This is a genomic window from Paenibacillus eucommiae (assembly GCF_017874215.1).
GTDB classification, from domain to species: domain Bacteria; phylum Bacillota; class Bacilli; order Paenibacillales; family NBRC-103111; genus Paenibacillus_AI; species Paenibacillus_AI eucommiae.
On the sequence record NZ_JAGGLB010000028.1, the window covers coordinates 1 to 57671 of the forward strand.

Annotated in this window: 60 protein-coding genes and 1 tRNA gene (1 of these 61 running past the window's edge); 58 read left to right on the plus strand and 3 right to left on the minus strand. The window is 45.2% G+C overall.

The genetic code is table 11. The features are described 5' to 3' along the window. Positions 1-518: 518 nt before the first annotated feature. The 42 genes from J2Z66_RS30525 (at position 519) to J2Z66_RS30730 (ending at position 39744) form a co-directional block, all read left to right on the plus strand. Positions 519-1226, plus strand: a complete 708-nt coding sequence (locus J2Z66_RS30525) for a PIG-L deacetylase family protein (RefSeq protein WP_209976550.1) — start codon at positions 519-521, stop codon at positions 1224-1226. A gap of 341 nt (positions 1227-1567) precedes the next feature. Further along, positions 1568-3046: a stage IV sporulation protein A gene (spoIVA, locus tag J2Z66_RS30530; protein WP_209976551.1), complete on the plus strand. Its 1479-nt coding sequence runs from the start codon at positions 1568-1570 to the stop codon at positions 3044-3046. 274 nt (positions 3047-3320) lie between these two features. Further along, a complete protein-coding gene (hbs, locus tag J2Z66_RS30535) occupies positions 3321-3593 on the plus strand; it encodes a non-specific DNA-binding protein Hbs (protein WP_209976552.1) in 273 nt (90 codons plus the stop codon). Positions 3594-3763: 170 nt separating this feature from the next. Further along, positions 3764-3837: transfer RNA gene (locus J2Z66_RS30540), tRNA-Pro, on the plus strand. A gap of 127 nt (positions 3838-3964) precedes the next feature. Then, a complete protein-coding gene (gene mtrB, locus J2Z66_RS30545; RefSeq protein ID WP_209976553.1) occupies positions 3965-4201 on the plus strand; it encodes a trp RNA-binding attenuation protein MtrB in 237 nt (78 codons plus the stop codon). A gap of 74 nt (positions 4202-4275) precedes the next feature. Then, positions 4276-4809, plus strand: a complete 534-nt coding sequence (locus J2Z66_RS30550) for a hypothetical protein (RefSeq protein ID WP_209976554.1) — start codon at positions 4276-4278, stop codon at positions 4807-4809. A gap of 88 nt (positions 4810-4897) precedes the next feature. Beyond that, complete coding sequence (locus J2Z66_RS30555; protein ID WP_209976555.1) at positions 4898-5761, plus strand: heptaprenyl diphosphate synthase component 1; 864 nt, start codon at positions 4898-4900, stop codon at positions 5759-5761. Positions 5762-5773: 12 nt separating this feature from the next. Further along, positions 5774-6499, plus strand: a complete 726-nt coding sequence (locus J2Z66_RS30560) for a demethylmenaquinone methyltransferase (protein ID WP_209976556.1) — start codon at positions 5774-5776, stop codon at positions 6497-6499. A 7-nt stretch (positions 6500-6506) separates the two neighbouring features. Further along, a complete protein-coding gene (locus J2Z66_RS30565) occupies positions 6507-7379 on the plus strand; it encodes a UbiA-like polyprenyltransferase (RefSeq protein ID WP_209976557.1) in 873 nt (290 codons plus the stop codon). Positions 7380-7468: 89 nt separating this feature from the next. Then, a complete protein-coding gene (locus J2Z66_RS30570; RefSeq protein ID WP_209976558.1) occupies positions 7469-8332 on the plus strand; it encodes a menaquinone biosynthesis protein in 864 nt (287 codons plus the stop codon). Next, a complete protein-coding gene (hepT, locus tag J2Z66_RS30575) occupies positions 8329-9306 on the plus strand; it encodes a heptaprenyl diphosphate synthase component II (RefSeq protein WP_209976559.1) in 978 nt (325 codons plus the stop codon). Before J2Z66_RS30570 ends, hepT begins: the two co-directional genes overlap by 4 nt. Before the next feature lie 106 nt (positions 9307-9412). After that, positions 9413-9856 (plus strand): nucleoside-diphosphate kinase, encoded by a 444-nt coding sequence (gene ndk, locus J2Z66_RS30580; protein WP_209976560.1) that lies wholly within the window; start codon positions 9413-9415, stop codon positions 9854-9856. A 120-nt stretch (positions 9857-9976) separates the two neighbouring features. Beyond that, the gene (locus J2Z66_RS30585; RefSeq protein ID WP_209976561.1) at positions 9977-10762 is read left to right on the plus strand and encodes a CheR family methyltransferase; all 786 of its coding nucleotides are present in this window, start codon (positions 9977-9979) and stop codon (positions 10760-10762) included. An 88-nt stretch (positions 10763-10850) separates the two neighbouring features. Continuing rightward, positions 10851-11015, plus strand: a complete 165-nt coding sequence (locus J2Z66_RS30590; protein ID WP_209976562.1) for a hypothetical protein — start codon at positions 10851-10853, stop codon at positions 11013-11015. A gap of 195 nt (positions 11016-11210) precedes the next feature. After that, positions 11211-12380 carry a chorismate synthase gene (aroC, locus tag J2Z66_RS30595; protein WP_312894847.1) on the plus strand — a complete coding sequence of 390 codons (1170 nt, stop codon included), beginning with the start codon at positions 11211-11213 and terminating at the stop codon, positions 12378-12380. Position 12381: 1 nt separating this feature from the next. Continuing rightward, positions 12382-13476 carry a 3-dehydroquinate synthase gene (gene aroB, locus J2Z66_RS30600; protein WP_209976564.1) on the plus strand — a complete coding sequence of 365 codons (1095 nt, stop codon included), beginning with the start codon at positions 12382-12384 and terminating at the stop codon, positions 13474-13476. 3 nt (positions 13477-13479) lie between these two features. Continuing rightward, the gene (aroH, locus tag J2Z66_RS30605; RefSeq protein WP_209976565.1) at positions 13480-13863 is read left to right on the plus strand and encodes a chorismate mutase; all 384 of its coding nucleotides are present in this window, start codon (positions 13480-13482) and stop codon (positions 13861-13863) included. Between the two features lie 347 nt (positions 13864-14210). Further along, a complete protein-coding gene (gene trpE, locus J2Z66_RS30610; RefSeq protein ID WP_209976566.1) occupies positions 14211-15761 on the plus strand; it encodes an anthranilate synthase component I in 1551 nt (516 codons plus the stop codon). A 64-nt stretch (positions 15762-15825) separates the two neighbouring features. Then, complete coding sequence (gene trpD, locus J2Z66_RS30615; RefSeq protein WP_209976567.1) at positions 15826-16866, plus strand: anthranilate phosphoribosyltransferase; 1041 nt, start codon at positions 15826-15828, stop codon at positions 16864-16866. Further along, positions 16856-17638: an indole-3-glycerol phosphate synthase TrpC gene (trpC, locus tag J2Z66_RS30620; RefSeq protein WP_209976568.1), complete on the plus strand. Its 783-nt coding sequence runs from the start codon at positions 16856-16858 to the stop codon at positions 17636-17638. Before trpD ends, trpC begins: the two co-directional genes overlap by 11 nt. Before the next feature lie 29 nt (positions 17639-17667). After that, positions 17668-18390: a phosphoribosylanthranilate isomerase gene (locus J2Z66_RS30625; RefSeq protein ID WP_245375963.1), complete on the plus strand. Its 723-nt coding sequence runs from the start codon at positions 17668-17670 to the stop codon at positions 18388-18390. Then, on the plus strand, positions 18377-19588 hold the full coding sequence (gene trpB, locus J2Z66_RS30630; RefSeq protein WP_209976569.1) for a tryptophan synthase subunit beta: 1212 nt from the start codon (positions 18377-18379) through the stop codon (positions 19586-19588). Before J2Z66_RS30625 ends, trpB begins: the two co-directional genes overlap by 14 nt. Then, positions 19585-20391: a tryptophan synthase subunit alpha gene (gene trpA / locus J2Z66_RS30635; protein ID WP_209976570.1), complete on the plus strand. Its 807-nt coding sequence runs from the start codon at positions 19585-19587 to the stop codon at positions 20389-20391. The genes trpB and trpA overlap by 4 nt, the downstream gene beginning before the upstream one ends. Positions 20392-21274: 883 nt before the next feature. Then, entirely contained in the window at positions 21275-22789 is a 1515-nt protein-coding gene (locus J2Z66_RS30640; protein ID WP_209976571.1) for an extracellular solute-binding protein, read from the plus strand. Between the two features lie 79 nt (positions 22790-22868). Beyond that, positions 22869-23774 carry an ABC transporter permease gene (locus tag J2Z66_RS30645; RefSeq protein WP_209976572.1) on the plus strand — a complete coding sequence of 302 codons (906 nt, stop codon included), beginning with the start codon at positions 22869-22871 and terminating at the stop codon, positions 23772-23774. Positions 23775-23802: 28 nt separating this feature from the next. Continuing rightward, positions 23803-24699, plus strand: coding sequence for a carbohydrate ABC transporter permease (locus J2Z66_RS30650; protein WP_209976573.1), 897 nt, complete (start codon positions 23803-23805; stop codon positions 24697-24699). Between the two features lie 77 nt (positions 24700-24776). Beyond that, the gene (locus tag J2Z66_RS30655; protein WP_209976574.1) at positions 24777-26252 is read left to right on the plus strand and encodes a glycoside hydrolase family protein; all 1476 of its coding nucleotides are present in this window, start codon (positions 24777-24779) and stop codon (positions 26250-26252) included. 484 nt (positions 26253-26736) lie between these two features. Next, complete coding sequence (gene hisC, locus J2Z66_RS30660; protein WP_209976575.1) at positions 26737-27837, plus strand: histidinol-phosphate transaminase; 1101 nt, start codon at positions 26737-26739, stop codon at positions 27835-27837. A gap of 22 nt (positions 27838-27859) precedes the next feature. Then, on the plus strand, positions 27860-28948 hold the full coding sequence (locus J2Z66_RS30665) for a prephenate dehydrogenase (protein WP_209976576.1): 1089 nt from the start codon (positions 27860-27862) through the stop codon (positions 28946-28948). A 391-nt stretch (positions 28949-29339) separates the two neighbouring features. Further along, positions 29340-29717 carry a hypothetical protein gene (locus tag J2Z66_RS30670; RefSeq protein WP_209976577.1) on the plus strand — a complete coding sequence of 126 codons (378 nt, stop codon included), beginning with the start codon at positions 29340-29342 and terminating at the stop codon, positions 29715-29717. 782 nt (positions 29718-30499) lie between these two features. Continuing rightward, on the plus strand, positions 30500-31093 hold the full coding sequence (locus J2Z66_RS30675) for an RNA polymerase sigma factor (protein ID WP_209976578.1): 594 nt from the start codon (positions 30500-30502) through the stop codon (positions 31091-31093). Further along, entirely contained in the window at positions 31090-31719 is a 630-nt protein-coding gene (locus J2Z66_RS30680) for an anti-sigma factor family protein (protein WP_209976579.1), read from the plus strand. Before J2Z66_RS30675 ends, J2Z66_RS30680 begins: the two co-directional genes overlap by 4 nt. A 75-nt stretch (positions 31720-31794) precedes the next feature. Further along, a complete protein-coding gene (locus J2Z66_RS30685) occupies positions 31795-32367 on the plus strand; it encodes a histidine phosphatase family protein (protein ID WP_209976580.1) in 573 nt (190 codons plus the stop codon). A gap of 148 nt (positions 32368-32515) precedes the next feature. Continuing rightward, the gene (locus J2Z66_RS30690; protein WP_209976670.1) at positions 32516-33640 is read left to right on the plus strand and encodes a hypothetical protein; all 1125 of its coding nucleotides are present in this window, start codon (positions 32516-32518) and stop codon (positions 33638-33640) included. 138 nt (positions 33641-33778) lie between these two features. Further along, complete coding sequence (locus tag J2Z66_RS30695; protein WP_209976581.1) at positions 33779-33967, plus strand: IDEAL domain-containing protein; 189 nt, start codon at positions 33779-33781, stop codon at positions 33965-33967. Positions 33968-34151: 184 nt separating this feature from the next. Further along, complete coding sequence (locus J2Z66_RS30700; RefSeq protein WP_209976582.1) at positions 34152-35195, plus strand: LCP family protein; 1044 nt, start codon at positions 34152-34154, stop codon at positions 35193-35195. 43 nt (positions 35196-35238) lie between these two features. After that, positions 35239-35682 carry a DUF2487 family protein gene (locus tag J2Z66_RS30705; RefSeq protein ID WP_209976583.1) on the plus strand — a complete coding sequence of 148 codons (444 nt, stop codon included), beginning with the start codon at positions 35239-35241 and terminating at the stop codon, positions 35680-35682. 250 nt (positions 35683-35932) lie between these two features. Further along, positions 35933-36478, plus strand: a complete 546-nt coding sequence (locus tag J2Z66_RS30710; protein ID WP_209976584.1) for a Rieske (2Fe-2S) protein — start codon at positions 35933-35935, stop codon at positions 36476-36478. A gap of 17 nt (positions 36479-36495) precedes the next feature. Next, positions 36496-37167, plus strand: coding sequence for a menaquinol-cytochrome c reductase cytochrome b subunit (gene qcrB / locus J2Z66_RS30715; RefSeq protein WP_209976585.1), 672 nt, complete (start codon positions 36496-36498; stop codon positions 37165-37167). Positions 37168-37186: 19 nt separating this feature from the next. Next, on the plus strand, positions 37187-38071 hold the full coding sequence (locus J2Z66_RS30720) for a menaquinol-cytochrome c reductase cytochrome b/c subunit (protein WP_209976586.1): 885 nt from the start codon (positions 37187-37189) through the stop codon (positions 38069-38071). Positions 38072-38133: 62 nt separating this feature from the next. Continuing rightward, entirely contained in the window at positions 38134-38805 is a 672-nt protein-coding gene (locus J2Z66_RS30725; protein ID WP_376774514.1) for a DUF1405 domain-containing protein, read from the plus strand. 75 nt (positions 38806-38880) lie between these two features. Beyond that, entirely contained in the window at positions 38881-39744 is an 864-nt protein-coding gene (locus J2Z66_RS30730; protein ID WP_209976588.1) for a sporulation protein YpjB, read from the plus strand. Here J2Z66_RS30730 and J2Z66_RS30735 read toward each other — a convergent pair. Continuing rightward, positions 39741-40607 (minus strand): YitT family protein, encoded by an 867-nt coding sequence (locus tag J2Z66_RS30735; RefSeq protein WP_209976671.1) that lies wholly within the window; start codon positions 40605-40607, stop codon positions 39741-39743. The genes J2Z66_RS30730 and J2Z66_RS30735 overlap by 4 nt on opposite strands. 186 nt (positions 40608-40793) lie before the next feature. On the opposite strand from J2Z66_RS30735, the gene lplA reads away from it, so the two are divergent. From lplA to J2Z66_RS30810, 15 genes are all read left to right on the plus strand, one after another. Continuing rightward, on the plus strand, positions 40794-41801 hold the full coding sequence (lplA, locus tag J2Z66_RS30740) for a lipoate--protein ligase (protein WP_209976589.1): 1008 nt from the start codon (positions 40794-40796) through the stop codon (positions 41799-41801). Positions 41802-41909: 108 nt separating this feature from the next. Next, positions 41910-42248 (plus strand): nucleotide pyrophosphohydrolase, encoded by a 339-nt coding sequence (locus J2Z66_RS30745; protein WP_209976590.1) that lies wholly within the window; start codon positions 41910-41912, stop codon positions 42246-42248. A 63-nt stretch (positions 42249-42311) separates the two neighbouring features. Further along, on the plus strand, positions 42312-42821 hold the full coding sequence (locus J2Z66_RS43895) for a tetratricopeptide repeat protein (protein WP_209976591.1): 510 nt from the start codon (positions 42312-42314) through the stop codon (positions 42819-42821). Positions 42822-42869: 48 nt separating this feature from the next. After that, positions 42870-43673, plus strand: a complete 804-nt coding sequence (dapB, locus tag J2Z66_RS30755; protein WP_209976592.1) for a 4-hydroxy-tetrahydrodipicolinate reductase — start codon at positions 42870-42872, stop codon at positions 43671-43673. Between the two features lie 14 nt (positions 43674-43687). Continuing rightward, positions 43688-44110 carry a methylglyoxal synthase gene (locus J2Z66_RS30760; RefSeq protein WP_209976593.1) on the plus strand — a complete coding sequence of 141 codons (423 nt, stop codon included), beginning with the start codon at positions 43688-43690 and terminating at the stop codon, positions 44108-44110. Between the two features lies 1 nt (position 44111). Continuing rightward, positions 44112-44813, plus strand: a complete 702-nt coding sequence (bshB1, locus tag J2Z66_RS30765; RefSeq protein ID WP_209976594.1) for a bacillithiol biosynthesis deacetylase BshB1 — start codon at positions 44112-44114, stop codon at positions 44811-44813. Between the two features lie 10 nt (positions 44814-44823). Beyond that, positions 44824-45993 (plus strand): N-acetyl-alpha-D-glucosaminyl L-malate synthase BshA, encoded by a 1170-nt coding sequence (bshA, locus tag J2Z66_RS30770; protein WP_209976595.1) that lies wholly within the window; start codon positions 44824-44826, stop codon positions 45991-45993. 169 nt (positions 45994-46162) lie between these two features. Continuing rightward, positions 46163-47494, plus strand: a complete 1332-nt coding sequence (locus J2Z66_RS30775) for a CCA tRNA nucleotidyltransferase (RefSeq protein WP_209976596.1) — start codon at positions 46163-46165, stop codon at positions 47492-47494. Between the two features lie 13 nt (positions 47495-47507). Continuing rightward, positions 47508-48476: a biotin--[acetyl-CoA-carboxylase] ligase gene (locus tag J2Z66_RS30780; RefSeq protein ID WP_209976597.1), complete on the plus strand. Its 969-nt coding sequence runs from the start codon at positions 47508-47510 to the stop codon at positions 48474-48476. Between the two features lie 360 nt (positions 48477-48836). Continuing rightward, positions 48837-49691, plus strand: coding sequence for a 3-methyl-2-oxobutanoate hydroxymethyltransferase (gene panB, locus J2Z66_RS30785; RefSeq protein ID WP_209976672.1), 855 nt, complete (start codon positions 48837-48839; stop codon positions 49689-49691). Positions 49692-49697: 6 nt separating this feature from the next. Beyond that, complete coding sequence (gene panC / locus J2Z66_RS30790; protein WP_209976598.1) at positions 49698-50570, plus strand: pantoate--beta-alanine ligase; 873 nt, start codon at positions 49698-49700, stop codon at positions 50568-50570. Between the two features lie 5 nt (positions 50571-50575). Continuing rightward, entirely contained in the window at positions 50576-50959 is a 384-nt protein-coding gene (gene panD / locus J2Z66_RS30795) for an aspartate 1-decarboxylase (RefSeq protein ID WP_209976599.1), read from the plus strand. A gap of 79 nt (positions 50960-51038) precedes the next feature. Next, entirely contained in the window at positions 51039-51632 is a 594-nt protein-coding gene (locus J2Z66_RS30800; protein ID WP_209976600.1) for a tetratricopeptide repeat protein, read from the plus strand. Positions 51633-51706: 74 nt separating this feature from the next. Beyond that, a complete protein-coding gene (locus J2Z66_RS30805; protein WP_209976601.1) occupies positions 51707-54586 on the plus strand; it encodes an ATP-dependent DNA helicase DinG, 3'-5' exoribonuclease type in 2880 nt (959 codons plus the stop codon). Further along, positions 54564-55184, plus strand: a complete 621-nt coding sequence (locus J2Z66_RS30810; protein ID WP_209976602.1) for a redox-sensing transcriptional repressor Rex — start codon at positions 54564-54566, stop codon at positions 55182-55184. Before J2Z66_RS30805 ends, J2Z66_RS30810 begins: the two co-directional genes overlap by 23 nt. A gap of 98 nt (positions 55185-55282) precedes the next feature. On the opposite strand, the gene J2Z66_RS30815 is transcribed toward J2Z66_RS30810, so the two are convergent. Together J2Z66_RS30815 and J2Z66_RS30820 are read right to left on the minus strand one after the other, a co-directional pair. Then, entirely contained in the window at positions 55283-56281 is a 999-nt protein-coding gene (locus J2Z66_RS30815; protein ID WP_209976603.1) for an inorganic phosphate transporter, read from the minus strand. 22 nt (positions 56282-56303) lie between these two features. After that, positions 56304-56930, minus strand: a complete 627-nt coding sequence (locus tag J2Z66_RS30820) for a DUF47 domain-containing protein (protein WP_245375964.1) — start codon at positions 56928-56930, stop codon at positions 56304-56306. A gap of 288 nt (positions 56931-57218) precedes the next feature. On the opposite strand from J2Z66_RS30820, the gene J2Z66_RS30825 reads away from it, so the two are divergent. Beyond that, a protein-coding gene (locus tag J2Z66_RS30825) for an amidohydrolase (protein WP_209976604.1) crosses the window boundary here: on the plus strand, positions 57219-57671 show its beginning. 843 nt of this gene lie beyond the right edge of the window; only the first 453 of its 1296 coding nucleotides appear in the window; its start codon is at positions 57219-57221; its stop codon lies off the right edge, out of view.

Below are 57671 nucleotides of genomic sequence, written 5' to 3' on the forward strand. Positions count from 1 at the left end.
ATTAACTACTTTTAAAAGCACAAGGCCTTTTTTTGCCTTCTAACATCATTTTAGCCAAGGAGTTCAGTTTTATTTTCGTATAAACATCGTTAAAGCACCGGGTCCTTTCCGTTGTGTGCGCTGGCAGGTGCCTTTTTCCTCCCCAACGGCTGTGTCCGCGGGGAAATCTCCCCAATCAAGAGAAAGACCCTTGCTGGCTGTCCGTTTGAGCTTGATGTTCGTGTAATTCGCGCGCTTGCAGCTGAGAAGAGGGCATGGCTGTGGGCGGAAGAGCGCTAGCGCCCGCCTTTAAAGATTTGTTCCTACCTCCTCATCCATTCCATTCAAGGGAACAAATCTTTAACAGCGGCTAGAGCCCACAGCCTTTCCCTCCATCCATGCATCCAAGTCACGAATACGCATATCAAAGGACGCCGCAAAGCGTTTTTCACAGATGATAGTTGATTGTTGACAATTAAGTGTAGCTCATCATATAATCGAATCATAATTGATTATTGATTTTTAGGAGGATTATACAAATGAATGTTTTGGCAATATGTGCTCATCCTGATGATGCTGAAATTTGGTGCGGTGGCACCTTGGCCAAGTACGCGCTGAGAGGCGACAAGGTTACAATCGCGATATCGACAAATGGAGAAGTAGGTTCTCCCACATTGCCCAAAGAAGAAATTGCCGAGATTCGCAGGAAAGAAGCTCAAGAAGCGGCTGATATAATTGGCGCTGAATTAATCTGGATGGGCTATCCTGATGAATTCCTGTTCGACAGAGAGGAAACAAGGCTGACATTTATTGATGTTATGCGCCAAGCTCAAGCAGATGTCGTGCTTACTCACTATCCTCAGGATCTCTATAATCCGGACCATACGATAACAGGTCAAATTGCCAATGATGTTGCCATTATGACAACCGTTCCGAACATCGTAACGAATCATCCGCCAATTGCGAAAATTCCTGTCGTGTATTTCATAGAAACTTTGGCAGGACTCAATTTTCACCCTGAGGAATATGTGGACATTACGGATACGATTGAGATTAAGCAAAAAATGCTGGCAAAGCATGAAAGTCAAGTAGGGGACTGGCTTAAGGATCAATACGGCTCTAATGCTGCAGAGATGGTAGAGATCATTTCCCGTTTCCGCGGCATTCAAAGCGGTGTGCGCTATGCGGAAGGCTTTATCCGGGCAAAGGCTTATCCGCGCAATATTACGGGCAGTCTTTTACCTTAAAGTATAATGAATTCAATAGGAGCAATTAACCTAATGAACCTAGTGGTTATTACTAACCATTAGGTTTTTTCTGTTAGAAAATCACCGATTCTTAATCCGCTGCCCCCTTTTCTTCACACACACAGTGATGAAACTATCTTTTGAATTTGGAATAACTGATCAGATTTGTACATATATTTCTCAGAGATTCTATGTGAGGAAGCCATACATCACGAAATAGGTGGATAATAGGTGGATACTAGAAAAAAAGATTTGCCCCACCTAACATAATTGTTGTAAAAGCGCATATATTTCTTACTAGTCCAGATGGTTGTACGAGCCAAACTGTAGGAGGGATTCTCTTGGAGAAAGTGGATATATTTAAGGACATTGCAGAGCGGACGGGAGGGGATATTTACCTAGGCGTTGTAGGAGCAGTCCGAACTGGTAAGTCAACCTTTATTAAACGTTTCATGGAATCTGTAGTGCTGCCGAACATACAAAGTGAAACAGATCGAATTCGGGCTACAGATGAGCTCCCGCAGAGTGCGGCAGGTCGAACTATCATGACAACGGAGCCAAAGTTCGTGCCGAATACGGCCGTTCAGATTTCCGTTGCAGAAGGTTTGAATGTCAATGTGCGGCTGGTTGATTGTGTTGGTTATGCAGTGGAAGGTGCAAAGGGGTACGAGGATGAAAATGGTCCTCGGATGATCAGCACACCTTGGTTCGATGAACCGATTCCTTTTCAGGAAGCGGCGGAGATTGGAACGAGGAAAGTGATTCAGGAGCATTCTACTTTAGGGGTTGTCATCACAACGGATGGCACCATCTCAGAAATTCCAAGATCCTCATATGTGCTCGCGGAAGAAAGAGTAATTGCCGAGCTCAAAGAGGTGGGTAAACCGTTTATCGTGATTGTCAACTCGCAGAAGCCTAACAGTGAGCCCGCGCAGGAGCTGCGGAGCGAGCTTCAGAGCCGTTATGATGTCCCGGTAGTAACTATGAGTGTCGCAAGTGCCGGGGAGGAAGAGATGGTCTCTGTGCTTCGTGAGGTGCTCTATGAGTTCCCTGTGCATGAGGTGAATGTCAATTTACCAAGCTGGGTCATGGTGCTGGATGAGAATCACTGGCTGCGCGACAGATTTGAGAACTCGGTTCGGGATACCGTTCAGGACATTCGCCGGTTGCGTGATGTGGATCGGGTAGTCAGCCAATTCTCCGATTATGATTTCATCGACAAAGCCTCGCTGGCAGGGATGAACATGGGGCAGGGTGTAGCCGAAATTGACTTGTATGCACCGGATGAGCTTTACGATCGCATCCTTATGGAGGTCGTAGGCGTGGAAATTCGCGGCAAGGATCATCTCTTGCAGTTGATGCAGGATTTCACGCATGCGAAACGGGAATACGATCAGTTTGCAGAGTCTCTGGAAATGGTGAAGACAACTGGTTACGGGATTGCGCCACCGACGCTCGCTGAGATGATCTTGGATGAGCCTGAGCTGATCCGTCAAGGTTCCCGCTTCGGAGTCCGCTTGAAAGCGACTGCACCATCCATTCATATGATCCGGGTGGATGTCGAATCTGAATTCTCACCGATTATAGGTACGGAGAAGCAGAGTGAAGAACTGGTTCGCTATCTGATGCAGGATTTTGAAGAAAATCCTTTGAAAATTTGGGAATCGGATATATTTGGCAGATCGCTGCATTCTATTGTCCGCGAAGGCATCCAGGGCAAGCTGGCGATGATGCCGGATAACGCAAGATATAAGCTGCAGGAAACATTAGGACGCATCATTAACGAGGGTTCCGGTGGACTTATTGCCATTATTTTATAAGATTACTGCGTTACTAACGCGGCACTTTATCCAATGACATCAAGCACTCAAAAGAGTGCTTTTTTGTCATTTTTAATCCAATTCTAGCACAAATGAATAAGCTAGACTTGAAATTGCTTCGTCTGTGTATTACTATAAGTTTGTTCATCTATTCTAGAAAGTTGATTTTGACTGCGAAATTCAAGGAATTTTGCTGCTTCTATGTATATTTTTGAACGAAACGGTGAAAACAGAACAGTAATGGATGAAAGTATGATGGGAGGAGGTGAATGGCATGAATAAATCTGAATTGATCAATAAGGTATCGGAAACCTCCGAGCTTTCCAAGAAGGATGCAACTAAAGCAGTAGATGCTGTTTTTGACGCTATTTCCGAAGCTTTGCAAAGCGGAGATAAGGTACAACTTGTAGGCTTCGGGAATTTTGAGGTTCGTGAACGTTCCGCTCGTAAAGGACGTAATCCGCAAACCGGAGAAGAGATCGAAATCGCTGCAAGCAAGATCCCTGCGTTTAAACCAGGTAAAGCGCTTAGAGATGGAATTCAATAATTACTAGTTTTACATAGGGTTCCATAATAACATGCATAAGAGCCGTGATCCCTTTATTGTGATCGCGGCTCTTATGCATTAAACTATTGCAGGGATGCGCATCAAGTGCTATAATGTGAAAGTGTTATTTGAGGTACAGCCGGAAAGCATACATATAATTTGCCTGTTAACGGGTGGTGGCTCAGCTTGGTAGAGCACTTGGCTGGGGGTCAAGGGGTCGCAGGTTCAAATCCTGTCCACCCGATTCGACAATGAAAGTGGACTTCGCTTAGGCGGGGTCCACTTCTGTTATGATCTGTAGTTGACTTGTGGGCATTTTTTTAGCATCATTAAGAAAAAGTGCTGTGTTAAGTAAAGAAGTGGGGGAAACCATGGAAACTAATAATAACTCAGGTCAGAATGAATATTTTGTTATCAAAGCTAAAGATAACGGTGTACATGTCATCGGTTTGACAAGAGGTCAGGACACACGTTTTCACCATACGGAAAAGCTTGATAAGGGTGAGGTGATGATTGCTCAATTTACAGAGCATACATCTGCCGTAAAGGTTCGGGGAAAGGCTATTATTATGACGAAGTTCGGGACTATCGATACGGAGGCAGAATAATATTCTCTGATGGCAGGCATAGCCTGCTTTTTTTCATTGTACAATGGTGTATAAGCTATGGAGGTGCCATGTACATGAAATGGAGAACGCGAATATTTATAACTGCTGGTTTATCAGCTTTGTTGGCTTTAGGGATGTCCGTCCTCCCTGGACTGGATACTTCCTCCAGATCAGGCGTATTAGAGAATGGCCAGAGTAATCATGCTGCTCAGCTGACGGATAAGAATCTGGTTGATTTACTTGTCCAAATTCCACTGCAGCTGCGCATTCGCAAGGTAGAGCTGAATCACTCCATTCTTTCATTGGATCTAAATCTACCGAAGAATGTCCAGGAAGAAGCCGTTTATCGCGACTTGTACACAATTGCCCAAACGACGATCCAGAAGACCGCTAATGTAAATCAGGTTCTGGTACGCATTATGGACTATGCGGGTGCCGCAAACGGGGCGTCAGCCCAGCTAGTATTAGCTATGGAAGCAGACAGGGAGCACGCACGTAACCTGAATGCCAACGTCCAGGAGGTGAGCTCAATCCTGCTTGAACAGCAGGTGAAAGCACACTTTCACCTGACCTATACATCCAGATGGCAAGAGAGATATCCGTTATAATTAATTGTGCTTCTATAAACCGGATATGATATAATTACTTAGATTAAGCAAGAATGCTGTTGTGGCATAAGGTAACGGAGGCTTTTGTATGAATTCTTATCGGATCCCAGAGATCGCCAAGCAATACACAGACTATGACATGATTCAAACCCATACAGACCTGCCTGATTTCCCGGATTATCGCACTCGTCTGTTGTTTGCGTTCTTAAACGGAAATTCCAAGCTCAGAGAATCCAGCGAACTATTCGCTTTAGTAACTTCCTTAGTCCAGATAGGGCTCGATACGCATGATCGGGTGTCCATTACGAATGATGTGAAAGAGAAGAAGGTGGCACGCTCCAGACAGATGAAGGTGCTGGCGGGCGACTATTTCAGTTCTCTCTACTACAATCTGCTCGCGCAAACTGGACAAATCGAGCTCGTTAGTCTTCTTTCTACTGCCATTTGTGAGGTTAACAGGCAGAAAATGAATCTTTATATGATGATGAAACAGCTGAAGGTATCTGCCGAAGAGTACATTCAACATTTGGTGGAAATCAATTCCGAGCTTTTTTTATCCTTTTCCGGATACTTGGAAGAGATGTACCACCAGGCATATCCGGAGCTGCTTAAGGGCTTTACGAAGTGCGAGGTTATTTTCAAAGAAATATTCCGTACAGAATCGGCTGAAGATTTTCAAGGAAGCTGGGGGTTCTGGCACATTTTGCAAAATGGTTCGAAGGAAGAGCGCAAGCAGCTGCAGGCGGAGGAAGTTGATCCTTTGAAGGTAAAGATGCTGATGCGCAAATACAATGTATCCACACAGCTCTATCAAATGCTGGATTTTCATATTACACAATTGTTTACTCTTGTGCACAAGCTTGATTCGGATAAGCTGATTAGTGAACTATTTCACATTGGCGAGCCTTTTCTGCGTTTTTTATCCAAGCCCAAAGTGCTCGAAGAAATTTGAGGTGACATCTATATGCAGAGCAAATCCAAAGAAGAATTCGTACATTCCGTTTTTGAAAGTATTGCACCCAAGTATGATTTGATGAACAATGTTTTGAGCTTCCGCAGACATAAAGCATGGCGCAAGTTCACCATGAAGAGAATGAATGTGCAGCCTGGAGAGCTTGCGCTTGATCTCTGCTGCGGTACTTGTGATTGGACCATCAGTCTTGCTCAAGCAAGCGGAAACGGGCCAATAATCGGTCTTGACTTTAGTCAAAACATGCTGGATTATGGCGCTGTGAAAATTAAAGAGCTTGGATTGGACAAGCAGATTACTTTGATCCGCGGCAACGCTATGAGCTTGCCCTTTGAGGACAATTCGTTCGATTATGTAACTATTGGTTTCGCACTGCGCAATGTTCCGGATCTGGAGCAGGTCATTAGAGAGATGCAGCGGGTTGTTAAGCCGGGAGGCATGGTAGTTTCTTTGGAGCTATCCAAGCCAACCTGGCAGCCTTTTAAATCCATTTATTACTTTTACTTCCGACAAGTGCTTCCTTTTCTCGGCAAGCTGATCGCTAAGCGTTATGACCAGTACAAATGGCTGCCGGAATCCTTAGTGAATTTTCCTGATCATAAGCAGCTTGCTGCTATATTTGGCAAACAGGGATTACAGCAGGTAGAGGCCTATCCGCTTACAGGGGGAATTGCGGCACTGCATGTCGGCATTAAGGGGAAATCCAACTTGGGAGTGTAACGATCCTATGCTTACTAAAATTAAAATTTTTCTGGAAATGATTAAATTCGAGCACACGGTTTTCGCTCTGCCGTTTGCTTTTATGGGAGCTATTCTCGGGGCTGTAGTGATGACAGACCAACTGCCTACCTGGGCACAAATTGGCTGGGTTACGCTAGCGATGATAGGTGCAAGAACGGCCGCGATGTCGCTTAATAGGGTCATAGACCGTGTAATTGATAAGAAAAATCCAAGGACAGCGAACCGGGCAATCCCTGCTGGTCTGATTTCTTCCAAACAAGTATATTTGTATATTTTAATTTCATTTGCGCTTCTTTTTCTGGCAACTTCGAACTTAAGTGCTTTATCTATGAAACTGCTGCCAATCGCAGTGTTTTTTCTTGTCTTCTACTCCTATACCAAGCGCTTCACCTGGGCGTGCCATTTTGTATTGGGCGTGACACTGGGATTGGCACCATTAGGCGCATGGGTCGCTGTCACTGGTTCTATAACTCCTGCCGCACTTATTTTTTTCTTAACTATCGTCTGCTGGAGCAGCGGCTTTGATTTGATTTATTCCTGTCAGGATGCAGATTTCGACCGCAAGGAAGGTTTGCACTCCTTCCCGGGCCGTTTCGGGATTCCAGTCGCATTAATGACTGCACGTGTGCTGCACGCTTTGACGGCAGTTGGACTGATTGCCTTATTTTTTATGGCCAATTTAAGCTGGTGGTATTTAGCAGGGCTTTGCATTGCTTACCTGATCTTATTTTATGAGCACACGCTGGTCTCACCGCGGGATTTGTCCAAGCTTAATGTGGCTTTCTTTACGATGAACGGTATTCTAAGCCTGGTGGTTTTCGCCTTTACACTGATAGACTTGCTGTTGGTACATGCCTAAAGGAGCGGCTGCTTGTATGCCATTCATTTGTAAAGTGCTGGTCAGCGTGAATATCGAACATTCCTTATACAGAAGATGGGGAGAAAGTGATGAATAAAGAGGATAATCGAATTCGGATAGGACGGATTAACTATACCAACGTGTGGCCGATTTATTACTATTTTGCTGATTTGGTGCCTAGGGAACAAGTGGAAATTATCCATCAGGTGCCAACAGGCTTAAATAAAGCGATGGCAGCCGGTGAGATTGATATGGGACCAATTTCTTCCTTTGCTTACGGGGAATCATTCGAGAATTACCTGCTGTACCCCGATTTGTCGGTGAGTGCGTTCGGTGCAGTAAATTCCATTTTATTATTTCACGAAAAACCGCTGCAGGAGATTGCCGGTGGAGAAATCGCACTGCCTACAACATCGGCTACCTCAGTGAATTTGTTGAAAATCATTCTGGAGAAATTTTACAAGGGGAAACCCCGTTACACCTATGCTCCGCCAATTCTAAGTGATATGATGAACAAGCGGGACGGGGCTTTGCTGATTGGTGATGATGCCATCAAGGAAAGCTGGCGCAACAAGAAGTATATGATCACGGACCTTGGGCAAGAATGGGCGAAATGGACAGGGAAATGGATGTCTTTCGCTGTTTGGGCGATTCGCCGGGCCGTCGTGGATCAACAGCCAGAGCTTGTTAAAGGCATTTTTGACGCGTTTGTCCAAAGCAAACACATGGCCCACGCAGATCCATCGGCTATGATCAAAGAGGCAAAGAGCTCTGTAGGCGGAAGCAGTGAGTATTGGCAGCACTATTTTAGCAATCTGTGCTATGATTTTGGGGTTGAGCAATGGAAGGGACTGCAATTATATTATCAATATTGCTGGGAGCTTGGCTTTCTGCCGAAGCAGGCAACAGTGGAAATATGGCAACAAAATAGAATAGCACGGGTGACGGAATGAAAAATCTATTAGATATTTATTCGCGTAAGAAAAAAGATGTGGCAGCTATAGAAAGAGAGCTGGAGGAAAGTGTATATTCCGATCACACCATGCTGCGCGAAACTTCCTTGCATTTACTTAAAGCCGGAGGGAAAAGAATACGTCCTGTATTCGTTCTACTTTCTGGGGAATTTGGCGCGTACAAGCTGGAGACGATGAAGCATATCGCGATTCCTCTGGAGCTTATTCATATGGCTACTCTCGTTCATGACGATGTTATTGATGATGCACATACAAGGCGCGGCCAGCTGACGGTTCGTTCGAAATGGGATAACCGGGTCGCCATGTATACGGGAGACTACATTTTGGCCAAAGCACTTGGTGTAGTAACCAAAATTGCGAATCCAACCGTGCATCAAATTATGTCCAAAGCAATGGTTGAGATGTGCATCGGCGAGATGGAGCAAATCCGTTTCTTTTTCAATTCCGAGCAGACCGTGCGTGATTACCTGCTGCGGATCAAGCGGAAGACAGCTTTGTTAATCGCAATTAGCTGCCAGCTGGGAGCCATGGCTTCAGAAGCGCCGGACTGGATTAGCAGCAAGCTGTATACATTTGGCTATAACGTCGGTATGACCTTCCAGATACGCGATGATATCCTTGATCTGTGTGGAACTGAGAAGCAGATCGGAAAGCCGCCTGGCAGCGACATTAAACAGGGCAACATTACACTTCCCGTCTTATTCGCTTTGCAGGATCCTGCTTTGAAGCCAGCATTGCTTCAGGAGCTTGCACGCATTCAGCAGCATGATGGGCAGACAGATATAAGCCGGTTTTTGGACATGATCCGCAGCAGTGGTGGTGTGGAAAGAGCTTCAGCATTGTCGCAAAAATATATTCAAAGAGCGATATCTGCACTTGAAGGGCTGCCCGATATAAGGGCCAAGAAGGACCTTGTTGAAATCGCTTATTTCATTGGCAACCGTTCTTACTAGGTGAAGCCAATGGGCTAAGCTTGGATTAGTTATTGTGTATTTAACCTAACTCTAGTACACTAGAAAATGGTGAAATAAAACTCAATATTTGGAGGCATTAATCGTAATGGAAAAAACATTCCTAATGGTCAAACCCGATGGCGTTCAACGCGGCTTGATCGGAGAAATCGTGAAACGTTTCGAACAAAAAGGTTTTCAATTGGTAGCAAGCAAGCTTATGGTCATTTCCAAGGAGCAGGCGGAAGCTCACTATGCTGAGCATAATGGAAAATCCTTCTACGATGAGCTGGTACAATTCATTACTTCCGGACCGGTGTTTGCCATGGTTTGGCAGGGAGATCAAGTCATCACCCTTTCCAGAATTTTAGTTGGCAAAACAAACACACTGGATGCTCTTCCAGGAACGATCCGTGGCGATTTCGCTTTACATACGGGTATGAACCTGATTCACGGTTCGGATTCTCCAGAGAGTGCAGAACGTGAAATTGGTAATTTCTTCAAGCCTGAAGAAATCATCGAGTATAAACAAACAATCCAAGATTGGATTTAAGGTGGCGGAGAATGATAAGGGCCGATGTCCTTATCATTTTTTCTTTTTTAGCAGGCAGGAATTTCTGTTTCCCGCACAGAATCATTATATCCAGCACGTTTGCCGAGGTGGGAGCACAGAGTGGAAGACAAAGACTTTTTATTTTTTATTAAAAAAATTAAGGATGTAACATCCATCGATTTGGCCCAGTACAAAGAGGCGCAGATGAAGCGGCGGCTAACAACGCTCAGAATGAAACGGGGCTACGATACCTTCGCCGCTTTTTTTGATGCGATGATGAAAGATAAGGTTTTATTTTATGAATTTCTGGACCGTATGACGATTAACGTCTCTGAATTTTGGCGTAACCCTAATCGTTGGGAAATTGTCGAGCAGCGGTTTTTACCAGAAATGATTCGTAAGAATCGCAGACTTAAGGTATGGAGTGCTGCTTGCTCTACGGGTGAGGAGCCTTACACCCTAGCCATGATTCTTGCGGAGCAGGGAGTTCTTGCAGAATCGCAGCTGCTGGCAACCGATATAGATGATGGAGCCATTGAGAAGGCACGCAAGGGCATTTATTTGGATAGGGCTTTGCGTGAGGTTCCCGATAAATATGTGAAGAAATATTTTCGCCAAGATCAAGCGTCAACATTTCTGGTGGCGGATGAATTGAAACGGGCTGTTAGATTTCAAAAGCAGAACCTGCTCGTCGACACATTTGATTCAAATTTTGATTTAATTGTGTGCCGCAATGTTATCATTTATTTTACTGAAGAAGCGAAACATATTTTATACCAGAAGTTTTCCAAAGCTTTAAAGCCAGGCGGTCTTCTGTTCGTTGGATCCACAGAGCAGATTTTTTCTCCCGGGCAGTATGATTTTGAGCCAGCGGATACGTTCTTTTATCGCAAAAAAGGAATCTGATCATTGCAGGGTCTAGGGTCTGTCATGTATAACATCTTCCATAAATTCCTATACTAAGCTTATTGTCTAGATATATAGGAGGGTTTTTATGGACAAGAGAAAAGTGATATCCGCTTATCGCAAGGGGATTATCACGATTCAGGAATGCGCGCAAATATTAGGAATCGATTCGGTGCAGATTATGGGCATGATGAACGATCCCCAAATGGCGGAGCTTCCAAGGGTTATTCAAAAGCAGCCTATGCACGGCTAAAGAATTCCAGGTGTCCGGCGGTATCAGACACGCTTTCGTTAGGCTGGAAACAGCTTATTCGAAGGGCGTGTTTTTTGTATGCGTGCAGTTGCCAAACCACTTAAGCTATACTATAATGACAAAAGATACTTACATGCACCAAAGCGCTAAAGTGTTTGTGGCGAAAAGGTGACCTGGAGCTAGAAGGAAGGGGTAATTGATTTGAGATATTTAACAGCAGGAGAAACGCACGGCCCGCAGCTTACTACTATTATAGAGGGCTTTCCAAGTAATGTGACCCTTAACTTCGATGAACTGAATTTTCAGCTGCATAGACGTCAAAAAGGTTACGGCCGCGGACGGCGCATGCAGATCGAGAAAGATACTGCACAAATTGTCGGTGGCGTGCGTCATGGCAAAACAACAGGTGCTCCAATTGCTCTGGTTGTTGTTAATAATGACTGGAAGCATTGGACCAGTGTGATGGGCATTGAGCCAGTGGAAGATGATAGTGAAGGCAAACGCAGAGTAAATCGCCCGCGTCCTGGACATGCGGATTTGAACGGCGGTCTTAAATATAACCAAAAGGATTTGCGCAACATTTTGGAGCGTTCCAGCGCCAGAGAGACGACAATGCGCGTTGCTTGTGGTGGCGTGGTTCGCCAATTGCTGGCTGAATTTGGAATCAAAGTGGCCGGACAGGTTATTCGTATCGGCGAGGTAGAGGCTAAGCGTGAAGAGCTCGCCATTGACGACCTGATCAGAATTACCGAAGAATCTCCGGTACGCGTTGTGGATAAGGAAGCTGAAGCCAAGATGATAGCTGCTATCGATGCTGCCAAGGATGATGGAGATACACTCGGCGGGATCGTTGAGGTCATCATTGAAGGTGTGCCTGTTGGTTTGGGCAGCCATGTTCAATGGGATCGTAAGCTGGATGGCAGAATCGCCCAAGCGGTGTTGTCGATCCAGGCTTTCAAAGGTGTAGAGTTCGGCATTGGCTTCGAAGCGGCAGAGCGCCGCGGATCTCTTGTTCATGACGAAATTCGTTATACACCAGAAGGCGGCTTCCACCGTGCTACCAATCGCGCAGGAGGCTTTGAAGGTGGCATGACAACAGGAGAGCAGATTGTGGTTCGTGGCGTTATGAAGCCAATATCTACCCTCTACAAGCCGCTTCAGAGCGTTGATATCGATACGAAGGAAGTATTCACAGCACAAGTGGAAAGATCAGATACATGTGCAGTGCCTGCGGCCGGTGTCATTATGGAGAATGTGATTGCCTGGGAAGTGGCACAGGCCTTTATGGAAAAATTCGGCGGAGATTCGCTCGAGGAAATCCGCAGCAATCTAGCCAGTTATTTGAAGCAAGTGGAGAACTATTAAGATGAGAGAGCTCACGGTTGATTTGGGAGACAGGTCCTATCCGATTTATATCGGGTCAGGTGTCCTGGAGGACATAGCCGCGTATTTCGATCGGCATAAGCTTAGCAAAATATCTCCGCTGCTCGTCGTCACCGATTCCTCGGTGGCGGCCCATCACCTCAGTCCGGTGATGGAACGCTTGCAGCGGGGGGGCTACCCGGCGGTATCCTACGTCGTTCCCGCCGGAGAAGCCTCCAAATCCCTCGCGCAGCTCGAGGGAATCGTCACGGCCGCCCTGGAGGCGGGCCTTGATCGCAAGTCTGCGATCATCGCCCTGGGGGGCGGCGTCGTAGGCGATCTCGCCGGCTTCGCCGCGGCTAGCTTTATGCGCGGGATCCGCTTCGTGCAGATCCCGACAACGATCCTTGCCCACGACAGCAGTGTCGGCGGCAAAGTTGGGGTCAACCACCCGATGGCGAAGAATATCATCGGGGCATTCCATCAGCCTGAGCTGGTGCTGTATGATACCTCGACGCTGCTCACACTGCCGATTCGAGAGGTGCGCGCAGGCTTATCTGAGATGATTAAGCACGGTCTCATCTGGGACGAAGCCTTCGTTGCCTGGATAGATGAGCATGCTGGCGAGCTTCTTTCCCTGGATGAGAAGGCGCTGGAATATGGTCTGTACGAGGGCTGCAAGGTTAAGGCAATCGTCGTTTCCCAAGATGAGCATGAGAATGGACTGCGGGCAATTCTCAATCTGGGCCACACGCTCGGCCATGCCCTTGAAGCCGTTGCCGGTTACGGTGAGCTGCTGCACGGTGAAGCCATTTCCATTGGTATGGTAGGCGCTGCGAAGTTGGCTGAAGACTTTGGTTACGCATCGCATATATATACAGAAACGAAACGTATATTCGAGAAATTCGGATTGCCAGTAACGATTCCGTCGCAATTAAATACGGATCGTATCATAGATGCCATGATGCATGACAAGAAATTTAAAGAAGGTGCAATGGTTTATATTGTTCCTACGGCAATAGGGAAAGTGGAAATCCGCAAAGATGTTACCGTAGAGCAAATAAGGAAGATCATAGCACATTTGAAGGAGGATATTTAGTTTATGTGGGTTCGGGGAATACGCGGTGCGACGACTGTTGAACATAATGAGGAGCAGGAAATTCTCGCTGCGACATCGGAGTTGCTTAATGCCATTATTTCAGCAAATGATTTTAATCCGGATGACCTTTGCTCGGTATTCATAACGGTTACGGAAGATATTACAGCTACTTTCCCGGCCAGGGCTATCCGTCAATTAAGCGGATGGGATCTGGTTCCTCTGATGTGTTCACTTGAAATTCCGGTTGAGAACAGTTTGCCCAAGTGCATCCGTCTGATGGTGCTGGTCAATACGGACAAGGGTCAAGCAGAAATGCATCATATTTATTTGAAAGCAGCCCAGGCTCTCCGCCCGGATATTGTGAAATTGACAAATTCATCGCTTTAGTAGTATATTGATAACAGATGAGTGAGTAGAGCAGAGTACAGTAGAGTTTAGATGAGATGAGTCGAGCTGAACAGAGAACGATGGAGATTAGGAATTAGTGAGCCTTATTGCATTATCAGCATATATGTTAGCTTGTACGTTAACATGTAGACGGACTGATAATATTAGGTAAACGCGCCCGCCTTTTGAGGTTCGCGCATCTTTTTTACCGTTGGGCTATTATTTTCGCATTTTCATGTTCGTTTATTCCTTTGACGACGGTCTTATTATTTACTACTGATAACAACCGCCTCTACTTCGGTAGAGGCTTTTTTTGTTGCTCGTCTGCTGAGAGGGGGATGTTGACTATGTATACACCTGAAATCCAAGAAGTGATAAGGCTTGCCAAGAGTTACAATCTGATTCCCGTAGTGCGGCATTTACTGGCTGACACGGAAACTCCGATTCGCGTTTTTCAGCATTTATATCAAGAGCCGCGGGCTTTCCTGCTGGAAAGTGTAGAGGGTGGCGTGAAATGGGCTAGATATTCGTTCATAGGCTCAGATCCTTTCCTGATGATCAGAGCAAAGAACGGGCAGACAGAAGTGCAGACCAAGGGAGAGACAACAACGACTTCAGAGAAGCCTATTGAAATATTGAAAGCCTATCTGCGTTCCTACAGAAGTCCTCAGCTTGCGGACCTGCCTCGCTTCACAGGCGGTGCGGTTGGATTTTTCGGCTATGACTTATTGCAGTATTATGAGAAGCTGCCCGCTCACCGCGTTGATGATTTGCAAATGAACGATATCCAGTTTATGTTTTGTGACCAGGTTATTGCATTTGACCATTTTAAACAGCAAATTAAAGTTATCGCGAATGTGCATGTGCCGGATTTTGCTACGGATGCGGAAATCATTGAGGCCTATCATCAAGCCTGCGCCAAAATCGACGCTACCATTGAAAAGATTAAACGTCCATTAGGCCATGAAACGATGACCCACAATCCGATCACACCGGACCAAGAGCTGGGAGAAATCAACTCTAATATTAGCAAGGAAACATATATCGAAAATGTTGAAAAGGCCAAAGCTTATATTCGAGCCGGCGATATTTTCCAAGTTGTGCTGTCGCAGCGCTTTGAGATTGAGACAGAAGTATCCCCGTTGCATGTTTACCGTGTGCTGAGGACGATGAATCCTTCTCCTTATATGTATGTGCTGAAAATGGATGATGAGGTGATCGTTGGCACATCCCCTGAACTGCTCGTCCGAGTGGAAGAGGAGAAGGTGGAGACGAGGCCGATTGCCGGTACACGGCCGAGGGGAAATACGCCTGAGGAGGATCTGGAGCTGGAGAAGGAGCTTCTGGCTGACGAGAAAGAGCGGGCAGAGCACTTGATGCTGGTTGATCTGGGACGCAATGATCTGGGGCGTGTCTCCGAATTCGGCAGCGTGAAATGTGATACGTTTATGGAAATTGAACGCTATTCTCATGTCATGCATATTGTTTCGAACGTTACCGGTAAAATTGCCAAGGATAAGGATTTCTTTGACGCACTGCTGTCCTGCATGCCTGCAGGTACGGTTTCCGGAGCCCCCAAGCTTAGAGCGATGGAAATTATCGCCGAACTGGAGCAGGAGGCACGCGGAGCATATGCAGGCGCCATAGGCTATCTGGGATTTTCGGGCAATCTGGACACTTGTATTACGATCCGGACGATTATTTTCAAGCATGGTAAAGCCTATGTGCAAGCTGGAGCGGGAATTGTGTGGGATTCCGTACCGGAAAAGGAATATGAAGAAACGGTCAATAAAGCAAAAGCGATGCTCAAATCGATTCGGATGGCCGAAGCTATGTTCAGTGCAGCGCCAAAACCTGTCAGCGATATCAATAAGGATTATTACATCAATACGTTATGAGCCTATTAAATCGAAGCTTACGAACAAAGTTTTCCTTCGGAAAACTCTAAGGAGGAACCAAGTAATGAGTACACAATTTTCGATTCAGCATGCTCTATCCAAGGTGATTGCTAACGGTCATCTGGGGCGCGATGAGGCTCGTGCGGTAATGTCCGGGATTATGGAAGGAGCTGCAACTCCTGCGCAGATTGGCAGCCTGCTGACGGCGCTGCGGATTAAAGGCGAGACGCTTGATGAAATAACGGGGTTTGCAGAAGCGATGCGAAGCAAGGCATTGCCTATCGAGGTTTCCAAGGGAAACCTTCTGGACACTTGTGGAACGGGTGGCGATGGCGCGGAGACCTTCAACATCTCAACGGCCTCTGCGCTCGTAGCCGCTGCTGGAGGCATTCGCGTAGCGAAGCATGGGAATCGTGCCATGTCGAGCAAGAGCGGCAGCGCTGACGTGCTGGAAGCCCTTGGCGTCCATATCGCACTAAGTGCAGAGCAAACGGCAGCTTGTCTGGAGAAGGTGGGCATTTGCTTTATGTTTGCCCAGTCTTATCACCAATCCATGAAGTATGCCGCTGGCCCGCGCAAAGAGCTTGGTTTCCGAACCGTTTTCAATCTACTGGGACCACTCACTAATCCGGCAGGCGCTGACCGGCAGGTGTTGGGTGTGTTCGATCGCGATAAAACTGAAGTCGTTGCAGAAGTTCTGCAGGCGCTTGGCCTTAAACGGGCATTAGTCGTCGCCAGTCTGGATGGACTGGATGAAATCAGCATTTCTGCCCCAACCAAAGTGACGGAGCTTAAGGACGACCAGATTCGCACTTATGAGCTGACACCCGATGATTTGGGACTGCGGGCCACTTCGATTAAAGATGTCGCTGGTGGTGATGCTGGCATGAACGCTGAAATCATTCATCGCATATTTTCGGGAGAGCGTGGGGCATACAGGGATATTGTACTTGCAAACGCTGGAGCTTGCTTCTATGTAACAGGGCAATGCACTACGCTGCAGGAAGGCGTGAAATTCGCCGCAGCGGCCATTGATAGTGGGAAAGCCACTGCAAAGTTAGAAGAATTAGTCCAATTTACGGGAGAGCTGAGCCATGTTTCTTGATAAAATTGTTGCCGTCAAGCTTCAGGAGGTGGCCGCTATGCAGCAAAGCTTTTCTCTAAGTGAAGCAGAGAAGCGGATCAGTGAGCTGCCTGCCTGTCTTGGGTTTGAGCAAGCCTTAACCAGCCGTAAGAAACGCCAGATGGGGTTGATAGCCGAGGTGAAGAAGGCTTCACCATCGAAAGGCTTGATTCGTGATGACTTTGATCCGGTAAATCTGGCAGTTTCTTATGAGAAGGCAGGAGCGGATTGCATATCTGTGTTAACGGATGTGTCATTTTTTCAGGGGAGCAATGCTTATTTGCAGGCTGTTCGTCAGGCTGTGAATGTTCCACTGCTGCGTAAGGATTTTACGATTGATGAAAAGCAAATTTATGAAGCCCGGCTTATCGGCGCCGATGCTATTCTGCTCATTGCAGCTATTCTCACTACGAAACAAATGAAGCAGTTTCTTGAGCTGGCGCGCGATTTAGGACTGGATGCTTTAGTAGAGGTGCATGATCGGCCTGAGCTGGAGCGGGCATTGGAGCTGGATACACAGCTTATCGGAATTAATAACCGGAATCTGCAAACCTTCGTTACGGATTTGAAGACGACAGAATCCCTGATCCAACACATCCCTTCAGGTAAAACAGTAGTTAGTGAAAGTGGGATATCCTCACCGCAGGATATGACCTATTTACAATCCATAGGTTCTCATGCAGTGCTGATCGGAGAGCATTTCATGCGGCAGCCAGATGTTGAAATAGCTGTGCACGAGTTGATGGGCAGCTGATGAGCGTTAAGGAAAGGAGTAAGGCACACATGAGCATGAACAAGCCTTCAATGATCCAAACACCAACGGCCAAAATTTGTGGAATCCGGAGTAAAGAGCAGCTGCAGTCGATCGTGCATCTGCCCATCGCGCATATCGGATTTGTATTTGCCAAAAGCAAGCGTCAAGTGACGCCTGAAGAGGCGGGTGAGATGATTGCCTATCTTCAAGAGCTAGCTTCGAGCGGTGCTGCGGTTCCTTTAACGGTGGGCGTTTTCGTAAATCCAAGTGAGGAAGAGCTGGAACGTACACTGCGGTTGGCTCCGCTTGATGCCGTGCAGCTTCACGGACAGGAGTCTCCGGCATTTTGCAGCATAGTGAAATCACGCTTTGGTGTGCAGGTGTTTAAAGTTGTTCCTCTGCAGAAATTGGAAGCTTCTATACCTTCTTCTGACGCTGTTGCTTGGCAATTAGACCCCTTTCGCGGACATATAGATGTGCTGCTGCTTGATACTTTTGATCCTGTATATGGCGGCGGCTCTGGCAAAACCTTTGCTTGGGACTGCATACCGGTCTATAAGGAATGGACACTCTCAGCCGGTGTCAAGCTGCTTGTAGCAGGTGGACTTGAGCCGGGAAATGTGGCACAATTACTTATTGATTATGAACCTGATGGTGTAGATGTATCCAGTGGTGTGGAAACGGACGGAGTTAAAGATCTGGCTAAAATTAAAGCTTTTATAGAAAGGGTGATCCCATATGCAGGTACCTGATGAACAAGGAAGATTTGGCAAGTTCGGCGGCCGCTATGTGCCGGAAACATTGATGAATGCGCTCGCTGAGCTGGAAGAGGCCTATAATCGCTACAAGGACGATCCTGATTTTATTGCAGAGGTCCGCTATTTGCAGCAGCAGTATTCAGGCAGACCGACTCCGCTGTATTATGCAGAGCGTTTGACTGAGCTGCTTGGTGGAGCAAAGGTATACTTGAAGCGAGAGGATTTAAACCATACTGGAGCGCATAAAATTAACAACACAATAGGACAAGCGGTATTGGCGAAACGAATGGGCAAAAAGAAAATCATTGCGGAAACCGGAGCAGGACAGCATGGAGTTGCTACAGCAACCGTTGCAGCTCTTATGGGAATGGAATGTAAGGTGTTCATGGGTGAGGAGGATACGAAGCGTCAGCAGCTAAATGTGTTTCGCATGAAGCTTCTTGGCTCCGAGGTTATTCCAGTGCTATCAGGTACACGTACACTCAAGGATGCATGCAATGAAACGCTGCGGTATTGGGTCAGTCACGTGGAAGATACTTACTATATTCTGGGTTCTGTAACAGGGCCGCATCCATATCCTATGATGGTTCGAGACTTTCAAAGGGTGATCGGCGATGAATCCCGTGCGCAAATTCTAGAAGCGGAAGGCAGACTGCCTGATGCGGTAATTGCTTGCGTTGGCGGGGGCAGTAATGCTATGGGTATTTTTTATCCGTTTGTCAAGGATGCAGATGTGAAGCTAATTGGTGTCGAAGCTGCGGGTAAAGGTATTCATACTGAAGAGCACGCGGCTACAATGACTAAAGGAACTCCAGGCGTGTTTCAAGGCTCTTTGAGCTATTTGCTTCAGGATGAGTATGGCCAAGTGCAGCCTGCTCATTCGATCTCAGCCGGGCTTGATTATCCCGGAATAGGACCGGAGCATGCGTATTTGAAGGATTCTGAGCGGGCAGCCTATTTCCCGATTACGGATCAGGAGGCTCTTGATGCCCTGCAGCTGTTAAGTCGTACGGAGGGCATTATTCCTGCACTGGAAAGCGCGCATGCGATCGCTCAAACGTTGAAGCTGGCTCCTACGATGTCCAAGGATGAGATTATTGTTGTGAACTTATCCGGCCGCGGCGATAAAGATGTTGAATCCATTTTGGGTTATTTGGACGGGCAGCAAGCGACGCAGGAGGGAAGAGCATGAATTTAATCGATCAACGTTTTGCCGAGCTTAAGGAGCGTGGAGAGACGGCTTTAATTCCGTTTCTCACCGTAGGTGACCCTTCCCTGGATGCCACACTGGAAATCATTCTTGAAATGGAGAAGGCTGGAGCAAGCTTACTTGAGCTTGGAGTACCTTATTCCGATCCATTAGCGGATGGTCCTGTTATTCAGCGCTCCTCGGAGCGTGCCCTTAAGCACCGCATTACGATTCTAGATGTCATTGAGATCGCACGTAAGGCAAGAAACCGCGGGTCCAAGCTTCCCTTTATTCTTTTTACTTATTATAATCCTGTTTTGCAAATGGGCTTGGAGCGCATCTTTAAGCAAATGTCGGAAAGTGAGATCAGTGGAGTAATTATCCCCGACCTCCCGCTGGAGGAAGATAAGGAAGTTCGCGCTATCGCTGCCAAATACGGCATACATTTGATTCCGCTCGTTGCACCAACCTCCAATGATCGCATTAAAAGAATTGCTTCGAGTGCTTCCGGCTTCGTGTACTGCGTATCATCACTTGGGGTTACCGGTGTGCGTTCTGAGTTTTTCGGCGGTATTAACGATTTCATCGCAACAGTTAAGGAAGCAACTTCTTTGCCTATCGCTGTCGGTTTTGGTATATCCAGCCGCGAGCAGGTTGCCCGGTTTGAGGGGGCTTGCGATGGTGTTGTGGTCGGCAGCGCAATCGTCCGTACGATTGAACAAGTACTTCCACTGCTGGAAGCTGATCCTGCGAGTCCTGAGGGGCTTGCACAGATTCACCGGTTTGTGGCAGAGCTTAAGGGGTAAGTTACGGCTAGTAATTAGCAATTATCATTTATTTGTATAGGAAAATAGGAAAACACGTTGTCTCTATATGGGGCGGCGTGTTTTTTTATGCTTTTTATTAGCCAGAAGTATAAGCTTATGGGGTAGGTTGGAGTGAATTGTTTCCTTTTAGCCAGTGCAGCTTTGCAAGTGATGAAGTGAGAGAGTTTTTCCCTATCGCCATCATCCTTTTCCATCAGGAAAGTAAATTCTGCGGGCAGCCCGTTTGAGAGTACACTTCCTGTAGTTCGTGTGCTTCGTTTGCTTGATTTAACGATGTTTTTCATCGTTAAATCAAGTGTTCGAGGTCAATCGGTCACGTTAATGATGATTTTCATCGTTAAAGTAAGGATGTGGACCTGACCTGACGCTTTTAACGATGAAAAACATCTTTAAAGTTGCAGGTCCTTCTGAGTTGCACACGATCTTCATCCCATGTGCCTCCACCCGCTAGGAAATCTCCTCCAACTAAGGGAAAATCCTTTGCTGACAGTCAGTTTGAGCTTGGTATTCGTGTGATTTGTGTGATCCATGCGATTGTAGCTGAGAAGAGGGAATGGATGCGGGTGGAAAAGCGTTAGCGCCCGCCTTTAAAGATTTGTTCCAACCCTCACATCTATTCCATTCAGAGGAACAAATCTTTAACAGCGGTTGGAGCCCATAGCCCTTACCACACTCAAGCACTAGCGTCACGAACACGCCCCTCAAAGGACGCCGCAAGCCGTCTTTCTTATAAATTATCATCAAAGTAATACTCATTTCAAATTTGTATTATAGATTATTGCGGCAATCCATCCTATATTGAGATTGTTCAAGCAACCAGGGTGGCAATTGAACAAATCAAAGGTGAGGGGTTGTTAGAGGAATGAGGAAAAGAAATGTAGTCATTATGCTTTGCTTACTATTAGTTTTGACAGCTTGCAGCAGTGGTAAGACAGAGGTTCCACAGGCTGTAACAAGCACACCAGGGACTTCTTCTCCAGAAGTGAAAGCGGAACCAACTAAAGCGTATATTCTTACGAAAGTAGAGGCTGGAACGGAGCTTCCCGGAGACAAGGAGGTAGGTGATTTTATTAAAAGTGAAACCAATGTAGAGCCAGTCATGATTAAGCCTCCGGCAGGAACCTATGATGAAAAGCTAAACATTATGCTTGCTTCAGATGATCCACTTGATGCGTTTATTGTGGGAGACTGGACCGTTTTTCAAAAAAAAGGCATGATTCAACCCCTCAACGATTTGTTAAAAATTACACCTGAATTGGTGAACAATTATACAAAAGAAGAGTGGGATGCTGTAACAGACAAAAAAACCGGGAACATCTACGCAATTCCTTTTGCCAGCACACCGTTAGGTAATGCACCAAGAATTAGAAAGGATTGGCTCGATGCGCTTGGATTGCAGGTCCCGACAACGCTGGACGAATTGGATCAAGTATTGGAAGCGTTTAAAAAGACGGATAAGTTCGGGAACAATGTAATTCCTTTGGCGACTCATTTAAGCTTCTCTCAACTGGATCGTGCTTTTGCCGGATTATTTACGAAGCATGGCGATGGCAATTGGATCGATACGGACGGGAGTGTAAAGCCGGCTGTAATGGATCCGGACTACAAGGATTTTATAGCGAAAATGGCTGAGTGGTATAGCAAAGGATATATTTGGAAAGAAGCCTTTTCGCAAGAATATACAGTGATCAATGACCTTGTTTCGCAAAATCGGGTTGGGGTGCTCGCCTCATGGATTTCAGTCGGCTTAACAGGTATTGAAACTTTAATGCAATCTGATCCAAAAGCCCAATATGTCTTCCTTGATAAATTCGATGGGCCCGCTGGAAGTGCCTATTCTTTAAGATTGCCTGAGCGCCAGGGGATTGCTATTTCAGTTAAAAGTAAACACGCAGAAGCAGTCATGAAGTTTTTCGACTGGAGTGTTTCTTCCAAGAAGAATCGAAATGTTATTGATTTTGGTCTAGAAAATAAGCATTGGAAATGGATTGATGAGGAAAAAGGCATTATTGAGAAAATACAAGGTGCTGAGAAACAATATTCCGCTATGTACAGTTTAGTTCAAGGCGCTCTAAGTCTGGGTTCCAGTGACGATACCATATCAGGGAAACTATGGACGGATTTTTATAATTTCGTTTCGAATCCTGCTCTTGACTTGAAAAAACCGGCTGATTACGGAGTGAATTATGACGAGGTCAGTATCACTGGGGCTGTTCCCGCAGCGGGAGATATCGATAAGTTCAGGGATAAGTGGCTGGTGAAATTTATTACAGGGCAAGAGCCTTTATCCAAGTGGGATGGATTCATTCGTGATCTTGGCAAAATGGGATTGGATAAAATGATTGCAGAGCGTACGAAGCAGTATAACGAGCAATAAGGGAGTTAACCGATTAAGGGATTCGATCCATCACTTAGTCGGTTAGCTAAATGCTAACTAGTGAAGGGAACGGCAACCGATGATTAGAGCACTTAAAAGCTATCCGCTGCTATATGCCTTAGTTTTACCTGGAATCCTGTATTTTCTTATTTTTTATTATGTTCCGATGTTTGGAATCGTTATTGCTTTTCAGGATTATAGCCCCTTTCAAGGAGTCCGCGGCATATTTACCTCTGAGTGGGTAGGATTTCAGCATTTTCAAAATTTCTTCACCTCGTTTTCCTTTACTCAGGTGATGACAAATACATTGCTTCTGGGCATGTATACTATCATTTTCGGGTTTCCAGCACCGATTCTGCTTGCCCTATTGCTTAACGAGGTTGTGCATGGCAAATTTAAAAAATGGGTTCAGACGATCTCTTATTTACCGCATTTTTTGTCGATGGTGGTAGTTGTGGGGATTTTGAATTTACTGCTTTCATCAGATGGAGGCATCATAAACGAAGTCGTAAAGCTCTTTGGAAATGAGCCCATCACTTTTATGGGAGAAGAGAAATATTACCGGAGCATCATAATACTTACACAAATATGGCAGCAAATTGGCTGGGAAAGCATTATTTTTCTCGCTGCGATTGTCTCCATTAACACGGATCAATACGAAGCTGCCATTATAGATGGGGCAAGTAAATTTAGGCAAATATGGCATATTACACTTCCGGGCATTTTGCCTGTCATTATGATCATGTTTATTTTAAGAATGGGTACGATCTTGAACGGCAATTATGAGCTGATCCTGCTCACTTATTCTCCTTCTACGATTGATGTCGCTGATATTATTGATACGTTCGTTTACCGTGAAGGATTAGTCCAAATGAATTTCTCCTACAGTACTGCGGTTGGTTTCTTTAAATCTGTATTTTCAGCAGCTTTGCTGCTCGGTACCAATTACATGGCCAAAAGGGCTGGACAAAATGGGATATGGTAAAAATACACAGTGATGGAGTAGGCCGACAATGATTAATTATAAAATGACGAATGCAAGTACAGGATTTATGGTTGTAATTTATACACTGCTAGTTGTATTGGCTTTATGTTTTTTATTTCCATTTATTATGATCGTTTCAACCTCGTTAATGTCACAGGCTGCTGTTCTTAAATACGGAACCTTCCAGCTTATTCCCAAAACCTTGGATTTAACAGCTTACAAAATTGTACTTAGCAAAGGCTCGTTAATTTATTCGGGCTATATGATAACGATCATAAGGGTTGTTGTCGGAACAAGCTTGAATTTGCTATTTACTGCTGCCTTGGCATATGGGCTATCCAAAAGATATTTACCAGGTCGTAATGGTTTTATTACTTTCATTTTTATTACGATGATATTTAGCGGCGGCTTGATTCCGACCTATATGGTGGTCAAATCCTTGCATTTGGTCAACACAATTTGGGCTTTGATGATTCCGAATTTAATAAATGCTTATAATTTTATTATTATGAAAGCTTTTTTTGATCAAATACCAGAAAGCTTGGAGGAGTCGGCCAGTATAGATGGTGCGAACCCGCTGCAAATTTTATTTCGGATTGTCATTCCTTTATCGCTGCCCTCGATCGCGACAATTGGGCTTTTTTATGGAGTCACCCATTGGAATGCCTGGTTCGATGCGGCGATATTCATTAATGATTATGATAAAATGCCCCTGCAAATTATTTTACGTGATGTGATTATTCATCTTACCGGAGATAAGGTTGGGTTAAGCATGACTGTAGTGAATCCGAATATTAAGCGGCCGCCGACTATCGCCTTCAGTTCAGCAGTTATTGTCATCTCTACGCTTCCGATTTTGTTTGTATATCCATTTATTCAAAAGTATTTCGTTAAAGGGGCCATGATTGGCTCGATCAAAGGGTAATTGTTCTGGAAGTAGGGAAATAAAAATTATTTTACAAAACAATGGAGCAGGCAGGCGAAACCTGTAGGAGGAAGCTTATGAGAACAAGGAAAAAAAGATCATTTATTTATTGCTGGGATGGGGATGATTTTGGCTATCTTCCGGAAAAAGCTTCAGAGCAGGAATTAGTTGACAAGGTGTTTTCTCCGCTCGTGGGGACTTCAGTTGATACAGTTTTTTTCTTGCTCGGCTGCGGTCATTTTGCTGAATATCAGAGTGAACTATTAAAGCCACTGGGTGAAGGGCAGGATTATCATTTTAATAATATTTTTACTTATAAAAGGTATGCGAATGTGAAGCATCTGCTGGATCAACAGCAGGACCCGGCTGAAATCCTGATAAGAGCAGCAAGAGAACGGAATTTAGATGCATTTTTCTCCTTTAGGCTAAACGATATTCATGATCATTGGGCTGCGAATAGTGATTTTATGCCAACCTTCAAGAAGGAAAATCCACACTGGTTGAATCCTAAGGAATGGTTTCCCGATTTTCATGGCCGTAACGAAATGACGACTGCGCTCAATTATTCCGATAAAGATGTTCGTGATTTTCGCTTTAATATCCTGAAAGAGGTTATGGTGAACCACGACTTCGACGGAATCGAGCTGGATTTCATGCGCAGTCCCTTTTATTTTCATTGGGATAAAGGCTTGACCAGCACTTATATCATGACTGATTTTGTCAGATCGGTAAGAGAGCTGCTTGATGAACTCGGAAATGCCCGCGGTAAAACGATTGAATTGGCTGTAAGGGTATGTACAACTGTTATCGGCTCTAAGATGGCAGGGTTTGATGTAGAAGACTGGGCCAGGAAAGGGTTAGTGGATATCGTTATTGCTGGAACCGGGGGGATGAATATAGATACGCTGGCGTTTAAGGAAATTTTGCAAGGAACCGGCGTTTCTTTCTTTCCTTGTCTGTATGGTGAATATGAACGGACCGCCAGCTCCGATGAGGTCATGCGGGGCATTGCTGAGGTGCTGTTAAGTGAGGAGCCTGATGGTATTTATGCGTTTAATACGTACCCGGATGAGCGGAGCCGAATTGAACTGATGAAGCAAATCGGCAGCTTGGAAACACTTAAAGGGTTCGATAAAACCTATATCGTCGATATGGATTACGATTATATCCTGACTAAGGAGGAATGGAGATACCAGCCTCATCTTCCAGCTACGTTAGGAGAGACTGTGCATGAAGGCCTCGTCATACCTATCAGGGCGGGGGAAAAGCTGGATGCTTATTCACAGGTACAAGCGCATCTTAAGATATGGATCAAGGATTGGTCCGCCGAAGATAAGATGGTATTTCGATTCAATGGGCGAGAAATGGAAGCCCCGGTAATCAAAGCTGTAGCTGGAGAGTATGGGCAGTGCTGGCTAACCTGGGAATTGAACAAGCGAGAAATTCATTTAAAGAATGACGTTTACATCCAACTGCTTGAGAGGAACATTCATCTTAAGAGATATGTTCCCTCGGTCGTGCAGAGGATTAATATTGAAGTGAGGTTTGGATAAATTTAAAGTAGCAGGTCCTCTCTGATCTTCATTCCCAACGGCTATGTCCGATAGGAAATCTCCTCCAACCAAGAGAAAAACCCTTGCTGGCTGTCCGTTTGAGCTTGGTGTTCGTGCGATTGTAGCTAAAGAGAGGTAAGGGGTGTGGGAGGAAGAGCGATAGCGTCCGCCTTTAAAGATTTGTTCCTACCTCCTCATCCATTTCATTCAAGGGAACAAATCTTTAACAGCGGCTGGAGCCCACACCCCTTACCTCCGAGACGCTCCCACGTCACGAACACGCACATCAAAGGACGCCAAAAGGCGTCTTTCTCCATATCTTCTGGAATATGGTAAAAATAGAGGATTGTCTTGGAAGCCGCCGTATTCAAGCGAAATTAAACGCTGGAAACTAGGATTCACATAGGGTAGAATAAAAGGCATGATTCGCAAATAGCATTGAGGTTTTTAAAAGGTTTGTACTATATAACGAGGTGACCAAAGCATGAAAGCAAAACCGAATATTTTACACTTACCGGTCTACCAGCCGGGCAAAGCTATCGAAGAAGTTAAGCGAGAACTCGGATTGGACGAGGTTATCAAGCTTGCCTCCAACGAGAATCCCTTTGGCAGCTCGCCAAAGGCTATTGAAGCGATTAAAGCGGAGCTTTCTGAAATCAGCATTTATCCGGATGGAGGCAGTGTTGAGCTTACTTCCGCTGTAGCCAAGTTTCATGATGTCGGGACGGACCAAGTAATTTTTGGTGCTGGCTCCGATGAAGTTATTTTGATGATCGCCAGAGCCTTTTTCGTTCAAGGTGATGAGACGATTATGGCCACGCATACGTTTCCACAGTACAAACATAACGCTGAGATTGAAGGCGCTGTATGTATAGAGGTTCCGCTTAAAGAGGGCACCCATGATTTGTCAGCTATGCTGGCGGCTGTTACAGAGCGCACGAAGGTAATTTGGATTTGCAATCCTAATAATCCGACAGGTACAATGAATACTCATGATGAAATAGCTAACTTTTTAGCAGCTGTACCCGCAAGTGTATTGGTAGTTTTGGACGAAGCCTATTGTGAATACAATACCTCGGGTCAATATCCAGACACGTTTGCCTTATTGAAGCAGTACAAAAATGCAATCACTCTACGTACTTTTTCCAAAATTTACGGCTTAGCTTCACTGCGCATTGGTTATGGGATTGGACATCCTGAGGTTATTCGTTCGATTAATCAGGTGCGTGAGCCATTTAATACGACTCGTTTCGCTCAAGCAGCTGCTCTGGCAGCCATTCAAGATCAAGCATTCATTGAAAGCTGCCGCGAAGCCAATACAGTTGGGATTACTTATTTGCAAGCAGAATTTGCCCGCTTGGATCTTAAATCGTTCCCGGCACATGGTAATTTTATTATGGTAGACACACAGCGTCCGGCAGAGCTTGTATTTAACGGCTTATTGCGCAGAGGCATCATTATAAGAGGGGGTCACAAGCTTGATTTCCCTACTTCTATACGTGTAACGGTTGGAAGCCGTGAGCAGAACGAAAAGTTTATAACGGCGCTTGAACAGGTTTTGGCGGAAACAGCCGTACAAACTTAAACTCTAATAAAAGGTTGATCACATGACAAAAATAGCGATATTTGGTGCGGGGCTAATTGGAGGTTCTTTAGCTCTGTGCTTTAAAGGAAAACCAGGTTTCACAGTTACAGGACATTCACCGAACCCTAAATCGGTTGAAAAGCTGCTTAAACGCAATGTCGTTGATACGGCCACAACCTCCATGGAGGAGGCAGCAGAAGGCGCGGACTATATATTTCTTTGTGTTCCCGTCAGTTTGCTTGAAGAGTATCTAACCAGCCTGGCTAAGCTTCCTCTTAAGCAGGGGTGCATCATTACAGATGTAGGAAGTACAAAAGCATCAATTGCGCAATGTGCGGCTTCTCTTGAGCTCAAGGGTGTTCAGTTTATCGGGGGGCATCCCATGGCCGGGTCTGAACGCTCCGGTGTGGAAGCTGCATCATCGCATTTATTTGAGAATGCTTTCTATGTGCTTTCGCCAGATCCATTAACTCCACAAGAGGATGTGGACCGCTTAGCTGATTTAATAAAGCTGACAAAGGCGCAAATTATTCAGGTCGATGCCGAGCTGCATGACGATATTGTTGGAGCTATCAGTCATTTGCCTCACATTATTGCGGTTGCTTTGGTCAATCAGGTGAGAGGATATAATGAAATGAATCCGCTTTACCAGAATTTGGCTGCTGGCGGCTTCCGCGATGTTACGAGAATTGCTTCAGGCGATCCGAAAATTTGGCGTGATATTCTGATCAACAACCGTGAAAATCTGCTCAAACTGCTTGTAGATTGGAATGCTGAGGTTGCACGCTTTATCGATTTGCTGCAGCAAAGTGATGGTGAGGGCATTGCTGAGCAATTCCGCAAAGCAAGTGAATTCCGCAGCGGCCTTCCAGAGCGGCGCAAGGGCATGATCACTTCACTCTATGATATTTATGTCGATATTCCCGATCATCCGGGTGTCATTGGTCAAATAGCAACTTCCCTAGGTAATAAAAAAATTAATTTAAGCAATATTCAGGTTATTGAGAGCAGGGAAGATGTTCCTGGTGTGCTCAGGCTTTCTTTCCGCAATCAGGAGGATGTAGATCGCGCTGCTGAAGAGCTTAAAAAACAGTACACGGTTCATGCTTAATAGGCTAAATCAGTATAAAGAGTAGATAAAACCTGTAGCGCAAAGTAGTGATTTTGGATTTTCAAGATCATTGCATTTGTGGCTGCAGGTTTATTTTTATATTTTAAACAGCATTCGAAAACGTTTTCAAAAAAAGCATTGACAAATTGTAAACGTATACATATAATAAAAGTACAGTATGGTTTCTCTCCACTCCTATCCGATAATGGCACCGATAAGTGCACCCACCTTCTAGGTGGTTTTTTTTTGTCTTTTTTTAGTCAAAGCTTGGACTGGGCGCATCAATAAGGGGTATAAATGGAGCAGGATTTTCCATGTTATGAATCGAATACAACAAGACTACTATCATGAGATTCCAGAGTTGAACAGAAAAATGCCTTGGAGGTAGCTTATGAGTGAAGTTAATTATTCCATACTAGACATGGATGAGTATTTGATCCTACTAAAGGCCGCAGAAGCAGAAGAGTCATTTCCTCAGCTTATTTACGATTTTTCGAGCCGGCACCCGTCATTGAAAATACATGAAATATTTAAATTGGCAGCAGAGAAATTGGAAAAACTCCTACAAATCCAGGCGCTGGAAATAGTGAAAATTAATTATCATCCTTGGCACGACAAAGGTCGTACAGAGCATCTGCCGGCGGAGCTAGCATTGATTATGCTGCACAAACCTGAGTTGTGGGATCGAGAAAATGAAGAAGCCTATCGGATGTTGACAACTGATGCAGGTCACAGCTTGTTGGATCAGTACGAACTAATGGTCAATTAAAACCGGATCTAACCAAATCGAGTAGATCTAACAAACCTCCCAAGGCTAAATGCCATAGGGAGGTTTATTAACATATAGGAAATTTCAAGTACTTTACAGCACTAAAGTATCAAACAGTATAAAACAAGGATTACCCTTTCAAAAATTGAACTGGTAAGAGCGGATAATCTCGCCAACCCAGAATTGAGTGAATGCTTCACTAAACGATCGTTAAAGCACCAGTGAGTCTCTACATACTTACTTTAACGATGAAAAACATCGTTAAATCAGCAGTTTTCTTCCTCAGCACTTGCACACGCTAGGAAATCTCCTCCACCCAAGAGAAAAACTCTTGCTGGCTGTTCGTTTGAGCGAAGTTCTCGTGTGATTGTAATTGAGAAGAGGGCATGGCTGTGGGTGGATGAGCGGTAGTGTCTGCATTTAAAGATTTGTTCCTACCTCCTCCGTTCAAGGGAACAAATCTTTAACAGCGGCTGGAGCCCACAGCCATGCCCTCCCCGAACCACCAGCGTCACGAACACGCTCATCAAAGGACTCCGCAATGCATTTTTCTCATATTTTAGTTGTGTAACCAGAGTTTGTAAAGAAATTATTGGAAAAAATGTCGAACAAGCAGGAATTTTGCACTTTATACAGAAGCCTTATATAGAGACTTTAATCCATTTAAATATTAATTTTACTCATAGATATTTTTACCGCAACTTTTCACTCCCTTAAGGCGTACAACATGGTAAGCAGCTGGGGGGGTGCCACCTTGGAATTACGAGGAGGGTCGCAGCATAATGACCGATTCCCAGTTGATCAGAGAAATCAAGGATGGAAACGTTCAGATGTACAACGAGCTGATGCTTCGTTATGAGCGTAAAATTCTTGCTTTTATATTTCATATGCTTAAAAGCTCGAAGATGGAAGCCATGGCCGAAGATTTGTGTAATGAAAGCTTTTATAAAGCTTACCGCAACCTTCATTCCTTCCGCGAGATAGAGGCTTCTTTTTCTACGTGGCTGTACACGATTGCCCGGAATACGGTGCTTAGTGAGCTGCGTAAAAATAAAAGCGTCAAAATATCTTTGGAGCAAAGCGGCTATACGCCGCATGCATCATTCGATGCGATGCCTGAACAGGCGGCGCTGCGCAATGAGAAAGTGACCATGGTCAGAGATGCGATTAACACTTTACCTGAGAAGCAGCGGTCGGCGCTGATTCTGAGAGAATATGATCAAATGGATTATCAGGAAATTGCCAACATACTGGGACAGACTGTAAGTTCGGTAAAATCGTTACTTTTTAGGGCCAGAGCGAGTGTGAAGCTTCAGTTAGAGCCTTACTTTACCGACCCGGTATTCGAGGAATACGAAGGGATGAATCAACGATGAAATGTAGTGAAATTCAGGAGTTATTTGGTGTTTATTGGGATTTGCCGAATGATGACCTGCGTCGCACTGCGGTGGACAAACACTTGCTAGGCTGTGCAGTGTGTGCAGAAGAGTTTCAGATTTGGGAGGAAAGCACGATTTTGATCCGCAGCGCGGCTGAGGACACCACGGTTCTGGATTACGAGCCAACCGTTTCCAACAAGGTAATGAACAGAATCTATCAGGAAGAATCATGGAGAATACCGGTTCCCGACCGGATGTACGCGATCTCTCACGGCTTGCGCAGAAACTTGACAGCGGTCATTGCTTTTTCATTGGTTTTGTTTTCCTTAAGCTTTCTGTTCTCACTTGTGTACGACAGCGCTTCGAAAGACGATTTCGCATCGGCTGGCAGCAATTTGTTTGAGCTTCAAGCGCCTCAATCTTTGGAAGCAAGCGGCTCTGACGCGATGAACGGACATGTGATTTCAAGTGCAGTTGCCAGCTTAAACCCAAGCTTGATGGAGCCTCTCCGCTTTAATGTGGGACCCATTCATTCCTATTCGCATTATTTGCTCGTACTTTCCATACTGGGGCTAATATGTACGATGCTTATCATGAATTGGTTTTCCAGAACAAAAGCATAATTAGATATAAGATGCGTGCTCCCATAGTGGAGCATTTTTGTTGAAGTATAGGAGAAATCTCTCGTGGAGGTCGAAATGTCAACAACTTTAGGATTGATAAGGCACGGCAGAACAGAATGGAACCAGCTTGGCAAGCTCCAAGGCCAGACGGATACAGACTTAACGGATGAAGGCAGAAATCAAGCCCAGCTGCTGGGACTGCGATTGAAGAATGAAGCTTGGGATGGGATCATTAGCAGTGACTTGTCCAGAGCGAAGGAAACGGCAGAGATTATTTCAGCTCAGTCAGGTATTCCAATTGTTGCGTTCGATGCCCGGATCCGGGAGCGAAGCTTTGGTCTGGCTGAGGGCATGACGCTTCAGGAAAGAACAGCTAAATGGGGAGCCGAATGGAGAAAAGAGGATTTAGGCGGAGAAACGGATGAGCAAGTATGGTCAAGATGGGTCGATTTCGCTGAAGCCTGGATGGGCAAAGCTCCCGGTGAAAAGCTGTTGGTTATATCACATGGCGGTTTTATTGTTCAGGTACTCAGGGGATTAAGTATGGAGCGGGAGGAATTCCTGCAAAACTCTTCCTTAACGATTCTTCAACGTGCAGAAGCAGCGTGGGAGCTAACGCTTTATAATTGTTTAATTCATCTAAATTAAGGAATAAGATTAAAGCCTGGCCGGTTAGATGGTCAGGTTTTTTTTTGCTGCCGGAATATTTTCAGAAAAAATTCCCATAATGGTTACTAGAAGCCACATCCTGCATGAATGTCTGCAGAGGGGGAGGAATTTGAATATGAAAATGGATATGAATCTGGCTGATATGCTTAGCTATACCGATATTTTTGAATTAAGTAGAATTGCCAGCACTTATGACTGCCAATGTAACGGCAATTCCAAAAATGAGCTGATTCAATCGATTTTAAGCACTTTAAACCGTCGTGAGGTGTTTGAAAAGCATATACAAGATTTGAATGTTGAAGATATCCGCTTTCTTAATTACTTGTTATCCGACCCGCGAAACTCGTTTAGTTTGGAAGAGTTAACAGCTCGTGTCAAGCAGTCGAGATTCCAGGCTAGTGAAAATAATTTGCAAAATCCGAGAGAGATTATTATCAAGTTCAAGCGTTTAGGCTGGTTGTTTAATGGTTATTCCCAGCAAACGAAGTATGTTTTTCAGGTTCCCAATGATTTGAAAGGGAGATTTGCTGATGTATTGACAGCCAAATTTCGCAGTACTCTGCAGGTTACGGATGATCCTGGTGTATACCGGGATGAACAAATGCTGCTTATAGAGGACGTCGAACATTTTCTGCAATGGTTGTCCGAGCAGCAGGAGGTTATGTTAACGGCTGAAAACAGCATGTACAAACGCAGCTTGCAGCAGATTCTGGATCGAATGTCGGTTAAGGAAGAAATGGTCGCCAAGGGTGCCTGGAGATTTGGCTATGGACGCATGTACAAGGAATATCCGAATCGCTTTTCATTGATCTATGATTATTGCTTTTTTCATCATTTGATAGTGGAGCAGCAGGCAGCGCTTCAGTTATCGGATACAGGAAAAACCAAACTGCTAGAGCGTAGCAAGGAAAATCCGATACAAGTGTACCGGTTCTGGCTCCGTCTTTACAAAGGGCCTATTCCGAATTTGCAATCGATCGTACAGTGGATCAATCGTCTAGCCCAGACATGGGTTACGGCCGCATCTGTAGGAGAAGTGCTGTGCAAGTTGATCAAACCCTTTTACTATGATTCTTCAGAATCTATCTTTGAACAACGGATTTTGCAAATGATGATGCATCTAGGTTTGCTGCGTATCGGGGAAAATGATGATTATGGACAAGTGATTCAGATGACCAAGCTGGGAAGCAAAGTGATTGAGGGTACTTATGTGGCTGAGGATGACAAAATTGAACTGCCGGCGGATAGGTGAAAACACATTAATCGCTAATGGGGGCAAGTGTACTTAACGACGCGGCATAATGTGAATATGCTTTAGTAAGAGCATGTTAAGAGAACGGGAGATCTGAGGGGCTCTTAACAAAACGCGGACTATTTGGAGGTAGGACTAATGGGGAAAATGAATGTATCGAACGAGGCGATATTTGCTCTTTTTGCAGAACTAGTGTGGGATGATGCAATCCGCAAACAGAGAACGAGAGATCTCTACAAAGAAATTGATCATGCTTTGGCCGTGGGGGATCAGGCAACCTTCTTAGCGCTTACATCCGAATTGAAGCAGTTACAATCGTTTGCTTAGTACCTTGTTTTGACAATGAAATCGTTCTTGTTTGACGGAGACATGGGGATTTTTTCCGATGTCTTTTTTTGTTGTCGAAAAAAAATCTTGAATTCAGAACTATATTACCTGTATGATCGTCTATAGTATGATTGCTATTATTTTAATTAAAATTATTTTAGCAAAGAAAAAGGAGCCAGGATTGATGCGTTCAAAACCAAAAAAGAAAAAAATGCATAAAGCACTTAAAATTTCACTCGTTTTTGTCATTACTTTATTCATCGGGATTTCAGCTTATGCAGGATTTTTGTACAGTAAGGCCAATGATGCTCTTGGAAAAATAGCTGCTCCTGAACCTTCTCCTGACACTGTCAAGAAGCCCCCGACAGCTGTCGAAGAAGAGGAAGACCCTATAATGAAACCTGTGTCCTTCTTGCTGGCGGCGGTGGACTATCGCAAGGGCAGTGAAGGGACATTAAATACAGACGTCATGATACTCGTAAGCCTTAACCCTAAAACACGTGCAGCAACCGTCGTCTCCTTCCCGCGAGACTTGGAAGTAAAAGCTGAGGAATCGGGACTTGGGTTTTCACATAAGCTTAATTATTTCTATGCCCATTACTCCTTGCAAGATAAGGAGAGTGCGATACAGCAAACCAAAGAATTGTTCAGCAAAATTTACGAGGTTCCGATTGATTACATGGCGGTCATTAATTTTGATGGATTCCGGCAGCTGATTGACCAGCTTGGAGGCATGAATGTCTATGTAGATATGGATATGAAATATACAGATACGAGTGACGGAACCCGCATTAACTTGAAGGAAGGGCTGCAGACCCTGGACGGCAAAAATACGCTCGACTTCTTGCGGTACCGCAAATCCAATAAAGGCACTGCTGAATCCTCTGATTTGGCGCGTAATGAACGGCAGCAGAAAGTGCTGGATCAGATGCTTGACAAGCTGACCTCATTCAATGGAATTGCTGGCTGGAGTAAGATTCTTGATATTGCAGGGGAATCTATAAAGACAGATATTCCCGAAGATCAGCTGCGCAGCTATATCGGAGCCTTCCGTGAAATGAAGCCGGATACGATTGAGTATATAAATCTTAACGGAGAATGGGAAAGCCCATACATCGTCGTAGAGGATGAGACCATGGAGCAGGCTTTGGAAGCGCTGCGGCTTCGTCTTAAGCCTTTGGTGACCTCAAATGGGGAAACATTAAACGACGGCATTCCTTCCTCTTAAAGAGGCAATTAGGACTATTAAGAAGCAAGGAGATCGTGAACCGATGAAATTCAGTGATATCAATGAAACAGAATGGACCGACCTTCAGCCTTATCTGGATACCTGCCTGCTGCCGGTAACAGGTCTTACGGGGATGGAACAGCCATGGCAGGCAACAGAAGCGCTTGAGCAGCTTCGGGACGCGCTCGAACTTATTGAAATTCCTTATAAGGGGAGAGTCGTTACTTATCCTGCACTCCATTATCTCGAAGGCGTTGATATGGCTGAGCAGGTGAACAAGCTCAGCAGCCGTTTAAAGTCGGCTGGCTTTACATATGTAGTTGTACTGACGGTGCATAAAAGTTCACTGGAATGGGAAAAAAGAAATGTTGATGAAATTTTTTATGTGGATATGGGAAATTGGTCAACCCGTAAGAACGAATTCAAGGCGGAAATTTCCGTTCAGCTGCAGCATATTTGGACAAGTTCAAATATAGTTTCCAGCTAAAGCGTATTAGTGGAAAATAAATTGAGAAAGCTAGAAGCAGGGTTCGGATTTTCAGATGTGACAATTTATTTAATTTTGTCTGCTGACGAAGATTTCGGGGCTTCAAATCAAGCTTCCTATTCTTGACGCTTATGAGGTCGTAGGCTATTATTAGAAATGTCCTAGTTATGAGTGTAATGTCGAACGACACGTGATATAAGTTTGCTCCGTTAATTGGACGGCAGCAAATGTAGGGGGGTAGACTGAAACAATGAATGACCACAACAACCAAAATGAAGAACAGCATGGAAAAAAACCAAAGGTTAAAAAAGAAGTTACCCGTCGTCAATTCCTTGCCTACACTTTAGGCGGAACTACTGCTTTTATGGCGGCCGGGATGATTGTTCCAATGCTCAGATTTGCTGTTGATCCGGTACTGAAGCCTAAGAAGCAGGCCGATTGGGTCAAGGTAGTGGAAGAATCAAAGGTGACAGATGTTCCGACAGTATTTTCGTTTGAAATCCATCAGGTTGATGGCTGGTATGAAAGTAATCCTCAAATTACAGCTTGGATCTCTAAAGGGAAAGACGGTAAAATTTTCGCTTTGAATCCCACCTGTAAGCACCTAGGGTGTATCGTGGACTGGAATAACAATCCTGCGTATAAGGATCAGTATTTCTGCCCATGTCATGGCGCGCACTATACGGCAGATGGCAAGAATCTTGCTGTATCTCCGGCACCGCTGGATGAATATGCAGTTAAAGTGGAAAACGGCTTTGTATATTTGGGACAGCTTCATCCTAACACTAGAGTTTAAGGAGGCGTAACAATCAGATGTTTAAAACTATTTATAATTGGATCGACGAACGTCTTGATATCACGCCGATGTGGAGGGATATTGCGGACCATGAGGTACCAGAGCACGTAAATCCGGCTCATCATTTCTCTGCATTCGTATATTGCTTTGGCGGTTTGACGTTTTTTATCACGATTATCCAAATTTTGTCGGGTATGTTCTTAACCATGTATTACACACCAGATATCATTAACGCTTATGCGAGCGTTGACTATTTGCAGCACAAAGTTGCCTTTGGTGTAATAGTAAGAGGTATGCATCACTGGGGAGCCAGTCTTGTTATCGTAATGATGTTCCTACATACCCTGCGCGTGTTCTTTACAGGCTCATACAAAGCGCCTCGTGAAATGAACTGGGTTGTCGGCATGTTGATTTTTTTCGTAATGCTTGGACTAGGCTTCACCGGATATTTGCTTCCTTGGGACAACAAAGCTTATTTTGCTACTCAAGTAGGACTGCAAATTGCTGAACAGGTTCCATTTGCCGGAGAATATATCAAAACGATTCTGCAAGGTGGGGAAATCGTCGGCGCGGAAACATTAACCAGATTTTTCGCTATTCACGTATTCTTCTTGCCAGGCGTTCTGCTTGCTTTGCTTGCCGGGCATTTCATAATGATTCGTAGGCAAGGTATTTCCGGACCGCTATAATTGAAAGGAGGGACAATGCGTGGCACATCATAAATCGGATGAAAAAGTAGTTTACGTTGGCGATTCACGTGTAATCAAGAATACGCAGAATCTGGTTCCTAAAGATTATTCGGCATATCCGGGGAAATCGGAAGCTTTTATACCTAACTTCTTGCTGAAAGAATGGATGGTTGCAGTAGTTGCTATGGTGGGCGTTCTTGCATTAGTAATGTCAGAACCTGCACCACTTGGATATCCTGCTGATCCAACAACCACTGGCTTAATTCCAATGCCGGACTGGTACTTCTTGTTTATGTATCAACTTCTTAAGTACCCGTACACCTCGGATCAATTTGTAGTATTGGGTGCTGTTGTTCTGCCTGGTCTACTGTTTGGAGGCTTGTTATTAGCTCCTTTCCTAGACACAGGAAAAGAAAGACGCTTCTATAAACGGCCGATAGCTTCGACACTTATGATTTTATCTTTGGTTGCTTGTTCTTATCTGACTTACACTTCATGGGCACATTACCAGCATGAGCTTAAAGAACAGAATATTATTCCTGAGCACATCAAGCGTGAAGAAGAAATGCATGCAAACAAAGGTAAACCAAGTGGCGGCAGCAGCGGCGGTGGAAAGAAAGCAGCTGTAGCGATCGTAGCTCCTGATGACGAGGGGGCAAAATTGTACGCTAAAGCGACATGCTTGTCATGTCACGGAGCAGGACTACAAGGAATGAAGCCTGCTGGCATACCAGCTCTTCTAGGTGTCGGTGATACACACACAAAAGAAGAAATTTTGGGAATTATTCACGAAGGTCAGGGCGGCATGCAAGCCCAGTATGAGGACAATATTAAAAAAGGCTTAACAGAAGCTGAGATTGACAAGATGGCCGAATGGTTATCTTTGCAAAAGAAAGCTGAGTAATATCAAGATAAAACCTGACCGTCATCATGCGGTCAGGTTTTTTTAAACAGGAGGGAATGGATTTGCGGCAAGGGCTAGTGCTATCAATGCTTTGGAGCAAGTCATTTTTAACAAGCAGTGTCGTGTTATGGACTTTATTTCTTGTCAATTTGGCTGGGACCATTTATGGATATCAGTGGTATTCCGAGCAGCTATGGTATACATGGGACAATAAACCTGGCTGGTATATCTGGTTTGTTCCTGATAGTCCGACAGCGAGCCTGTTCTTTACTCTCTCCCTATTGTACTTATTGCTGGACAGAAGATCTTCTCATCCACTGGACAAGAAGCCGTCGGTCCTTCGGGGGTTTGTCGAAGCCTTTAGCTTGATCACTTCCTTTAAATACGGCATATGGGCTGTAGCTATGATAGCTGCCGGTGCAGCACAGGGGAATCCTACCAATTGGCAGGATGGTATGCTGACCGTTTCACATCTGGGAATGGCCGCAGAAGCTTTGCTTTTTGCCAGATTTTATACATACCGGATGCTGCCGATAGTATTGGTAGCGGGTTGGACATTGTGGAATGATTTTATGGATTATCAGAATGGCATTTTTCCATGGTTGCCTGAAGTGCTTGAAGATGATCTTGGAGCCGTCGAGATGTTTACAATTAGTTTAAGCGTGGTCAGTATTATTATTGCGATTCTTTATCTGCTGTCACGTAGATCGGCAAAACAAAAAACAATCCATTAGAAGGATCCGAAATGCGCTAAGGTGGTCTAAATTGGGACAAACCTCCATATGCTGATGGTGAAGGAGGGATGTCCCATGTTTGATGTACACAGTCATCACAGGCTCATTCTATCGGTGCTAATTCTTATAATGATGTTGACAGCGGCAGGTTGTTCAGGTGGTCAGAAAGAAGTGTCAAAAAAAGAGGCAGATCCGCAGCAGCTAAAAAAAATGGCGTTTTTAAATCAGACCGCAGATGAAATGTATCAGAAGGCAATGGATGGCGAAATGATGGAGGCGCGTAATAAGCTTCTGCAAGTTAGTGATCAAATTACGAATATTAATTTTGCAGGTGTTACTACCATAGAAGGCTTAAACGCGCTTACGGAGTCGGTGACAAAAGCGAAAAAAATATATAATGCAGCTTCCTTGTCACCAAATGAAGGACAAGTTGCTGTTTCAATCATCCGCTTGGCGACGGATGCTTTGACCCACAAAAATCAGCCGATGTGGCTGCAGTACTACACTTTGTTACAAAATGATCTTTCCCTTATGGAAGCTGCGGTTCATAAATCGAATGCTCAAGAGGCGGTTTCTGCTTTTAACAAGCTGAATCAGCACATTTCGCTCATTCACCCTTCCTTGCTCATCAGCCGGGAGCCCTCGGAAGTGGAGAAGCTAGATTCGCTAATGAATTTTGTTCGGCTGGAATTAAGCAAAGATCCTGCGGAGTATCCCAATATTCAAAATGGCATCGAACAACTGCATCGCTCCGTAGATGAATTATTTGGAAAGAAATCGGAAACAACGGCCTATTTGCCCCTTGCAGATCCCAAGCATCCGATTATCTGGACTCTAGTTATCGGGGCGATTATTAGCTCCATATTGACCTTTACTGGATGGAGAATGTTTAAAGGTGGAAATGGCTACGTCACGATAAAGAAAAAGAATGCGGGCTAGGGCGATTTAAATCCCTCGCCCAGCACATCATGCACCTCTGCAATGATGATAAAGGCACTGGGATCAATGGATTTAATAAGGGCCCGCAGCCTTCTGGTTTCATGGCGGTATATGACACAATAGACAACTTCCTTATCCTTTCCCGAAAAAGCTCCTTTTGCCGGAAACAGCGTGACTCCGCGATCGAGCTCTTTTGTGATGGTTTGGGCCAGCACATTGGCGTGATCTGTAATAATGGTAAAGGCTTTTGCCGCATAAGCGCCTTCTGTCATATAATTAATCATTCTTGTAGCAATGTAAACTGTTACGAGTGAGTAGAGCACTTTTTCCTTTGGAATATAAAATAACGAAACGCTAATAATGACCACATCCATATATAAAATAACCTGACCTACGCTCCAGCCTTTGAGCTTATGGCCAATTCTTGCCACAATATCAGAGCCCCCGGTTGTTCCTCCATAACGAAATACAAGCCCCAATCCAGACCCAACAGTTACCCCTGCATACAGAGTGACCAAAAAGTAATCCTGAGTTTGGAAGGGGACGAGCCATTCTTTACGAATGAACCATTCCATAATCCATAAGAAAAATGAAAGAGACAGGACGCCAAACATGGTATAATACATCGATTCCCTGCCAAATATTTTCAAACCAGCGAAAAATAAAGGTATATTGATAACCAATGTAGTGACGGAGGGCGGTATGTTGTAGACATATTTAAGGAGTAAGGCAATTCCGGTTAATCCGCCTTCCATAAGCTCATTAGAAATAAAAAAATAATGGAGACCAAATGCGTAAATGGCTGTTCCAAGAAAAATGAAAAATAAATTGGTGAGACGTTCCGTAAGCCGTATAGGTGTCATAAACATGAATTCCCTCCGTATTCTCCACTTAGAATCCAGTATGCCCGTGAGTAAAGCCGATATGCGAACATAAGGAGAGAACTGGATTAATTGCTCCTGTTCCTGTATGCTTATGGCAAAAACCTAAAAGTGTTCCAAGATGATTCCTTTCATCCGGGAAGCTTTTTTGGATGTGGAGGCAAGCTTATGTTATTTATTGACAATGAAGGAATTACGGATCCGCGGATTAACTTGGCCATTGAAGAATATGCCTTGAAACAGCTTCCTGAGGACGAGAGCTATTTGCTGTTTTATATAAATGAACCTTCGATCATTATCGGTAAAAATCAGAATACGATCAGCGAGATCAATTCCGATTATGTGAACAAGCAGGGACTGCATGTCGTTAGAAGGCTTTCCGGTGGTGGCGCGGTCTATCATGATTTAGGCAACCTTAACTTCAGCTTTATTACAAAAGATGACGGCAAATCCTTTCATAATTATCTGAAATTTACGGAACCTGTGGTCGCATCGCTTCGTAAGCTTGGTGTCGACGCTGAATTGACGGGACGTAATGACATTCAGGTCGGACAGCGTAAAATTTCCGGTAATGCACAGTTCACAAGCAAAGGAAGAATGTTCAGCCACGGAACGCTGCTGTTTGATTCGGAGATCGAGAGTGTGGTCTCAGCGCTGCGGGTTAATCCGGACAAAATTGAATCCAAAGGGATCAAATCGATACGCAGCCGCGTGGCCAATATCAGTGAATTTTTGGCTGAGCCTATGACAATAGAAAGCTTCCGGGTTTCACTGCTTGAGTCGATTTTTGGAACTTCGGCTGATGAAATTCCCAGGTACAAGCTAACAGAAGCAGACTGGCATGCTATTCGTAATCTTTCTGCAGACCGATATGGAAATTGGGATTGGAATTATGGCAAATCTCCTAAAAGCAGTGTCCGTAATTCGCAGCGCTTTGAACAAATTGGAACCATTGAAGTGTATCTGAATATCGAGCATGGCCTAATCGATGAGCTGCGTATTTACGGTGATTTTTTTGGTGTTGGTGATGTATCGGATTTAGAGGAGCTTTTGCGTGGGGTCAGGTATGAGGAGGAGCGTGTTCGACACGTTTTGACTGAGCAAAATTTGCAAGTTTATTTTGGCGGTTTGGAGCTGGAGTCTTTTCTATCCCTGTTGTTTTTGAGCGGGAAATAGATAGAAAATGTTGGAAAAGAAAATGATTTGTCAAGGCATGTACTTTGCGTTAACATGGAAGGGATGACCTTGGATACATTGGATACATAATTGGAAAGAAGGGTGCCTATGTCGGAACGAACGCTTAAAGACCTTCAAGATGAGGTGGATCAATACATTTCGCAATTCAAGGAAGGTTATTTCAGTCCGCTTTCTATGCTGGCCAGAATGTCCGAGGAAGTGGGAGAGCTGGCACGTGAGGTGAATCACAGCTATGGTGAGAAGCCTAAGAAAGCCTCCGAAGGAAGTAACTCTATTGAGCTGGAGCTTGGGGACATTTTATTCATCACCATCTGCTTTGCTAATTCGTTAGGTATTGACCTTACGGAGGCGCACGAGAAGGTCATGCATAAATTTAATACGCGGGATGCGAATCGCTGGACTAAAATTAACACCGAACCTTCCTGAGCTTCATAAACTATACCATCCCCTGATAATGGGAACTTCGGTCATCGAAGGGAGGATGGGCGAGTGGATGGAGAACATGAAATACAAAAGGCGTATCAATCAATTCTAGGTCATGATTTTGAAAAAGCAATTGAATGGTTTGAAAAAGCGATACTTTTGGAGCCGGATAACGCAGCCTATCACCACAAGCTATCTATCACTTATGCTCGAAGCAACAAGCTGCAAAAAGCAGTCCAACAAGCGCTTCAAGCAGTGCGACTGGACTCCAATAATGAGCTTTATTTATTACATTTGCACAATCTGCAGGCCAGAGAGAAAATGCAGCAGGCGGAGCTGCAGCTTGATCCCACCAACCTGAAGGCAGATCAAGCTATTGAATCATTAAAGGAAGCTATAGCGTTGGATCCTTTATCCAAAGAAGCTTACCTTATTTTAAGTGCAGCTTATGCCAGCAAGCAGAATTATCGTCATGCTCTATATGCTGTTCAAGAAGCACTTCGTTTGGATCCGCTTGACGATATTGCGAAGAGGCAGGCTGCTGAATACAGCCTTAAGCTTAATAAAAGAAAATAATGACTAAATAAAGTCACAATAACTACAAGTTGAAGGAGTTTAGACACTATGGAACGTAAAATAAGAGTAGCAGTCGTGGGAGCAAGCGGGAGAATGGGGAGAGAGGTAGTTAAAACTGTACTGACGGAGCCTGATTTTGAGCTTGCAGCTGGTATTGATCGTTCCTCTGAAGGTATAGATCTGGGCAGATTGGTTGGTCTTGAGGAGTGCGGCGTTCAGATCCAGAATGATCTGGAGCTTGCTTTAGTAGAATCCAAAGCCGATGTAATGGTTGATTTTACTACGCCGCATACCGTAGTTTTTAATACTAGTCTTGCTATTCGTCACGGAGTTCGTCCGGTTATTGGGACAACCGGATTTACTCCGCAAGATATCGAAATGCTGGACAAGCAGTGTAGAGACAAAGAAATTGGCGGGCTGATCGCTCCGAATTTTTCCATTGGGGCAATTTTGATGATGCGCTTTGCCGCGCAGGCAGCCAAATATTTTCCTCACTTAGAAATCATTGAATACCATGGAGACCAAAAGCTGGATGCCCCTTCAGGTACTGCAGTCAAAACAGCAGAGATGATATCGGAAATCAGGGAAGAGATTCGGCAAGGCAATCAGCAGGAAGAGGAAACCATTGAAGGATCGCGCGGAGGGTATTACAATGGGTTTAGAATACATAGCGTGAGGCTGCCTGGTATATTCGCCCAGCAGGAAGTCATCATGGCTGCACATGGCCAATCGCTAAAAATTCGCCACGATTCCTATGACAGAGCTGCCTATATGCCCGGAGTTGCTATTGGAATCAGAAAAGTTATGACCTATACCGGGTTGGTGTATGGCTTTGAGCATTTTATAGACTAGGGAGTGTAACTCACATGAACATTGCGCTAATCGCACATGATAGAATGAAAGATGAAATGGTCAATTTCGTAGTTGCCTATGAGCAAGTGTTTAAAGAGCATGATCTGTTTGCCACTGGCACAACCGGACAAAGAATTATGGAGAGCACCAAGCTAAGTGTGTTTCGTTATATGTCAGGTCCATATGGTGGAGATCAGCAAATTGGTGCGATGGTAGCCAAAAATGAGATGGATCTGATCATTTTTCTTCGGGATCCATTAATGGCTCAGCCGCATGAACCGGATATTTCCGCTTTATTGCGTTTATGTGACGTCCAGGGTATTCCTTGTGCAACCAATGTGGCTACAGCAGAAATCCTGACAAAAGCACTTGAACGCGGGGATTTCGCATGGCGTGAGGTTGTTCATAAATATAAGTCGGAGTCGGGTGAAAAGTAAGATGCCGGGATCACTTGATATTCTAATATTCGGAGCCCATGCGGACGATGCGGAAATAGGTATGGGAGCTACGATCGCAAAGCATACAGCGGCAGGATTTGCAGTTGGAATTTGCGATTTGACCTATGCGGAGCTTTCTTCTAACGGAAGTGTTGCTACAAGAATTCAAGAGGCGGAGGAAGCCGCTGCATTACTAGGCGTTACTATGCGCTCGAATTTGGGACTGGCGGATCGGGGCTTGTATATGACAGAGAGTCATATCAAGCGAATTGTACTTGAGATACGGACTCACAAACCGAAGATTGTTTTTGCCCCTTATTGGCAGGATCGTCACCCGGATCATGTGGCCTGCTCGCAATTGCTGCAGGAAGCCGTGTTTAATGCCAAGCTGCGAAAATATATGCCTGAAATAGAGGCCTGGCCAGTACAACAATTTTACTTTTATTTCATTAATGATGTGTTTGAGCCTGATTTATTAGTCGATGTATCTGACTGTTATGATAAGAAGCTTGCTGCGCTGGGAGCGTATCGCAGCCAATTTGCTCCCCCTGAAAATGGACAAGATATAGTACTCACTCCATTAAATCAAGGATATGTTGAAAGAGTGGAAGCGCGCGACCGGTTAACAGGGCAAAAACGGATGGTGGCTTATGCGGAAGGTTTTATCTCGAAGCAGCCATTACTTGTAGACATTTTCAGATAGCGGGGAAGTTATGGACAAGAAGCTGAAGATAGGGATTACCTGCTATCCGACCTTGGGCGGCTCTGGTGTGGTAGCGACTGAACTTGGCAAGCTGTTGGCGGAAAAAGGACATGAGATTCATTTTATCACCCACAGCATGCCGTTCAGATTAGGAAAGTTCGACAAAAATATTTACTATCATGAGGTTGAGGTGAGCGAATACTATGTATTCCGCTACCCTCCGTATGATCTCTCTCTGGCCAGCAAGCTCGCTCAGGTGGCGCAAATGAAAGAGCTTGACCTGCTTCATGTGCACTATGCGATACCTCACGCTGTTTGCGCTTTGCTGGCCAAGCAAATGGTAGGAAGTCATTTGAAGGTTCTAACAACATTGCATGGGACAGACATAACGGTGCTTGGACAGGATCAGTCCATCAGTGATTTGATTCGTTATGCAATTAATGAGAGTGATGGGGTAACAGCGGTTTCGGATGATCTCATCCAGGAAACAAGAAGCCTGCTGGACATATCAAGACCGATTGATTTGACTTATAATTTCGTAGATAAACGTGTTTATTATCCTCGTGATATTTGTAAGCTAAGACAGCAGTTTGCCCGGCCTGATGAGAAAATATTAATTCATATTTCTAATTTTAGACCTGTTAAGCGTGTTTCCGATGTCGTTGATATTTTTGCCAAGGTGAGCAAAAAAATTCCAGCACGGCTGTTGTTTGTCGGTGAAGGACCTGAACTATCGAAGATTATTTCAAAGGTCAAAGAGCTGGGCTTAGCTGATAAAGTAACCTTCTGCGGAAGACAGGATGATGTCGCGCAAGTCATATCACTTGCTGACGTGATGCTGCTTCCTTCGGAGAAGGAGAGCTTCGGGCTAGTTGCTTTGGAAGCTATGGCGTGCGGAGTTCCTACAGTGGGCTCCAACGCAGGCGGTATCCCGGAATTGATTACTCATAATGAGTCAGGATTTTTGGCGGATATTGGAGACACGGATTTGATGGCTGAATACGTGCTTCGCTTGCTAACAGATGAAGAGCTGTACCAGCGTATAGCTGAAGCCTGCTTATATCGGGCACGCTTCACGTTTTGCAACGATTTGATATGCAAGCAGTACGAAGAAATCTATTACCGTGTACTTGGCCGGGAAATGCCAGAGGCGCAGCGATTGCAAGAGCCTAATTGTTGACCGAAAAGCTTGGAAACAGAGCAAGAAGCAAAGTAATAAGTTAGCTTGAGTCAGGAAGTGTAAGAAGTGTAAGAAGTGTAAGAAGCGTAAGAAGAGCAAGAAGAGCAAGAAGAGCAAGAAGAGCAAGAAGAGCAAGAAGAGCAAGAGAAGTTAGTAAGGAGCAATGCTTATGCAGCAAGCTATGGAGCAAGAAGGAAAAACCATTCTGCAGCACTTGCAGGAGCAAGGATACGAAGCTTATTTTGTTGGCGGTTGTGTTCGCGATAAGGTCCTGGGGCGCAGCATTAAGGACTTTGACATAGCTACTTCAGCATTGCCTGAGCAGGTCATGGCCAGTTTTCCGCGGATCGTTCCGACTGGTCTACAGCATGGGACGGTTACAGTAATCATGAAGCATGGGGCGTACGAGGTGACGACGTTTCGAGCGGAGTCGCAATATGAGGACCACCGCAGGCCTCAAGAGGTTACCTATATTTCAAGCCTTACCCAGGATCTAAGGCGGCGGGATTTCACCATAAACGCCATGGCAATGAATCAGGATGGCGAGATTTTTGATCCCTTCGGCGGGCGAGAGGATCTCGCAGCCGGACTGCTTCGCTGCGTCGGTGAGGCAGAGGAGCGCTTTGGCGAAGACGCGCTGCGCATGCTGCGCTGTCTGCGCTTCGCCTCGGTCTACGGCCTCGAGGTCGAGTCACAGACATGGCAGGCGCTGCTGCGCCAAGCTCCGCTGCTGCGCCACGTCGCCATGGAGCGCGTGCGCAGCGAGCTGCAGAGCATGCTCGCAGGCCCAGCCCCGGCGCAGGCCTTGCGCCTGCTGCTCGCGAGCCGCCTGTGGCAGCATTTCAAAAGGCAGCTCTCGCTGCCCTTTGAAATGTGGCTCGCGCAGCCTGCAGCGCTGGACGCCGTCGGCGCGCTGGAAGAGCATCGCACCCGCTGGGCGCTGCTGCTCTTGCTCCTGGAGATGCCTACGGACGTAGTCCGGTCGGCGCTCCAGGAGCTTACGTTCTCCCGCGCCGATACGGACGCGGTAGCGGGTGTCCTCGCGCTGTACGAGCAGCTCGCGAGGCAGTTGCTGCCGGACGCCGCGGCAGCGCCGGCGGACTTGGAGCCGCGGCAGCTGTCGCGGCTCTGGAAGGTTGCCGCAGTCGCTCACGGCCTGCAGCCTGCCAGAGACTTGCTGCAGGTGCTGCGCGTCCTGCTGCCTTCCTACGATGCTGCACAAGCAGCATCTGATTCAGTGCTGGCACGATTTATGCACGATGCGGCCTCCTTGCTTGCAGAACATGGCAGCACCTGGCTGGAGGAAATGCCATGCAGCACACTTAAAGAACTTGCAGTAAATGGCAGCGATCTTGTGCAAGCTCTAGATCGGCCAGCAGGTCCCTGGATCGGGCAGATGCTTTATTGGCTGCTCGAACAAGTCGCGCTAGGTGAGCTGCTGAACGATCGCACCAGCTTGCTGCTGGCTATTGCAGAAGCCGACCCCAAACTATATTCATGAAAGCGAGTCGTAAATGAACGAACACATATTGCGTATTTTTTCAGAGCATCCTGATGAATTCTTGTCCGGTGAAGAGCTAAGCCGCCTGTTGGGATGCAGCAGAACAGCCATATGGAAGCATATTCGCAGCCTGCGCGAAGCCGGATATGAATTCGAGTCCGCTCCCCGCAAGGGCTACCGGCTGACGAGCAGACCTGATAAGCTTGATGTAGCTGCGCTTATGGAGGGCTTGAAAACAAAGGTCATGGGCCGCCGGCTTCATGTATATGAAGATGTGGAGTCTACACAAATTGTGGCGCAATCGCTGGTGACTGCTGGAGCTGAAGAAGGTACCCTGGTCATTGCAGAGCAGCAAACATCGGGGAAAGGCCGGATGGGGCGTAAATGGTATTCTCCCCGCGGTAAAGGAATTTGGATGAGCCTTGTGCTTACTCCCAAAATCCCGCTTTTCTATACGCCGCAGCTTACCCTCCTTACCGCAGTAGCGCTTTGTCGTACGCTTCGCCAGCTCTGCGCAATTGATATCGGTATTAAATGGCCGAATGATTTATTAATTGCTGGCAAGAAGGTTTCCGGCATTTTACTTGAAATAAGTGGAGAAGATGAGCGGCTCAGACATATCATTGCAGGGATTGGCATCAGTGCCAATTTAAATGTGCAGGATTTTCCGCAAGAGCTGCGCCCGATAGCTAGCTCATTACTTATTGAAACAAGTGCACCTGTGAGCCGAGAGGCTATAATTCTAGCTTTCCTGAAGCAATTTGAAGAGCTTTATGAGATTTATCATGAACAAGGCTTTGCCCCGATCAGGCTGCTGTGGGAAGCTCTCAGCGTATCGCTTCATCGTCCTATCCGGGTACAAACTGCAGGGGGAGTAACGGAAGGGATAGCTGAATCAATTGATGACTCAGGGGCGCTCACTGTAACTACTAACACAGGTGAGAAAATCAAGGTATTCTCAGGCGAGGTTGAACTACGTTAAGAGGGAGTTCGGATGGCAATCAAATGTATTGTTCTACTAATACGCGAATGAGCTGCATGTACTGCAAATTTGCAATAAATTAGTAAATAATCCACAGAAAATGGTATGAAAACGTTGAAAAGTCTGGTATAATGTCGGCAAGAGGTAGTATCCATACAGAACTACACTCTTCCGAATGAATTTTTGAACATAATTGGAATCACCTAACTGAACATTCGTTGTATGTCGGATTCTGCTCTGAGCCATAATGGACCGAGACAGAAGGATCATATGCTTTTTTTTGCATGATATCCTTTTAGCTCTCAGCTAAAAGGTATTTTTATTTTTATTTAATCGACTTGGGAAGCTGGGATGATGATGATGGAGAAACGTAAACCACTAACTACTGCACGGCTTAAGAAAATGAAACAGGCAGGCGAGCCAATCACATTTGTAACGGCTTACGATTATCCTTCAGCGAAGTTGGCTGAGGAAGCGGGTATTGATGTTATTCTTGTCGGCGATTCCTTGGGCAATGTCGTCCTCGGATACGATTCCACCTTACCGGTAACGCTGGATGATATTGTCTATCATACTCGGGCTGTTGTCAGAGGGGCTGCCTCGACTTTTATTGTCGCTGACATGCCTTTTATGAGCTATCATGGCAGTATAGACCATACGTTGCAAGGTGTAGCACGATTGATGCAGGAAGGTCATGCCAAAGCGGTCAAGCTGGAGGGTGGAGCAGAAATTGCCCATACAGTTGAAGCTATTACGAACGCGGGTGTACCTGTAGTTGGCCATATTGGATTGACGCCTCAGGCAGTTCATCAGATTGGCGGCTACCTCATTCAAGGCAAAAGCTCGGAGCAGGCTCAGAAGCTGCTTGCGGACGCCAAAGCACTTGAGCAAGCTGGAGCCTTCGCGATCGTGCTGGAGCTCGTTACCGAGGAGCTGGCAGCATGGATTAGCAAGGAGCTGACAATTCCGACTATCGGCATCGGCGCGGGAGCCTCTTGTGATGGGCAAGTACTGGTTTTTCATGATTTGCTGCAGTATGGCTCAGCTCCTGCACCGAGAAAATTTGTGAAGGTTTATGCTAATGTGGGGGAAACTATCCGGAGTGGAATTGCTCAATATGTGCAAGAGGTAAAAGCCCGCAGCTTCCCGGGGCCTGAGCATTCCTTCCATATGGACGATGAGGTTGCTGCTTATTTATACGGCGATAAGGAGTGAAAGGGCATGGAAGTTATTGAGCAAATTTCATTGCTAAGAAATCGTCTTGCTGCTTACAGGCAGGAACATAAGCAAACTCAGATAGGTTATGTCCCTACGATGGGCTATTTGCATGATGGACATGCAAGCTTGTTACGAAGAGCCAAGGAGCAAACAGGTCTTGTCGTGCTGAGTATTTTTGTGAATCCATTGCAATTTGGTCCCAATGAGGATTTCGAGAAGTACCCGCGCGATACAGAAAGGGATTTGCAGCTGGCAGAAGCCGCGGGAGTGGATATTGTTTTTTTGCCTTCGGTTGCAGAGATGTACCCCAAGCCGACACAAACTACAGTTTCTGTAAAGGGTATTACTTCGAGACTTTGCGGTGCCTCCAGACCTGGGCATTTCGACGGTGTAGCCACAGTAGTTAGTAAATTATTTAATATTGTACAGCCGGATAAAGCTTTTTTCGGACTTAAGGACGCCCAGCAAATAGCTGTTATTACACAGATGGTTGAGGATTTGAATATGCCTGTGGAAATCGTCCCGTGCCCCACACTGAGAGAAGCAGACGGTCTGGCTTTGAGCTCCCGGAATGTGTATTTGAGCGCTGAGGAACGGAGCCAGGCTGTGGTGCTCTCACAATCATTGGCAGCTGCGGAAGCATTTATATCCGAGCATCAACATTTTACTTCAGAAGAGCTTGTAGAAGCTGTTAAGGTTCATATTCGTAAAGCTACGCTTGGAGAAATCGATTATGTAGAGGCTTTGGCATTTCCGTCATTGGAGCCTTTTACCTCAATTGATACGGTAACAGAAAAAAGAATTATTGTAGCTTTGGCTGTCAAATTCAGCAAGGCTCGTCTTATCGATAATCAAATATTTCCAATAAGGAAGTGAACCCCATGTTCAGAACGATGATGAAATCCAAAATTCACCGCGCAACCGTAACAGAGGCCAATCTTAATTATGTAGGTAGTATTACAATTGATGAAGATCTTATAGAGCTTGTTGATATGCTTCCAAATGAAAAAGTACAAATTGTAAATAATAATAATGGTGCGCGGCTTGAAACGTACATCATTCCCGGACCTCGTGGATCGGGTGTTATTTGTCTCAATGGTGCGGCGGCAAGGTTGGTTCAGAATGGGGATACGGTTATTATAGTTTCCTACGTTATGATGACTGAAGAAGAAGCCAGAAAGCATCAGCCTACGATTGCCATTATGGGAGAAAATAATAAGGTAGCGCAGCTGCTTAAAGAGGAAATTCATTCCACGGTGCTGTAAAAGCAGGGGAGTGCATGAAATGAGCGGCCTCTACAAAAAATGAAGGTAGTGAAAATTGCTTTCAAAGGCGGGTGCTCGAATGTTCAAGCATGTATTTTCCACCATGAATGAAGCTTTGGATGAAATACTCAGGGAATACCCAGCCTCCTTCGGCGACAAAAAGCAAGCGCTGGAGGAACAGCTTCAGGTTTTGAGATCGATGAGTGATGAGTTTATCGAAAGCTGGCTGCTGTTTGAAGAGCGGTTGGGGAATTTGTCGTCCGGCGGTGTTCAGGAAGGGACTCAGCATTTGCATGAAGAGCTGCTTGAGCTGGATATTAGCGGAAAGCAGACAGCGGAATTTTTAATGGGACAGGGTTATTACAAATTATTTATGTATGATCAGGCGATCGATCAATTTGAGAAGCTGGTAAGGCTGCAGCCCGATTTTTTACTGGCCCGCATTTATTTAGCCATGGGTTATTTACGCAAAGGAGATATGGGAGAATCTTATCGTCATTTTCAATTTTTACTCCCGCTCACGGAAAATACCAAGATGAAGGCAATTTCTTACAATGCGATGGGATGTATTCAGGCTCAGAACCAGAATTTAGAAAAGGCTTATGAGTATTTTCAAAAAGCTCTCAGCATGGACCCGTTTCCTTTGGAATCTTTTATCCAATTGGACGAATAAGTTTGCTATTCCCTTTTCCCATGGAAATTTGGTATGCTAGTGAAAGAGTGGGATGAAGGGATTGACATAAAGGAATGAAATTTGCTGTTTTGGATTTTGAAACTACTGGAAGCCAGACGACCGATGAAATTACTCAGGTTGGGCTCGTTATTATAGATCAATTTCAGGTTGTGGAAAGGTATACTTCCTTGGTCAATCCGGGGATCGGTATACCTTCTTCAATTACTACTTTAACCGGAATAACCGATGAGATGGTTGCTGATGCCCCTTCACTTGATCAGGTGATGACAGAAATGTTTCCATTATTGTTTGATTGTGTGCTTGTTGGGCATCATATTCCGTTTGATTTAAGCTTTCTGCAACGAGGATTGGTGAAATGCGGTTTCCCCCGATTCCAAGGCAGGGTGCTGGATACGATCGACATGCTGCGCGTTCTGTTTCCTTCGATAACAAGCCTGCAGCTGGGGATGGTAGCCGGGATGTTTGGGCTGGACCATGAGCGTCCTCATCAGGCTGATAGCGATGCAGAAGTGACTGCGCAAATCTGGATGATTTGCATGGAACGTTTATTAACTATGCCACTGCTCACTGTACAAAGGCTTCATCAAATATTTGATCCTGAAGTTAGTGATTTGGGCTGGTTTATGGAGGAAATTCTTGCGTTCAAGGAATCACAGACAGCAGTGGATATGGATGCTCACCGCTATTTCCGGCAGTTTACAATTAATGTTGGGGATTGGGGAGAAGGGGAGCCTGTCAGGAAAGATGAACAATTGAGAGCGCTCGATGTTCCTTTCACTGATTTCTACGAGGATGTCAAGCGGCTGCTTCAAGATAAATTCGAAGTGTATGAAAACCGCGATTCACAGGAACAAATGATCCAGGAAGTACAGGATTCGCTGAAGGCTCAACGGCATCTTATGATTGAAGCAGGCACCGGAACAGGTAAATCGCTTGGTTATTTGATCCCGGCTTTGTATTACGGCCTCAAGCATGACAAGAAAGTAATTGTCAGCACCCATACGATTAATTTGCAGGAACAGCTTCGGGAACGGGATATTCCGCTTTTAAGCGAGATTTTCCCTGTTGGCTTCCGAGCGGCGGTGCTTAAAGGAAGAAGCCATTATTTATGCCTGCGCAAATTTGAAAACAAGGTAAACATGGGGGATTATGAGCCTGGTAAAGAAGATGCGATTACAGCGGGGCAAATGGTTGTCTGGCTTAGTGAAACGAAGCATGGAGATGAAGAGGAGCTGCATTTTGGCAATAAGGGGCCTCAATTTTGGCATACGGTTGCCAGTGATACGGATTCTTGCCTGAATCGTCAATGTCCTTGGTTTAAAAAATGCTTCTACCACCGTGCACGCAATGATGCGAATACGGCCGATATGGTCATTACGAATCACTCGATGTTATTTACGGATATGAAAGCGGATAATCGCCTGCTTCCGCATTATAAGCATTTGGTCATTGATGAAGCCCATCATTTTGAAGAGGTAGCGAGCAAGCATTTGGGCATTGAGCTGCGCTCCACGGCGTTTTTGCATACCTTGCAGTGGCTATATAAGGATAGCAGAAGCGGTCAGCTGCCCATGCTGAGGCTTCGTTTGCAAAAATTCGTGGAGGAAGAGCGCGCGGCTGCGTGGTGCCAGGTCATCGATACCTTGTATCCTAAGGTGTTGATGATTAAGGAAGAGTGGGAGCGGCTAAGCGAAGCCCTATATCAGCTGATTACCGCGAAAAATGATTCATCACAATTGGAAACCGGACAATTTGTGCTTAGAATGAAGGATGAAACGCTGCCCGATAACTGGACGGAGCTTCTTGCGACTGAAAACAATATTTTTCTAAATGCTTCGGATATTTTGCGTACGCTGGAAAAGATGGTAAATCAAATCAAGGAAGTGCAGGACGAGTTTGAGGTTCAGGGTCTCATTACCGATTTGGGAGGCATACTTAAGGAGCTTTACGAGCATAGGGATGCTCTTCATTTCTTTATGAAAATGTCCGATCCGGACTACGTGTATTGGATGGAAGCCGGAGCGTATTCCAAATCCAAATCATTGCTGTTGGTTAGTGTGCCAACGGATGTCAGCTCTTTGTTACAAGAACATTTCTTCGAAACCAAGGAAAGTATTATTCTTACTTCGGCTACTTTATCAGTGAACCGCTCCTTTCAATATTCAGCAGATCAGCTTGGCTTGCAAATTCCACGGAATGAGGCAGAAGGGAAGCTGCGGACGGTTCAACTGCCTTCACCTTTCAATTACAGAGAGCAGGCGCTCGTCTGTATCCCCCGGGACTTCCCGGGGATAAGAGGGCCTTCCGGAGAAACTCTGTTTGTTAAAGCGCTTGTCGACTCACTCAGTGAAGTGGCTTTAGCAACGAAGGGCAGAATGCTCGTTTTGTTCACCTCCAGCCGCATGCTGAAGCAGATTCATCCCGCTATGAAAGAGCGCCTGCAGCCTAATGGCATCGACGTTCTTGGGCAAGGCGTAGACAGCGGCAATCGCAGCAAGCTGACCCGGATGTTCCAAGATAGTAAATCTGCAGTTTTACTGGGCACAAGCTCCTTCTGGGAGGGCGTGGATATACCAGGAGATGCGCTAAGCTGTCTGGCTATCATTCGATTGCCTTTTCAACCGCCTAATCATCCGCTTGTGGAAGCCAAGTGTGAGAATATCAAGAAGCGCAACGAAAATCCGTTTATGAAGTTTTCCGTTCCGCAGGCTGTAATACGCTTTAAACAGGGCTTCGGAAGGCTTGTGCGAAGAGCATCCGACAAAGGCATCGTCATTATTTATGATACCCGTGTTATTGATACCCATTATGGCAAGCATTTTCTTTATTCACTGCCGGGACCAAAGATCGAACATATGTATACGGAGCAAATGGTACCGAGAATCCGCGAATGGATGGGGGAAGATGGCTATGAAAAACATGAAAATATCTGAAGCGGTCGTTCGTCGGCTGCCCATCTATCTGCGCTATTTGAATGAGCTGACTATGAAAAGCATCACAACGGTATCCTCACAGGATTTGGGCCACAAGCTGGACCTGAATCCTGCGCAGATTCGTAAGGATCTTGCTTATTTCGGGGAATTCGGGAAGAAGGGGATTGGTTACGATGTTGCCTATCTTATTGAGAAAATTCAGCAGATACTGAAGCTGGACCGGCAAATCCCCGTAGCTCTTGTTGGAGCGGGTAACTTGGGCAGGGCCTTATGCAATTATAATACGTATTTGAAGGATCAAATGAAAATAGTTGCCGTTTTCGATGCATCACCGCAGAAGATAGGTGAAACGATTAACAATCTGACCGTGCAGCCGATCGAGGAGCTTAAAGATGCGGTTACAAGGTTGGGCGTTAGAATTGGCATAATTACCGTTCCTGCAATCGAAGCACAGAATGTAGCTAATCAATTTATTCATGCAGGCATAGAAGCACTTCTTAACTTTGCTCCGGTCATTATCAAGGTTCCTTCGGAGATACGTTTGCATCATGCAGATTTCACAACTGAACTGCAGAGTTTAGCCTATTATTTGGACTAGGAAAGCAGCTGGAAAACGCACAAAAAACTCACAACATAGAAACAAAAATAACCGCCCCAATCGGACGGTCTTTTCTATGCTTGCAGGTGGTATACGATCTACATCAGCCCGAACAATACATAGTAAACAATATAGGCAAGCACGATACTAATTGGAATCGTTATGACCCAGGTCATAAGCATTCTGCCTACTGTGCCCCATTTCACATCATGGAACCGCATAACGGTGCCTGTACCAATGATTGATGATGAAATAACATGGGTTGTCGACAAAGGCATTCCCATAAAGGTTGATGCTTGAATAACAACGGATGAAGTCAAGTCTGAAGCAAAGCCGTTAATCGGCTCGATTTTGATGATTTTACGGCTTACGGTCTTAATAATACGCCAACCGCCAATTGAAGTTCCCAGCCCCATCGCAGTTGCAGCAGATATCTTTACCCAAAGAGGTACGTCCAAAGTAGTTTGATACCCCGCTGCCACTAGTCCGAAGACGATAATCCCCATTGCCTTTTGCGCATCGTTGCTGCCGTGAGACAAGGATAACAGCCCTGCGGAAGCGATCTGCAGAGTACGAAACATGCGATTCAGCTTGGATCTGGAGGAATTGCCCTTCCAAATGACGAGCTTCTTGATAATGGCCATGATGATAAATCCAAGTGCAAAAGCAATAATGGGTGAAAGAACAAGGATATAGATGATCTTGAGAAATCCGCTCCAATTCACAGAAGCGATGCCTGCTCCCGCAATAACAGCACCTGCAAGCGATCCGAACAAGGTGTGTGAAGAGGAAGATGGGATACCGAAATACCAGGTCGCCAGATTCCAGAGAATCGCTGAAATCAGAGCGGCGATCACAATATGTTCGCCATTTAAGATCTTTGAAGGATCTGCGATGGAGCCTCCGACTGTCGAAGCAACCTTGGAGGAAATAATAGCTCCTACAAAGTTAAGCACCGCTGCGTAGATAACAGCGAAGCGCGGAGTTAAAGCTCTCGTAGAAATGGAAGTGGCGATAGCATTGGCCGTGTCATGGAACCCATTAATGAAGTCAAAGATCAACGCCAATACAACAATAATAATAAGTATGGTAAGCATGCTTTCCTCCTACAACTGGTCCTTAAGAATAACGTAGAACGACACTTTCCAAAATGTTGGCAACATCTTCGCAGGCATCGGTCGTTTGTTCCAATCTTTCGTACATTTCCTTCAGGTTGAAATCCTCGTAGGGATCTTTTTTGGCAAGGAAAATTTGACGGATTCCTTCGCGCATCAGACGATCTCCATCATTCTCCAAGCTGTTGATCTGTACGGTATGCTCCGTAATTTGCATATATTTCTTCTTTGGAAGCAGCTTGAACGCGTCCAAAATATGTTGGCAGGAATCGACAATAACTGCAGAAAATTCTTTCATCACATTATCGACCCTGGTTATATTCAAATAATCAAAGCGCGCCATCGTGGCTTCAATGCCGTCGGTAACATCATCGAGCTTGGAGGCAAGTTCCAAAATGTCCTCGCGGTCAAGCGGGGTAATAAACACTTTGTTCAGACCTTTGAAAATTTCATGGGTTATATGGTCTCCTGTGTGCTCGAGATCCTTAATAACATCGAAAAAATCCGAAAGAGGCTTGTCCCCCATCATCGCAGTACGAAATGTTTGTGCAGTAAGCAGCGCATTTTCTGCCGATTTGATCAGCAGCTGGAGAAAATCAGCTTCTCCTTTTTTGGTAAATAACATAGACATAAAGGTCCCCCTTAAAGTTAGAATTTAGAATAAATTACCATACAGACCCGTTTCTCTTGTAAAACTTTCCATTTACAATAAATTAACAAAAAAGTGTCGAAACAGCGTGGATTTTGAAAAGAAAACTCACAAAATTAAAAATATCATAATAAACGTTAAGAAAGCAATGAAAATCATCGTAATATTTTTAAATATTGTCCAAAAAGCGTATTCTTGATTTTAAAGGCTTGAAGTTGTACATTGGAAAAGACAAATGGTTTCGAGTAAAGACAGAGAGGACTATAAATAATGAAAAAAACGATCATAATAAATGGAATTTTCGTAACTGTTGACGAAGTTGCACCTCTGATCAGAGGCTGCATGGTAATAGAGCAAGACCGCATCATTTATATAGGAGAGCAAGCACCTGAGCCTCTGGAAGCTTATGACGAAGTCATAAACGGCCATAACAGGCTCTATATGCCTGGACTTGTAAATACACACTGTCATGCTGCCATGTCGCTTCTGCGCGGGTATGGAGACGATCTGGCGCTGCAGATATGGCTGGAGGAGAAAATGTGGCCTATGGAGGCTAAATTTTCTGCCAAGGATGTCAGGTGGGGGACACAACTATCCATTCTAGAGATGATTAAAGGCGGCACGACCACATTTGTAGATATGTACGATCATATGGATGAAGTAGCACAGGCTGTCGAGCAATCAGGCATGCGCGGCTGCTTAACTCGCGGCGTGATCGGATTA

Coding starts and splice junctions, on each gene's coding strand:
- J2Z66_RS30695 (WP_209976581.1), top strand. CDS start 33,779: ATGGGGAAAATGAATGTATCGAACGAGGCGATATTTGCTCTTTTTGCA.
- J2Z66_RS30820 (WP_245375964.1), bottom strand. CDS start 56,930: ATGTCTATGTTATTTACCAAAAAAGGAGAAGCTGATTTTCTCCAGCTG.
- aroB (WP_209976564.1), top strand. CDS start 12,382: ATGAGAGAGCTCACGGTTGATTTGGGAGACAGGTCCTATCCGATTTAT.
- J2Z66_RS30525 (WP_209976550.1), top strand. CDS start 519: ATGAATGTTTTGGCAATATGTGCTCATCCTGATGATGCTGAAATTTGG.
- hisC (WP_209976575.1), top strand. CDS start 26,737: ATGAAAGCAAAACCGAATATTTTACACTTACCGGTCTACCAGCCGGGC.
- trpE (WP_209976566.1), top strand. CDS start 14,211: ATGTATACACCTGAAATCCAAGAAGTGATAAGGCTTGCCAAGAGTTAC.
- J2Z66_RS30645 (WP_209976572.1), top strand. CDS start 22,869: ATGATTAGAGCACTTAAAAGCTATCCGCTGCTATATGCCTTAGTTTTA.
- J2Z66_RS30705 (WP_209976583.1), top strand. CDS start 35,239: ATGAAATTCAGTGATATCAATGAAACAGAATGGACCGACCTTCAGCCT.
- ndk (WP_209976560.1), top strand. CDS start 9,413: ATGGAAAAAACATTCCTAATGGTCAAACCCGATGGCGTTCAACGCGGC.
- panB (WP_209976672.1), top strand. CDS start 48,837: ATGGAGAAACGTAAACCACTAACTACTGCACGGCTTAAGAAAATGAAA.
- J2Z66_RS30710 (WP_209976584.1), top strand. CDS start 35,933: ATGAATGACCACAACAACCAAAATGAAGAACAGCATGGAAAAAAACCA.
- J2Z66_RS30730 (WP_209976588.1), top strand. CDS start 38,881: ATGTTTGATGTACACAGTCATCACAGGCTCATTCTATCGGTGCTAATT.
- hbs (WP_209976552.1), top strand. CDS start 3,321: ATGAATAAATCTGAATTGATCAATAAGGTATCGGAAACCTCCGAGCTT.
- panC (WP_209976598.1), top strand. CDS start 49,698: ATGGAAGTTATTGAGCAAATTTCATTGCTAAGAAATCGTCTTGCTGCT.
- J2Z66_RS30685 (WP_209976580.1), top strand. CDS start 31,795: ATGTCAACAACTTTAGGATTGATAAGGCACGGCAGAACAGAATGGAAC.
- J2Z66_RS30675 (WP_209976578.1), top strand. CDS start 30,500: ATGACCGATTCCCAGTTGATCAGAGAAATCAAGGATGGAAACGTTCAG.
- panD (WP_209976599.1), top strand. CDS start 50,576: ATGTTCAGAACGATGATGAAATCCAAAATTCACCGCGCAACCGTAACA.
- J2Z66_RS30650 (WP_209976573.1), top strand. CDS start 23,803: ATGATTAATTATAAAATGACGAATGCAAGTACAGGATTTATGGTTGTA.
- J2Z66_RS30805 (WP_209976601.1), top strand. CDS start 51,707: ATGAAATTTGCTGTTTTGGATTTTGAAACTACTGGAAGCCAGACGACC.
- J2Z66_RS30570 (WP_209976558.1), top strand. CDS start 7,469: ATGAATAAAGAGGATAATCGAATTCGGATAGGACGGATTAACTATACC.
- J2Z66_RS30780 (WP_209976597.1), top strand. CDS start 47,508: ATGAACGAACACATATTGCGTATTTTTTCAGAGCATCCTGATGAATTC.
- J2Z66_RS30680 (WP_209976579.1), top strand. CDS start 31,090: ATGAAATGTAGTGAAATTCAGGAGTTATTTGGTGTTTATTGGGATTTG.
- J2Z66_RS30800 (WP_209976600.1), top strand. CDS start 51,039: ATGTTCAAGCATGTATTTTCCACCATGAATGAAGCTTTGGATGAAATA.
- bshA (WP_209976595.1), top strand. CDS start 44,824: ATGGACAAGAAGCTGAAGATAGGGATTACCTGCTATCCGACCTTGGGC.
- aroH (WP_209976565.1), top strand. CDS start 13,480: ATGTGGGTTCGGGGAATACGCGGTGCGACGACTGTTGAACATAATGAG.
- qcrB (WP_209976585.1), top strand. CDS start 36,496: ATGTTTAAAACTATTTATAATTGGATCGACGAACGTCTTGATATCACG.
- lplA (WP_209976589.1), top strand. CDS start 40,794: ATGTTATTTATTGACAATGAAGGAATTACGGATCCGCGGATTAACTTG.
- J2Z66_RS30690 (WP_209976670.1), top strand. CDS start 32,516: ATGAATCTGGCTGATATGCTTAGCTATACCGATATTTTTGAATTAAGT.
- J2Z66_RS30665 (WP_209976576.1), top strand. CDS start 27,860: ATGACAAAAATAGCGATATTTGGTGCGGGGCTAATTGGAGGTTCTTTA.
- J2Z66_RS30560 (WP_209976556.1), top strand. CDS start 5,774: ATGCAGAGCAAATCCAAAGAAGAATTCGTACATTCCGTTTTTGAAAGT.
- J2Z66_RS30775 (WP_209976596.1), top strand. CDS start 46,163: ATGCAGCAAGCTATGGAGCAAGAAGGAAAAACCATTCTGCAGCACTTG.
- bshB1 (WP_209976594.1), top strand. CDS start 44,112: ATGCCGGGATCACTTGATATTCTAATATTCGGAGCCCATGCGGACGAT.
- J2Z66_RS30745 (WP_209976590.1), top strand. CDS start 41,910: ATGTCGGAACGAACGCTTAAAGACCTTCAAGATGAGGTGGATCAATAC.
- hepT (WP_209976559.1), top strand. CDS start 8,329: ATGAAAAATCTATTAGATATTTATTCGCGTAAGAAAAAAGATGTGGCA.
- J2Z66_RS30810 (WP_209976602.1), top strand. CDS start 54,564: ATGAAAAACATGAAAATATCTGAAGCGGTCGTTCGTCGGCTGCCCATC.
- J2Z66_RS30550 (WP_209976554.1), top strand. CDS start 4,276: ATGAAATGGAGAACGCGAATATTTATAACTGCTGGTTTATCAGCTTTG.
- J2Z66_RS30640 (WP_209976571.1), top strand. CDS start 21,275: ATGAGGAAAAGAAATGTAGTCATTATGCTTTGCTTACTATTAGTTTTG.
- J2Z66_RS30655 (WP_209976574.1), top strand. CDS start 24,777: ATGAGAACAAGGAAAAAAAGATCATTTATTTATTGCTGGGATGGGGAT.
- trpD (WP_209976567.1), top strand. CDS start 15,826: ATGAGTACACAATTTTCGATTCAGCATGCTCTATCCAAGGTGATTGCT.
- J2Z66_RS30565 (WP_209976557.1), top strand. CDS start 6,507: ATGCTTACTAAAATTAAAATTTTTCTGGAAATGATTAAATTCGAGCAC.
- J2Z66_RS30670 (WP_209976577.1), top strand. CDS start 29,340: ATGAGTGAAGTTAATTATTCCATACTAGACATGGATGAGTATTTGATC.
- dapB (WP_209976592.1), top strand. CDS start 42,870: ATGGAACGTAAAATAAGAGTAGCAGTCGTGGGAGCAAGCGGGAGAATG.
- trpC (WP_209976568.1), top strand. CDS start 16,856: ATGTTTCTTGATAAAATTGTTGCCGTCAAGCTTCAGGAGGTGGCCGCT.
- mtrB (WP_209976553.1), top strand. CDS start 3,965: ATGGAAACTAATAATAACTCAGGTCAGAATGAATATTTTGTTATCAAA.
- J2Z66_RS30590 (WP_209976562.1), top strand. CDS start 10,851: ATGGACAAGAGAAAAGTGATATCCGCTTATCGCAAGGGGATTATCACG.
- J2Z66_RS30735 (WP_209976671.1), bottom strand. CDS start 40,607: ATGACACCTATACGGCTTACGGAACGTCTCACCAATTTATTTTTCATT.
- trpA (WP_209976570.1), top strand. CDS start 19,585: ATGAATTTAATCGATCAACGTTTTGCCGAGCTTAAGGAGCGTGGAGAG.
- J2Z66_RS30625 (WP_245375963.1), top strand. CDS start 17,668: ATGAGCATGAACAAGCCTTCAATGATCCAAACACCAACGGCCAAAATT.
- J2Z66_RS30555 (WP_209976555.1), top strand. CDS start 4,898: ATGAATTCTTATCGGATCCCAGAGATCGCCAAGCAATACACAGACTAT.
- J2Z66_RS30700 (WP_209976582.1), top strand. CDS start 34,152: ATGCGTTCAAAACCAAAAAAGAAAAAAATGCATAAAGCACTTAAAATT.
- J2Z66_RS30815 (WP_209976603.1), bottom strand. CDS start 56,281: ATGCTTACCATACTTATTATTATTGTTGTATTGGCGTTGATCTTTGAC.
- trpB (WP_209976569.1), top strand. CDS start 18,377: ATGCAGGTACCTGATGAACAAGGAAGATTTGGCAAGTTCGGCGGCCGC.
- J2Z66_RS30760 (WP_209976593.1), top strand. CDS start 43,688: ATGAACATTGCGCTAATCGCACATGATAGAATGAAAGATGAAATGGTC.